Source organism: Aeromonas sp. Y311-2 (assembly GCF_027706025.1).
GTDB lineage: Bacteria > Pseudomonadota > Gammaproteobacteria > Enterobacterales > Aeromonadaceae > Aeromonas > Aeromonas veronii.
In genome coordinates this window covers 1-57,671 of record NZ_JAPDCL010000024.1, presented here as the reverse complement: position 1 = coordinate 57,671, position 57,671 = coordinate 1, and the positions used below count along the sequence as shown (strand labels likewise).

The 57,671-nt window shown below is 58.8% G+C and carries 44 protein-coding genes and 2 pseudogenes; 30 read left to right on the top strand and 16 right to left on the bottom strand.

The window, feature by feature from the left end; all coding sequences use genetic code 11:
• Positions 1-62 precede the first annotated feature (62 nt).
• The 11 genes from OKC42_RS18810 (at position 63) to OKC42_RS18760 (ending at position 12,327) form a co-directional block, all read left to right on the top strand.
• Positions 63-1,013, top strand: a complete 951-nt coding sequence (locus tag OKC42_RS18810) for an AAA family ATPase (protein WP_043819938.1) — start codon at positions 63-65, stop codon at positions 1,011-1,013.
• Positions 1,004-1,906, top strand: coding sequence for a DUF58 domain-containing protein (locus OKC42_RS18805; protein WP_151285652.1), 903 nt, complete (start codon positions 1,004-1,006; stop codon positions 1,904-1,906). Before OKC42_RS18810 ends, OKC42_RS18805 begins: the two co-directional genes overlap by 10 nt.
• Positions 1,891-2,430 carry a DUF4381 domain-containing protein gene (locus OKC42_RS18800; protein ID WP_151285651.1) on the top strand — a complete coding sequence of 180 codons (540 nt, stop codon included), beginning with the start codon at positions 1,891-1,893 and terminating at the stop codon, positions 2,428-2,430. Before OKC42_RS18805 ends, OKC42_RS18800 begins: the two co-directional genes overlap by 16 nt.
• Positions 2,427-3,419, top strand: coding sequence for a VWA domain-containing protein (locus tag OKC42_RS18795; RefSeq protein ID WP_151285650.1), 993 nt, complete (start codon positions 2,427-2,429; stop codon positions 3,417-3,419). Before OKC42_RS18800 ends, OKC42_RS18795 begins: the two co-directional genes overlap by 4 nt.
• On the top strand, positions 3,410-4,861 hold the full coding sequence (locus OKC42_RS18790) for a VWA domain-containing protein (protein WP_236302703.1): 1,452 nt from the start codon (positions 3,410-3,412) through the stop codon (positions 4,859-4,861). Before OKC42_RS18795 ends, OKC42_RS18790 begins: the two co-directional genes overlap by 10 nt.
• A 20-nt stretch (positions 4,862-4,881) precedes the next feature.
• The gene (locus OKC42_RS18785; protein WP_236302702.1) at positions 4,882-6,393 is read left to right on the top strand and encodes a BatD family protein; all 1,512 of its coding nucleotides are present in this window, start codon (positions 4,882-4,884) and stop codon (positions 6,391-6,393) included.
• Positions 6,394-6,406: 13 nt separating this feature from the next.
• Complete coding sequence (locus tag OKC42_RS18780; protein ID WP_005333245.1) at positions 6,407-7,006, top strand: sigma-70 family RNA polymerase sigma factor; 600 nt, start codon at positions 6,407-6,409, stop codon at positions 7,004-7,006.
• A complete protein-coding gene (locus OKC42_RS18775) occupies positions 6,999-7,778 on the top strand; it encodes a DUF3379 domain-containing protein (RefSeq protein WP_270820596.1) in 780 nt (259 codons plus the stop codon). The genes OKC42_RS18780 and OKC42_RS18775 overlap by 8 nt, the downstream gene beginning before the upstream one ends.
• Before the next feature lie 402 nt (positions 7,779-8,180).
• Positions 8,181-9,467, top strand: coding sequence for an outer membrane protein transport protein (locus tag OKC42_RS18770; RefSeq protein WP_151285646.1), 1,287 nt, complete (start codon positions 8,181-8,183; stop codon positions 9,465-9,467).
• Positions 9,468-9,719: 252 nt separating this feature from the next.
• Entirely contained in the window at positions 9,720-10,988 is a 1,269-nt protein-coding gene (locus tag OKC42_RS18765) for an OmpP1/FadL family transporter (RefSeq protein ID WP_270820593.1), read from the top strand.
• Between the two features lie 115 nt (positions 10,989-11,103).
• Positions 11,104-12,327 (top strand): EAL and HDOD domain-containing protein, encoded by a 1,224-nt coding sequence (locus tag OKC42_RS18760; RefSeq protein WP_005333249.1) that lies wholly within the window; start codon positions 11,104-11,106, stop codon positions 12,325-12,327.
• Here OKC42_RS18760 and OKC42_RS18755 read toward each other — a convergent pair.
• Positions 12,324-13,499 (bottom strand): thiolase family protein, encoded by a 1,176-nt coding sequence (locus OKC42_RS18755; protein WP_151286759.1) that lies wholly within the window; start codon positions 13,497-13,499, stop codon positions 12,324-12,326. The genes OKC42_RS18760 and OKC42_RS18755 overlap by 4 nt on opposite strands.
• A gap of 122 nt (positions 13,500-13,621) precedes the next feature.
• On the opposite strand from OKC42_RS18755, the gene OKC42_RS18750 reads away from it, so the two are divergent.
• Positions 13,622-14,014 (top strand): MerR family transcriptional regulator, encoded by a 393-nt coding sequence (locus OKC42_RS18750; protein WP_005360322.1) that lies wholly within the window; start codon positions 13,622-13,624, stop codon positions 14,012-14,014.
• A 106-nt stretch (positions 14,015-14,120) separates the two neighbouring features.
• On the opposite strand, the gene rplY is transcribed toward OKC42_RS18750, so the two are convergent.
• The 5 genes and pseudogenes from rplY to OKC42_RS18725 form a co-directional block, all read right to left on the bottom strand.
• Complete coding sequence (gene rplY, locus OKC42_RS18745) at positions 14,121-14,408, bottom strand: 50S ribosomal protein L25 (RefSeq protein WP_005333252.1); 288 nt, start codon at positions 14,406-14,408, stop codon at positions 14,121-14,123.
• A gap of 116 nt (positions 14,409-14,524) precedes the next feature.
• Positions 14,525-15,412, bottom strand: coding sequence for a hypothetical protein (locus OKC42_RS18740; RefSeq protein WP_270820591.1), 888 nt, complete (start codon positions 15,410-15,412; stop codon positions 14,525-14,527).
• Between the two features lie 95 nt (positions 15,413-15,507).
• Complete coding sequence (hrpA, locus tag OKC42_RS18735; RefSeq protein ID WP_270820589.1) at positions 15,508-19,407, bottom strand: ATP-dependent RNA helicase HrpA; 3,900 nt, start codon at positions 19,405-19,407, stop codon at positions 15,508-15,510.
• 240 nt (positions 19,408-19,647) lie between these two features.
• Positions 19,648-20,070 (bottom strand): CBS domain-containing protein, encoded by a 423-nt coding sequence (locus tag OKC42_RS18730; RefSeq protein ID WP_270820588.1) that lies wholly within the window; start codon positions 20,068-20,070, stop codon positions 19,648-19,650.
• A gap of 120 nt (positions 20,071-20,190) precedes the next feature.
• Positions 20,191-21,461, bottom strand: a pseudogene (locus OKC42_RS18725) (HD-GYP domain-containing protein).
• A gap of 843 nt (positions 21,462-22,304) precedes the next feature.
• On the opposite strand from OKC42_RS18725, the gene OKC42_RS18715 reads away from it, so the two are divergent.
• From OKC42_RS18715 to OKC42_RS18680, 8 genes are all read left to right on the top strand, one after another.
• On the top strand, positions 22,305-23,843 hold the full coding sequence (locus tag OKC42_RS18715) for an arylsulfatase (RefSeq protein ID WP_270820583.1): 1,539 nt from the start codon (positions 22,305-22,307) through the stop codon (positions 23,841-23,843).
• Positions 23,844-23,986: 143 nt separating this feature from the next.
• Positions 23,987-24,964, top strand: a complete 978-nt coding sequence (locus tag OKC42_RS18710) for an AAA family ATPase (RefSeq protein WP_270820582.1) — start codon at positions 23,987-23,989, stop codon at positions 24,962-24,964.
• An 8-nt stretch (positions 24,965-24,972) separates the two neighbouring features.
• Positions 24,973-25,956, top strand: coding sequence for a DUF58 domain-containing protein (locus tag OKC42_RS18705; RefSeq protein WP_270820581.1), 984 nt, complete (start codon positions 24,973-24,975; stop codon positions 25,954-25,956).
• A complete protein-coding gene (locus OKC42_RS18700; RefSeq protein WP_270820580.1) occupies positions 25,956-26,477 on the top strand; it encodes a DUF4381 family protein in 522 nt (173 codons plus the stop codon). The genes OKC42_RS18705 and OKC42_RS18700 overlap by 1 nt, the downstream gene beginning before the upstream one ends.
• Positions 26,470-27,513: a vWA domain-containing protein gene (locus tag OKC42_RS18695; protein WP_270820578.1), complete on the top strand. Its 1,044-nt coding sequence runs from the start codon at positions 26,470-26,472 to the stop codon at positions 27,511-27,513. The genes OKC42_RS18700 and OKC42_RS18695 overlap by 8 nt, the downstream gene beginning before the upstream one ends.
• Positions 27,510-29,240, top strand: coding sequence for a VWA domain-containing protein (locus OKC42_RS18690; RefSeq protein WP_270820577.1), 1,731 nt, complete (start codon positions 27,510-27,512; stop codon positions 29,238-29,240). The genes OKC42_RS18695 and OKC42_RS18690 overlap by 4 nt, the downstream gene beginning before the upstream one ends.
• Complete coding sequence (locus tag OKC42_RS18685; protein ID WP_270820576.1) at positions 29,221-30,603, top strand: BatD family protein; 1,383 nt, start codon at positions 29,221-29,223, stop codon at positions 30,601-30,603. Before OKC42_RS18690 ends, OKC42_RS18685 begins: the two co-directional genes overlap by 20 nt.
• 187 nt (positions 30,604-30,790) lie before the next feature.
• Positions 30,791-31,726: a LysR family transcriptional regulator gene (locus OKC42_RS18680; protein ID WP_120414213.1), complete on the top strand. Its 936-nt coding sequence runs from the start codon at positions 30,791-30,793 to the stop codon at positions 31,724-31,726.
• Here OKC42_RS18680 and OKC42_RS18675 read toward each other — a convergent pair.
• Genes OKC42_RS18675 through OKC42_RS18665 form a run of 3 tightly spaced genes read right to left on the bottom strand, consistent with a single transcriptional unit; the run spans position 31,723 to position 34,990 of the window.
• On the bottom strand, positions 31,723-32,523 hold the full coding sequence (locus tag OKC42_RS18675) for a formylglycine-generating enzyme family protein (protein ID WP_270820575.1): 801 nt from the start codon (positions 32,521-32,523) through the stop codon (positions 31,723-31,725). The two genes, OKC42_RS18680 and OKC42_RS18675, sit on opposite strands and share 4 nt — an antisense overlap.
• A gap of 34 nt (positions 32,524-32,557) precedes the next feature.
• Positions 32,558-33,673, bottom strand: coding sequence for a tetratricopeptide repeat protein (locus OKC42_RS18670; protein ID WP_270820574.1), 1,116 nt, complete (start codon positions 33,671-33,673; stop codon positions 32,558-32,560).
• Positions 33,674-33,676: 3 nt separating this feature from the next.
• A complete protein-coding gene (locus OKC42_RS18665) occupies positions 33,677-34,990 on the bottom strand; it encodes an anaerobic sulfatase maturase (protein ID WP_270820573.1) in 1,314 nt (437 codons plus the stop codon).
• Positions 34,991-35,333: 343 nt separating this feature from the next.
• On the opposite strand from OKC42_RS18665, the gene sbcB reads away from it, so the two are divergent.
• Entirely contained in the window at positions 35,334-36,761 is a 1,428-nt protein-coding gene (gene sbcB / locus OKC42_RS18660; RefSeq protein WP_270820572.1) for an exodeoxyribonuclease I, read from the top strand.
• A 155-nt stretch (positions 36,762-36,916) separates the two neighbouring features.
• Positions 36,917-37,417: a hypothetical protein gene (locus tag OKC42_RS18655; RefSeq protein ID WP_005360277.1), complete on the top strand. Its 501-nt coding sequence runs from the start codon at positions 36,917-36,919 to the stop codon at positions 37,415-37,417.
• Positions 37,418-37,482: 65 nt separating this feature from the next.
• Here OKC42_RS18655 and OKC42_RS18650 read toward each other — a convergent pair whose 3' ends face one another.
• Positions 37,483-39,192 carry a glycoside hydrolase family 36 protein gene (locus OKC42_RS18650; protein ID WP_270820571.1) on the bottom strand — a complete coding sequence of 570 codons (1,710 nt, stop codon included), beginning with the start codon at positions 39,190-39,192 and terminating at the stop codon, positions 37,483-37,485.
• Between the two features lie 164 nt (positions 39,193-39,356).
• On the opposite strand from OKC42_RS18650, the gene OKC42_RS18645 reads away from it, so the two are divergent.
• The 3 genes from OKC42_RS18645 to cdd all read left to right on the top strand — a co-directional run bounded on the left by OKC42_RS18645 (position 39,357) and on the right by cdd (position 41,478).
• Positions 39,357-39,713, top strand: coding sequence for a CidA/LrgA family protein (locus tag OKC42_RS18645; RefSeq protein ID WP_005333279.1), 357 nt, complete (start codon positions 39,357-39,359; stop codon positions 39,711-39,713).
• Positions 39,710-40,396: an LrgB family protein gene (locus tag OKC42_RS18640; protein ID WP_270820569.1), complete on the top strand. Its 687-nt coding sequence runs from the start codon at positions 39,710-39,712 to the stop codon at positions 40,394-40,396. The genes OKC42_RS18645 and OKC42_RS18640 overlap by 4 nt, the downstream gene beginning before the upstream one ends.
• Positions 40,397-40,593: 197 nt before the next feature.
• A complete protein-coding gene (cdd, locus tag OKC42_RS18635; protein WP_236323335.1) occupies positions 40,594-41,478 on the top strand; it encodes a cytidine deaminase in 885 nt (294 codons plus the stop codon).
• A 132-nt stretch (positions 41,479-41,610) separates the two neighbouring features.
• Here the strand turns inward: cdd and OKC42_RS18630 are convergent, their stop codons facing one another.
• A complete protein-coding gene (locus tag OKC42_RS18630) occupies positions 41,611-42,996 on the bottom strand; it encodes a tryptophanase (RefSeq protein ID WP_270820568.1) in 1,386 nt (461 codons plus the stop codon).
• Between the two features lie 460 nt (positions 42,997-43,456).
• On the opposite strand from OKC42_RS18630, the gene OKC42_RS18625 reads away from it, so the two are divergent.
• The 4 genes from OKC42_RS18625 to asd all read left to right on the top strand — a co-directional run bounded on the left by OKC42_RS18625 (position 43,457) and on the right by asd (position 48,105).
• On the top strand, positions 43,457-43,621 hold the full coding sequence (locus OKC42_RS18625; protein ID WP_123172992.1) for a DUF2256 domain-containing protein: 165 nt from the start codon (positions 43,457-43,459) through the stop codon (positions 43,619-43,621).
• Entirely contained in the window at positions 43,621-45,141 is a 1,521-nt protein-coding gene (locus OKC42_RS18620; protein WP_270820567.1) for a cryptochrome/photolyase family protein, read from the top strand. Before OKC42_RS18625 ends, OKC42_RS18620 begins: the two co-directional genes overlap by 1 nt.
• A gap of 194 nt (positions 45,142-45,335) precedes the next feature.
• Complete coding sequence (locus tag OKC42_RS18615; protein WP_270820608.1) at positions 45,336-46,631, top strand: D-amino acid dehydrogenase; 1,296 nt, start codon at positions 45,336-45,338, stop codon at positions 46,629-46,631.
• Between the two features lie 361 nt (positions 46,632-46,992).
• On the top strand, positions 46,993-48,105 hold the full coding sequence (asd, locus tag OKC42_RS18610; protein WP_005345266.1) for an aspartate-semialdehyde dehydrogenase: 1,113 nt from the start codon (positions 46,993-46,995) through the stop codon (positions 48,103-48,105).
• Positions 48,106-48,212: 107 nt separating this feature from the next.
• Here asd and fdhD read toward each other — a convergent pair whose 3' ends face one another.
• The 5 genes from fdhD to OKC42_RS18585 form a co-directional block, all read right to left on the bottom strand.
• On the bottom strand, positions 48,213-49,094 hold the full coding sequence (gene fdhD, locus OKC42_RS18605) for a formate dehydrogenase accessory sulfurtransferase FdhD (RefSeq protein WP_270820566.1): 882 nt from the start codon (positions 49,092-49,094) through the stop codon (positions 48,213-48,215).
• Positions 49,091-51,223 carry a sigma 54-interacting transcriptional regulator gene (locus OKC42_RS18600; RefSeq protein WP_270820565.1) on the bottom strand — a complete coding sequence of 711 codons (2,133 nt, stop codon included), beginning with the start codon at positions 51,221-51,223 and terminating at the stop codon, positions 49,091-49,093. The genes fdhD and OKC42_RS18600 overlap by 4 nt, the downstream gene beginning before the upstream one ends.
• Before the next feature lie 416 nt (positions 51,224-51,639).
• Positions 51,640-52,038: a hypothetical protein gene (locus OKC42_RS18595; RefSeq protein WP_333563377.1), complete on the bottom strand. Its 399-nt coding sequence runs from the start codon at positions 52,036-52,038 to the stop codon at positions 51,640-51,642.
• Positions 52,039-52,132: 94 nt separating this feature from the next.
• Complete coding sequence (gene fdhF, locus OKC42_RS18590; protein WP_081376060.1) at positions 52,133-54,277, bottom strand: formate dehydrogenase subunit alpha; 2,145 nt, start codon at positions 54,275-54,277, stop codon at positions 52,133-52,135.
• A 46-nt stretch (positions 54,278-54,323) separates the two neighbouring features.
• A complete protein-coding gene (locus OKC42_RS18585) occupies positions 54,324-54,923 on the bottom strand; it encodes a 4Fe-4S dicluster domain-containing protein (RefSeq protein WP_005333302.1) in 600 nt (199 codons plus the stop codon).
• Positions 54,924-55,559: 636 nt separating this feature from the next.
• Between OKC42_RS18585 and OKC42_RS18580 the strand changes: the two are divergent.
• A pseudogene (locus tag OKC42_RS18580) lies at positions 55,560-57,593 on the top strand (TrlF family AAA-like ATPase); the annotation flags it as partial.
• Positions 57,594-57,671: the final 78 nt, after the last annotated feature.

Genomic DNA, 57,671 nt, shown 5'->3' with positions numbered 1-57,671 from the left:
GCCCTTGGGAAGCAACTGGAGTATAAAAAGATCAACTTCCATAAAAACAACGGGTTTATCGCATGGCAGCGGCCGAGTTCAGAGCACTTAGGGACTATCTTGGCAGTCAGATCCTGGGGCAGGAGGAGCTAATTGAAGGGCTCCTGATTGCCCTGTTATGTGAAGGACATGTGTTAATCGAAGGGGCTCCCGGGCTGGCCAAAACCCGCGCCGTCAAGGCGCTCGCTGGCGCCGTCGAGGGACGCTTTTCCCGTATCCAGTTTACCCCCGACCTGCTTCCCGCCGATCTCACTGGCAGCGAGGTGTTTCATCCGCAGGATGCCAGTTTTGTATTCCAACCGGGCCCCCTCTTCAACCATCTGGTGCTGGCGGACGAGATCAACCGGGCGCCGGCCAAGGTGCAATCAGCGCTGCTGGAGGCCATGGCCGAACACCAGATCACCGTGGGCAAAAAGAGCTGGCGGCTGCCACCCCTCTTTATGGTGGCCGCCACCCAGAACCCCATCGAGCAGGAGGGAACCTATCCCCTGCCGGAGGCGCAGCTCGACCGATTTCTGCTCAAGCTGATGGTAGATTACCCGAGCCCCACGATGGAGCTCGCCATCTTGCAGCTCAACGCCAGCGGCGAACAACTTGGCGCGGCGCCGGTGACCCTGAGCCAGACCACCTTGCAACATGCCCGCAGCGAAGTGCTGGCGGTCAGCATGCAAAGCCGACTGGAGCACTATCTGGTAGAGCTGGTCTGCGCCACTCGCCCGGGCAGCGGCCTGTGCCCGGCTCTTGAACCGCTGATTGCCGTGGGCGCGAGCCCCCGCGCCACACTTGGGCTGGCTCGCTCCGCCCGCGCCCGAGCCTGGCTTGCCGGACGTGATTATGTGCTGCCGGAAGATATTCAGCTGCAAGCCTATCCGGTGCTGCGCCACCGCCTTATACCCAGCTATCAGGCACTGGCCGACAATCTGGATAACGATATCCTGATCGCCCAACTGCTGGATCAGGTGCCATGCCCCTAGAACCCGGTCTGCATCCCGATATCGCCCTGTCGCTGCCACGGCTGCTCAATATCCGGCTCTGGGCCAAGGCCAAGAAGCCACCTCACGCTGGCAGAAGCAGCAGCGAACGCGGCAAACCGGGCCGATCTCCCGGACTCACGTTTCGAGAGCTGCGCGCCTATCAGGCTGGTGACGAGGTACGCCATATCGACTGGCGAGTGACCGCACGCCTCGGTCGTCCCTATACCCGCCTCTATAGCGAGGAGCTCGATCAGGCGCACTGGCTGCTGCTCGATCTCTCTCCCGCCATGTATTTCGGCTCCACGCTGCAGCTCAAGGCGCGTCTGGGGTGCGAGCTGGCAGCAGCCTTGATCTGGCAAGGGGGGAAGCAGCACAACACCCTGATCTGCCACGGGCTTATCCCCCATCACCAGAGCCAGCGCGGCAGCGTGCTGCCCCTGCTCGAATCCCTCTGCCATCACTATCAGCAAGGGCTGGCCCGCCGGGCGCTTTCTCACTCACTGGCCGATACCTTGTCCGGCGTGAAGCTGCCTCACGGTGCCAAGCTGACGATCATCACCGATCACAGACCTTGCGAGTCGGCGCTCTGTCAGCAATTGCAACTGCTCTCCCGCCGCCACGATATTCACTATTGGCAGATCCGTGACCCCCTCGAGGCAGCCCTTCCCACTGACGGCCAGCTGCCAGTGGCCATCGATCGACCAGGGCAGCACTATCAGGGCTGGCTGGATGGGGGCCATGCCGGTTTCTCCCGCCGCTACCGGCAAGCCGCAGAGCAGCAGCTGGCCCACGGCAAGCAGCAGTTGCTGCCGCTGGTGCAGCGCCTCTACCTGCTCGATAACAGCCAGACGCTGCAACAACAGTGGCAGGAGGGGTTATGTCATCAGGGATGATCTCGCCCGCCGAACTCGACAGCGCCAGTCCCGCCTCCGAGGCCATCACCCCGCCGCTGGCCGCCCTGATGCGAGACATTCACCCGGGGCCGGATCTGATTGAACAGAGTCTTGACCCCAGAGTGCAGGCGCTATTGTGGCTATTGATCACAGGTCTATTGCTGCTGCTGATCATCCTGATTGCCCGCAGGGTGATACGTTACCGCCGCTGGTGTCGTCAGCTGGAGGGAGATCCGGCACTGCTGGTGGCACGCATACAGGAGGCCCTGCGTCATGAAGTACTGCAACGCTGGCCCGAGGCGCGCCAGCTTCAGGGAGAGGCGTGGCTCGCCTTCGTCGATCGTCACGGCGGCAGCGATTTCAGCCAGTTCTCGTCTCACTGGAGCAATTGGCTCTATGGCAGCCAGAACCCGACTCGCGAGCAGAGCGAACAGCTTCGGCAACATTATCGCCGCTGGGGTCAGACCCTCTTCTTGCAACGCTCCCCCCGCTCGGGGCGTAAAGCCGCACGGAGGCATCCATGATCCTGGCCTGGCCCTGGTTCGCACTGGCGCTGGTGCTCCCCTTGCTGGTGCGCTTCGGCTTGCCGCCCCTGCGCCGCGGCTATCTGGCTCACCCCGGGTTTGCGCTGCTGCGTCCTCAGGCCGGATTGCCGCTCTGGCGCGCCATACTGCTCTGGTGCGCCCTTATCCTCGCCCTCTGCCGCCCCCAGTGGTGGGGGGAACCGGTGATCAAATATGAGGGGAGTCGGGATCTGCTGCTGGCGGTGGACCTGTCAGACAGCATGCGTACCCCGGATATGCTCGATAACGGCGAGCAGCAAGCACGGCTGACGGCGGTGCGCCAGCAGATCAAGGCGCTGATCGCCAAACGGGCCGGAGACAGGGTGGGCCTCATCGTCTTTGCCGATCACGCCTACCTTCTCTCTCCCCTCACTCAGGAGATCCCGGCACTGTTGACCTTGAGCGACGAGCTCGATTTTGATCTGGTCGGCCGAACCACCGCCCTTGGCGAGGCGATCCAGCTGGCACGTCAGCATGGGGATCCGGGTCGCCCCACCGCCCTGCTGCTGGTCACTGATGGCCGCAATACCGCAGGCAATGCCGACCCGCTGCAGGAGGCCAAACTCGCCGCGGCACAGGGAATACGGATCTACACGCTGGGGGTCGGGGCCGATCCCGATACCTTTATCCAACCCTACGATGAGGCGGGCAGCGGTCAGGCCGATCCCAGCAGCGAACTGGACGAGCCGCTCCTGAAAGAGCTGGCACAGACAGGCCAGGGTCGTTACTTTCGGGCACGCACCCAAAGCGATCTCGATGCCATCAACGCGACTCTCAATACCCTTGAACCGGCCCCCATGCCGGTTGCCCACTACCAGCCGGTGATCGAGCTCTACCCCTGGCCGTTGGCACTGCTTTGTGGCTTGCTGCTTCTGCCATCAGGGCACGGCAGGCTGGAGTTTCGCATGGTGCGTAGCTGGCTGGCACGAGGCACGCGCAGATGGAGCTGATCTTGCTCCGCCCCCTGTGGCTGATCGCACTCATCCCCTGGCTCTGGCAAGGGTGGCGCCGTCGTCGCCAGCCCCCGCTGCTCGCACCTGCGATGCAGGCTTATCTGCTGCCAGCATCCCGTCCTCAGCGCCCCTGGCTCTGGCTGGCAACCCTGCCCGTCATTTTGGCCCTGAGTGGTCCCGCACTGCGCGGTGAGCTGCAACAGCAGCCTGCGGCACCGCTCGATATCTGGCTGCTGGACTTGTCACGCTCGATGACCGCCACCGACCTCAAACCGGATCGGGCGACCCGGGTCAGATGGCAGTTGCAGCAGCTCCTGAGCCGCGCAAAGGACGCGCGCATTGCGCTGATCCTCTACGCAGGCGATGCTTACCTCGCCATGCCGCCCACCCGGGATCATCAGGCCCTTTCGCTGCTACTGCCCGGCTTGCGCCCCGATATCATGCCGTTGCAGGGCAGCAACCCGGCACGGGCGGTGGAACTTGCCATGAAGCAGCTGGCCCCTGGAGAACAAGCGCGTCTGCTGCTGATCACCGACGACCTCACCCAGAATCAGATGACCCAAATCGCCGCCCTGTGGCCCTGCCAGCAACGCCTTCTTTGCCGCGACACCCAGTCGGCACGCCTCGATATTCTGCTCGCCAGCAGTGGTCAACCGGCCCCCATGCCCGCCATTCCGGCCAATGAGTTGGGGTTTGCCACCCGCATGCCCGCGCAGTTGCCCGTCCCCGATAGTCAGGCCATTGCCGCTCTGGCCAACCGTCTCGGCGGTGAGCTGCAGTGGCTTGGCAGCGATGTCCCCCGCTTTGCACCGCTGCCCACCACTACCTCTGCCCTCACCCCGGCACCACTGGATCTTGGCCCCTGGCTGCTGATCCCGTTATTACCATTCGCATTATTGGCCAGAGTCGGCGCCCGACTGATGGTGGCGCTGATGCTGGGGTGGCAACTGCTTGCGCCGCAAGATCTACAAGCTGCTGAGAGGGGCGAGCTGCAAGCGATGCAGGATTATCAACAGGGAAATTTTCAACAGGCCGCCCGCACTTTCGACGATCCGATCTGGCGCGGCAACGCCTGGTATCGGGCCGGAGCCTACCGACAAGCCATCGCAGCCTATCAGGAAGCGACGAGCGCCACCGCCCACTACAACCGCGGCAATGCCCTGCTGCAACTGGGGGAGTTTGCGGCCGCCAAGGAGGCCTATCTGGCCGCTCTGGCACTGGAGCCCGGCCATGAAGATGCGCTCTATAACCTCTCTCTGTTACAGGGCGCAGCGGCGGCTGCTCCCGATACCAGCAACAGCAAGCAGCCCAAGCCATCGGCTGAACAGCAGGCAGCAGCAATGCCCCTGCCACCCTCTCCCCCGGTGTTGCTGCTGGAGCAGCGACTGCGTAAAGAGGCGCTGCGCCGGGATCTGATCAAGGTGGAGGAGCCCTGGTGACGCGGGCAGGATGGGGGCTGTTGGTCGCACTCGCGAGTCCACTTTGCTGGGCTTTGCCCCCTCGGGCAGAGCTGCTGCCGGGGGCCGCCCCCAGCGATTGGCTGCTGATCATCGAAGCGGATGGCGAGCGCCAGAGCAACGAGCTGGAGATCTCCCCCCTACTGCGCCAGTTTGCAGTGGGCAGAGTGACCATGAGCCGGGTCACCACCCCGGTACAACAACTGACTCGCTGGCAGATCCCGCTGCACCAGAGCGACTCACCCGCTAATACAAAGGTGGTGATTGCCCCGCTCAAGCTGGGAAATGAGTTCACTCCCTCGCTCACCCTGCCATTGAGAGAGGTGAAAACAGCGGCGCTGCCGCAACCCGCAGCCCCCTCGCCCCTCGAGATGCAGGCCAGCCTTGATCATCAGGGCCCGCTCTATCCCGGCCAGCCGGTGACCTACCGCCTGACCCTTTGGCTGCCCACCAGTATGCAAAACCCGGCCCTGAGCGAGCTCAGCTCTGCTAACTTCACTATCCGTCGCCTCGGTAGCGACGAGTGGATCGCCCCCGTTCAGGCAGGTCTGCCCGGCAGGCTCACCCGCAGCTGGCTTATTCAGGCAAAAGCGCCGGGACTCTGGTACCTCGACTCGCCCCGCTTGCAGGGGCAGCTCACGCAGCAAGGGGGAAAAGCGCAAAAACTCTCGGCCCGTGCGGCACCGCTAGAGGTGAGGGTCGACAAGGCACCCGCCACGCCGGTGGCCACCCGGCTGACCCTGAGTCAACGGCTTGAACCGGCCTCCAAGGGGGAAGTGGGTGAACCGCTGATCCGGATCCTCACCCTGACCATGGAAAATGGTGACAGCGGCCAGATACAGCTTGCCCCCCTGATGGCCCATCAACTGCCAAGCGGCATACAGGCACATCCCGATGGCGAGCAACAGCAGGAGCGTTACCGTGATGGCAAGCTGTTGTTTGAGCGACAGTGGCGCCAGACTCTGGTCGCGGATCAGAGCGGCGACTATCAGCTCCCCCCCATTGATCTGCCCTGGTTTAATACCCAAAGCGGCCGGATTGAGCAGGCCAGCCTGCCCGCCATCACGCTGACGTTTCAGACAACAACAAATCGGCAACCTGATCAGCAGACATCGCAGGTGGCACTGCGAGAGAGCCTTTGGTGGGTCGTGCTGGCCATAACGCTGCGTGCGCTATGGCGCAACTGGCCCCGCTGGCGCGCCTTCTATCAACTGCAACGTGCCCTTGCCCAACACCAGCCGGAGGCCAGTCGCAAGGCGCTGATCAAGTGGGCGACCTTGCGCTGGCAGGTCTCCTATTATCAATTAGGCCAGTTGCCCGACGCTGGGCATAATCGGCTCGGCAACGCGCTAGCCGCACTCGAGCGAGCCTGTTTTGCACGGCCCTCTTCTGGCCCGCCCATCGAGTGGCGCGCTCTGGCGCGTACCCTCAGGGCCGATGAAACCGCCGGTATTGCGTACCTGATTTACCTGCTGGCACACGGGAGTTCCCGCTCCCGCCGCCACGCCCCCTGACAAGGATTGCCCAATGGCACTGCTGTTTTTTAGAAAAAAACGTGCTCAGCAGCATATTGGTGGAAATGATCCGGCCACTTCGCCGGTCTCTGATCCCATGGCTGACAAACAAACCAAATTTGAAGCACTGGTTCATGCGCTGCACGGCGATCTCTACCGGTATGCCTACTGGCTGACCCGGGATCCCAACGTAGCGGAAGATCTGGTGCAAGAGACCTTCCTTCGTGCCTGGAAGGCGATCGACACCCTGCAGGATGACAAGGCGGCCAAAGGGTGGCTAATCACCATCCTCAGACGGGAGAACGCCCGCCGCTTTGAACGCAAACAGCTGGAGCTGGTGGATCTCGACGATCACCCTCAGCCCCAGCACGACGCGCTGCACAGCGAACAGGAAATGGAGAACGAGTGGTTGCACCGTCACATCGCGCGGTTGCCCGAGGAGTATCAGGAGCCACTGCTGCTGCAAGTCGTGGGAGGATTCAGTGGTGAGGAGATTGCCGAGATGCTCGGCCTCAACAAAAACACCGTCATGACCCGACTGTTTCGCGCCCGCAACCAGATCAAGGAGGCGATGGAGCAGAAGAACCAAGCAAGAGGACACGGACATGGATGAACTCGAATTTCGCCGCAATGCCATGATCCAGCCCCACGATCAACTGCCGGATTTTCTCAAAGCCGCTGAAGCCAGCCAGGCCAATCGGAACTATCTCGACGAGATGAAGCAGTTCGACAGAACTCTCAAGCGCGCCATGCAGGTAGAGGTCCCCGCCGGACTGGCCGAGCGGATCCTGCTCAGGCAAGCCATGCTGCAAGACAGTGACGCGCCAGATGATTTGCCGCCATCCCGACCCCTTGGCACGGCGCCAGTCAAGCTCCGGACATCGACATCCTGGCGCCAGATCGCCCTGGCTGCATCGGTCGCCTTCCTGCTGGGAATGAACACCCGCTGGATCACGCTGCCAGAGACGACGCCCCCAGCCCTCTCCCTCGCACAGGTGGCGATGGCTCATGTCTATGGCGAAGAACCCTTTATTGAAGGTGTCGATGAGCGTGTCAATCTGCATAACATCAATGCCAAGATGGAGAAGTATGGCGCCACCTTAAGCGGGATGGATGGGCTCAAGGTGACCTATGTCAATCACTGCTCGTTTTATCAGGGACCAGCCTTGCATATGGTGATCAGGGGAGAGATGGGGCCAGTCACCCTCTTTATCGTGCCCAAACATGTCCCGCTAACCCTGCAACAGGCCACCTTTGAAGATGGCACCCTCAAAGGGGAGATAGTCCAGCTCAAAGGCGCCAATATGGTACTGATTGGCGAGATGAAAGAGCCACTTGCCCCCGTTGCCAACGCCCTGCAGTCACGTCTGCAGTGGGACATTTAACATCGCTGGTTAACAACCTCAGATCCATCCTCAATAGCAGGCGGCGGTCACGAGCCGCTGCCTGTTCCCCCCCTGATTACTCCCCTTTGTCACTCATTTGCCTCAAGATTTCGAAAAATTGACAAAATTATTTTTGTGACGGAGATCGGCAATCCAGGTCAATAATCCATCTTTAGACCCTGAAAATGATGAATTAAACAGCAAGTTAAAACAAATGATTAACACATCGATCACTTTTATGTATTCTGCTGTCACTGGTCTGATTTCTTACCTCCTACCAGATCCATAGAATCACGCCAGAATTGATTGGGAAGAAGCTGAAATAAAAACGGATTTTGTCGAGGTTTGCATTGAACGTGCAGCCAATATCGGCAAAAAAATCTGCCTACAAGAGAGAACACCATGACGACAACTATTTTCAAGAAGAGCCTGATTGCCGCCACCATCGCGCTGGCCACCGGTCAAGTCCATGCTGCGGCATTCCAGTTGAACGAGCACTCGGCCTCCGGTCTGGGTCGCGCCTATGCCGGTGAAGCAGCTATTGCCGACAACGCCTCCGTGCTGGCCCGTAACCCGGCGGCCATGACCACCTTCGACAAGATGGCGGTTTCTGTCTCCGGCACCTACATCAAACCGGATGTGGATGTAGATGGTGCTGTTTACGCTGGCGCGAACAAAATGGCTCCAGCCAGCGAAAGTGGCATTGCTCCGGCAGCCTTCGTTCCCGCCTCCTACTTTATTCAGCCGCTGAATGACCAGTGGGCTTGGGGTATTGGCATCTTCTCCAACTACGGTCTCTCCACCGAATACTCCAAAACCTTCCCGGCTGGTGCCGGTGCTGGTGATACCGAGTTGATGACCTTCAATATCAACCCGAACATTGCCTATCGTGTCAACGAACACTTCAGTGTCGGTGCCGGTATCAACGCCGTTTACGGTGCCGCCGAACTCAACCGCTATGCCGGTCTGCTGGGCCCGCTGAACCCACCTAGCCAAGGTGGCCCGCTGCCGACAGATACTCGTCTGGCTCACCTGAAAGGCGACACCTGGGGCTTTGGCTGGAACGTTGGTACCCTGTATGAAGTCAATGAAAACCATCGCTTTGCTCTGACCTACCGTTCACAGGTCGATATGAGCTTTGATGGTGACTTCCAGGGGCTCACTTCAGGGAACCGCACTGTTGATGGCAACCTGAAGCTGGATCTGCCTGCACAAGCCGAGTTCGCTGGTTACCATCGCCTGAGCCCGCAGTTTGCTGTTCATTACTCTGTAAACTGGACTGACTGGAGCGCCTTCCAGGAGCTGAAAGCAACCAGCAGCCAATGTGCTGGCGGCGTATGTCTGCAAAAAGATGAGAAGTTCAAAGATTCTACTCGCTACTCCATCGGCGGTACCTGGTATATCAACCCAGCATGGGAAGCTCGCATGGGCTTTGCCTATGACAACACCCCGATCGAAGCTGACTACCGCAGCCTGAGCATTCCCGACTCAGACCGTATCTGGTACAGCGCCGGTGCCACCTACCATATCAACACCGATATGAGCGTTGACTTTGGTATGGCTTATCTGGACGGTAAAGAAGTTGACGTCAACGAAGGTCTGCGTAGCCACTCCGACAGCCTGCGTTGGAAAGGAACTTCCCACGGCAACGCCTTCCTGGCTTCTGCCCAGTTCAACATGAAGTTCTGATTATTGATAGAATGGAAAGAGCGCCGCCAGGCGCTCTTTTTTTATCCATAACTTAGATTTCAGCGCACACATGTAGCACACACGTGTTTATTTTTCTTTTCCAATCAAGCTATTAGAGTGCATCATCCCAGCATTTAATCTTGTTTTATCCAGATACTGGCCATTACCGTTGCCTTACTGGTCATACCATATAAAATCCTGCCTCCATTCATATGACCGATTGAACCTTCGGGTAACAGCAAGGATTTTGCCATGCATCCCATCATCAAACCGTCCGCCATCGCCCTGCTGGTGATCGCGGGTCAGACCCATGCCGCCGGGTTCCAATTGGCTGAACAGTCCGCTACAGGACTGGGACGCGCCTTTGCCGGTGAGGCAGCCATCGCGGATAACGCCAGTGTACTCTCCCGCAATGCAGCAGCCATGACCCGCTTCGATCAGATGACGCTCTCTGGCGGAGTCATCTATGTCAGTCCTGACGTCAATATTGAAGGCAACACCCGCTTGCCGACCAAAGCCGGTATCGTCACCTCCGATGCCAGTGCACACGATATCGCCGCCGCAGCCTGGGTACCCAACGCCTATCTCATCATTCCACTCAATGAGCAGTGGCGACTAGGCTTCTCGGCAACCTCTTACTACGGCCTTGGCGTCAAGATGCCGGATAACTACAGCGCGGGACACTTTGGCAATGTCTCCGATATCAAGACCATGGATCTGGGTACCTCACTCGCCTATCGCATCAATGAGATGTGGTCAATTGGTGCCGGGATCTCTGCTATTCAGGGCGAAGGCGAAGTCGGTGGCACCTTCCCTTCTCGCAACCTGATCGCAAAACATTTGCAAGGGGATGGCTGGGCATGGGGCTGGAATGTCGGCACCTTGCTGGAGTTGTCCGAACAAACCCGAATTGGCCTCTCCTACCGTCACGATGTCACTTTGACCCTCTCGGGAGATGCTATCGTGGGCCGACCCAATGCAGATGGCTCCGTTACCGAGATCAGAGATACCGGTAGTCTGGATCTGCCGTTGCCAGCGACGGCAGAGTTGGCGGCGTTCCATCAGCTGACTGACAAGCTGGCTTTCCACGGCAGCCTGAACTGGACCAACTGGAGCAAATTCGTTCAGTTGGAAGCTGATCTCAACAATTTGCAGAACATGCACATCAAGGACGAGCACTGGGAAGATAGCTGGCGCTACGCCATCGGTATGACCTATCAGGTCACTCCCAAATGGCAACTGCGCTCCGGTGTGGCCTATGACGCCAGCCCGGTGCCAGCCGATCGTCGTACCATTTCCATCCCGGATGCCGATCGCCTCTGGTACAGCCTGGGAATGGGGTATCAGTTCACGCCCAACCTGACCGTGGATCTGGGGCTGACCCTTATCGATGGCAAAAAGGTGGATGTCACTGAAAAAATGGAGCTGCAACCGGGTAATCCGATGACGACCTCCACCTTCCAGGGCACTTCTGAAGGGGATGCCTGGCTGGCTGGTGCACAATTGAGCTATCTCTTCTAAATTCCTTCCCTGCAAAAAACGCTATGCCAATTATTGCCTTACTCAATAAGGTGAACACTGGCATAGTGTTCTGCAACACCATAAAATCAACCCAGTACCTTTACTGGAGCAAGGCATGTATTCCTACGTAGCAAGACAGCCGATCCTCGACAGAGACCTCAAAACTCATGCCTATGAGCTGCTCTTTCGCGATAGTCTGAATAATGTCTTCCCGAGCATCTCCTCCCAACAGGCGACGTCACGCCTGGTGGTCGAACAGTTCCTGCAACAAAATATCGATCAGCTCTTGGGCGGCCGCCCCTGCTTTATCAACTTCCCCCACTCACTGCTGCTGGAGGGATTGGCAGAGTGCCTGCCGCCCGAAAAAGTGGTGATTGAGATCCTGGAAGATTCCCCACCGGATGATGCCCTGCTGGAAAAGGTGAAACAGTTGCACAAGCTGGGATATCAACTGGCACTCGATGACTTCACCATGTCGCCGGATTGGGAGCGCTTCCTCCCCTTTATCCACATCATCAAGTTTGATCTTCGTGCCACCCCCCTGATGCAGATCAAAGTGTTTATCCAGCGGCATCAGACGCTGGGGCTCACCTATCTGGCGGAAAAAGTAGAGGACAAGGCGGAGTTCGAGCGGGTCAAACAGCTGGGGATCCAGCTGTTCCAGGGCTTTTTCTTCAGCAGACCCGAGATGGTCAAGCAAGCCACCATGGAGCCAGCGCAAGTCGTGGTGATGCAGTTGCTCAACGTGGTCAACGAGGCAGAGCCTGATATCAACAAGATTGAGCAGCTACTCGGTCAGGATATCTCCCTCTCTCTCAAGCTGTTGCGCTATGTCAACCATCTCAAAGGTCACACCAACCCTATTTCGTCATTTCGCCAGGCTGCCATCTATCTGGGAAACACCCAACTAAAGCGCTTTGTTTCGCTGGTAGCCGCGACCAGCGCCGGCAAGGGCAAGAGCGCCGAGCTCTACCAGATGTCGATGATCCGTGCCCGATTCTGTGAACTGCTGGCCCACGCCCACGCTCCGAGCCAGCAGGCACAACAAGCCTTTATCACCGGTCTCTTCTCCCTGCTGGATGTACTGATGGAGCAGCCGATGGACAAGCTGCTCGGCACTATCCCTCTCATCGACGATATTCGGCTGGCGCTGCTGGAGCGCAAAGGCAATCTGGGTTTCTACCTCGCGTTTTGTGAAGATTACGAAAGCGCCAACTGGTCACGGGTCACGGCCAGAACAGCCCGCCTGGGGCTGAGCGAGGATAAGGTGAGTCACCTCTATCTGGCCGCCACCACCTGGGTCACGGAACAACTGCTGGCGATGGAAGCCACCAATTAATTCGCCTCATCATTCACTTCGACCGCGATAGCGGTCGCCTCCCCGCCCCCGATACAGAGCGCTGCTACGCCTCGCTGCAGACCCCGTTGCCGCAGCGCGGCGATCAGCGTCACCAGAATGCGCGCGCCACTCGCCCCCAACGGATGACCGAGTGCACAGGCCCCACCATGCACATTGACCTTGTGATGAGGGATGCCGACCCCTCTCATGGCCAGCATGGTGACCATGGCGAAGGCCTCGTTGATCTCGAATAGATCCACCTCTTCCACCGACCATGCAAGACGCGCCAGCAAGCGTGAAATGGCGCCAATGGGCGCAGAGGTAAACTCGGCGGGCAATGCCGCGTGGCTCTGATAACCGACGATCCGTGCCAGCACTGGTACCTGCCAGGCTTGCGCCGTGGCGCCATCCATCAATATCAGCGCCGCCGCACCGTCCGAGATAGAGCTCGAATTGGCTGCCGTAATGGTGCCCTCCTTGCCAAACGCTGGCTTCAGGGTCGGGATCTTCTCCGGTCTGCCCTTGCCGGGCTGCTCGTCTTCGGCCAGCAACAAGCGATCACCGCGATAGACACTTGCCAGCTCGGATGCAAACGCGCCGGCTTGCTGCGCATCGCGCGCACGCTGCAACGACGCAAGAGCAAACTCATCCATGGCACTGCGGGTCAAACCGGCCTGATCGGCGCTGCGCTGGGCATGTATCCCCATCAGCTGGCCATCATAGGCATCTTGCAAACCGTCGAGGAAGAGGTGGTCCAGCACCTTTTGATGCCCCATCCGAAAGCCGCTGCGGGCATTATCCAGCAGATAGGGGGCACGGCTCATACTCTCCATCCCCCCCGCGACCACCACCCTGTTGTCACCAAGGCGGATGGTATCCGCCGCCAGCATCACTGCTTTCATGCCGGATCCGCACACCTTGTTGACCGTGGTAGCAGGCACACTATCTGGCAACCCTGCTTTCAACAACGCCTGCCGGGCTGGCGCTTGCCCCACGCCCGCCGCCAGCACATTGCCCATAAACACTTCATCGACCTGCTCCGGACTCAGCCCACTTTGCTGTAGTGCCGCCTCGATGGCATAGGCACCCAACTCAGGCGCAGTCACCTCTGCCAATGCCCCCTGAAACGCCCCCATCGGAGTCCGTTTTGCCGCCACAATTGCAATATCCATTTGCCTGCCTCTGTTTGTTACATGGCCATAACATAGGGGTTCTGACGCAATGGAACAAGAGTTGCAGTGCAGTTTACGTTTAGGTAAGGTGCAGACAGGATTTAGTTCGCCAAGAAGTCTGTATGAACAACAAGGATGAAGGACGGCGCTTCAGCATCAGTGAGCTGGCCCGGGAATTTGATATTACGACGCGCAGTATCCGCTTTTATGAGGATCAGGGGTTACTCAATCCCGCCCGAGAGGGACAAACCCGCATTTACAGCAAGCAGGATCGGGTTCGCCTCAAACTCACCCTGCGCGGCAAGCGGCTCGGATTCAGCCTCGCCGAGATCCGCGAGCTGTTTGATCTCTATGATGCCGACAAGAGCAGCCGCACCCAGTTACAGACCATGCTGGGACTGGTTGAGGAGAAACGGGAGACACTGCAACAGCAGATGGAAGATATCAGGATGGTGCTGCTGGAGCTGGATGCCGCCGAGCAGCGCTGCCAACAGGCCCTTAGCCAGCTGGGATAACCGGCTTGCTGGGCTGACCAGGTAGCTCTTTCAGCCCGATCACAAGATGCCAGATAGCAAAAAGCCACTCCTGAGAGTGGCTTTTCTTCGACCTGACGGTTCGCTATTAAACGCGAACGAAGTCCAGGTGGATCAGCTTGTAACGTACCGGGTGACGCTGGATAGCTTTCACTTTTACGTTAACTTCTTCACCGTTGATAACCAGAGTCAGTACAGACTCATAGAATTCCGGCTTCTCTTGAGCCAGGATCATTTTCTTGTGGTCAACAGTGATGGACAGGGCTTCTTTGCCTGCACCGTAAACGATGGCAGGAACTTGGTCAGCTTGACGCAGGCGGCGGCTCGCACCTTTCCCCAGGTCAGAACGGACTTCAGCTTGGAATACGAAAGACATAGTATGTATCTCTTTTGGATGAATTTATGGTGCTAACTGCGACCGGTCAGCACCTCGCAAAACGAGCGCGAATACTACCACGGGCCAAATTCGGATACAAGGTACCGACTCTGCATTTAGCGCCCCTGCTCCAACCGGGCGAATTGCTGCTGACGCTGGGCCGGGCTCAGGGCATCAAACCGCGCCAGGGTCTCGGCGCGCGGGCAGTAGAGACCCTCCCCCGTTCTGACTCGAATGCTCTTGCCAAGCCGCTGCTGGTTCTCTGCCACCAGCGCCAGCAAATAGCTGTAGGTATCGGCTCCCCGGGCACTGGATAACTGATTCGCTATACGCCACAGGGTCTCCCCTGCTGCGACCTGATGACACACGGTTTGTGGACCGCCGGCCGCAGGAGCCGAGAGGGTAAGCATGACGTCACTGCCTGCGGATAAGCTAGCCGTGTGGCTGGCGAGCGCCATATCGGTGCTCGCTACTCCCTCATCTCCTTTGGCACCACTCATCCCCGCAGTGCGAAAGGCCACCCCCAGCTGAACCAGTAGAGGTTCGCTCTCGGCGGGGTCGGTGAGCATATCAACACCACCGAACGCGTCTTGGGGTGTGCGGAACTCGGCGATAAAGGGCGCGACAGGTTGCGCGTGATAAGCAGGGGACCCACTCCCCTGCTGCACGATTGCACCAGCCGCAACAGCCTGCCCGGGCACAACCCCGTAAGCCATCTCGTCGATGCGCCGCAGCCTTGCCAGATAGGTTTTGGAGAGCTGCGCCTCCCCCTCGAACAGATCGAAGGGGGGCACCAACCTGGCTGGAAAGAGGATCTGCCAGCGACCGTGCTTTTGCTTTTGGGCCAGCGGCGGAAACTGATTGCCACGCCAGGCCACAAACATCGCAGGCGGCGTGCGCGCCAGCGGGTAATATTCCGGGTTCAACTGCACCCAAGTTTGTTCCGCGATGGGTTGATAACCGCTGATCACCACCTGCGCCACACTCAACCAGATCCCCAGCATCCTTGCCTCCCTGATTTGCGGTTTGAAGGGGCTACCTGACCGGCAACCCCTTCTCATCACCCGCTATCATGCTGTTAAAACAGTTAGATAGCAGCTTAGCACTGAGCGATGGCGTTAAGCACCCGTTTATCGGAGACCGGATAAGGGGTCCCCAGATTCTGGGCAAAGAACGACACCCGCAGCTCCTCGATCATCCAGCGAATATTGGCCACCTCGGTGGGAATAAGCTGGGATTTGGGGATCTTGGCCAGCAGCGCCTTGTACTCCGACTCCACGCTGTGCACCTTGAGCATGTAGACCCGATCCCGGTTGGGATCGATGGCCAGCTTCTCCAGGCGACGCTCGATGGCCCGCAGATAGCGCAGCAAATCAGGCAACCGCTGCCAACCGGTCTCGGTGACAAAGCCCTTGTGGATGAGGTTGCCGAGCTGCTGCTGGATATCGGACATTGCAAAGGCGGTATCAAGCTGCATCTTGCCCTTGAGCCGTTTCTTGATCTCATGGGAGAGGGTCAGCACGGCTTCCACCTGCTTGGCCACCTCCACCACCGCATCGTTGAGCTCGGCACGGACAAACTCCTTGAGCGCCTCGAAACCGGCCTCGTCCCAGGCCAGCCCACCATGTTGCTCGATCAGCTTGTCGCAGCCGCAGGCGATGCAGTCATCGATAAGCTCCGCCACCTTGCCAAACGGGTTGAAATAGAGCCCGAGCTTGGCCTTGTTGGGCAGCTTCTCCTGCAGATACTTGATGGGTGATGGCACGTTGAGCAGCACCAGCCGGCGCTGACCGGCCCACATCAGCTGCTGCTGCACCACCGGGCTCTCCACCAGCTGGATGGCGACCGAGTCCTTCTCGTCCACCAACGCCGGATAGGCTTTCACTTCGAAGCCGCCGCGCTTCTGGCTGTACTCCTGCGGCAGCTCGCCAAAGCTCCACAGGGTGAGGCCGGACTGCTCGATGTCATCATCCGCCACTTGCGACAGGGTCTCCTGCACCTTGCCACGCAGGGACTCTTTCAATGCCTCCAGGTCTTTCCCTTCCGCCACTTTCTTGTGTTTGTCGTCCACCACCCGGAAGGTGAGTTTCAGGTGATCGGGCACCGAATTCCAGTCCCAGGATTCGCGGGGCACGGTCACGCCGGTCATCCGGCGAAGTTGGCGCTCCATCTCGTCCAGCAGCGGCCCCTGCTCGGGGTTGAGGCTGGCTAGCAGCGCATCGGCATAGTTGGGGGCCGGTACGAAGTTCTTGCGCATCGGTTTTGGCATCGACTTGATGAGGGCCACCAACAGCTCGTGACGCAGCCCGGGGATCAGCCACTCGAACCCCTTCACCTCCACCTGATTCAGGAGCGGCAGCGGGATATGCAGGGTCACGCCATCGGCGGCCTCCCCCGGCTCAAACTGATAGGTCAGCTTGAGCTTGAGACGCCCCTGCTGCCAGAAGTTGGGGTAGTCGAGATCGCTGATGTGGGCCGCATCCCCCTTCATCAGCATCTCTTTCTCGAAGTTGAGCAGCTCGGGATCCCGCTTTTGTGCCTCTTTCCACCACTTGTCGAAGTGACGGGCAGAGATCACATCCTCCGGCAAACGGGCATCGTAGAAGCGGAACAAGTCCTCATCATCCACCAGGATGTCGCGCCGACGGGATTTGTGCTCCAGCGCCTCCACCTCGGCCAGGAGCTTGCGATTGTCGCTGAAGAAACGGTGGCGGGTCTCGAAATCCCCCTCCACCAGGGCGCGGCGGATAAAGAGCTCGCGGCACAGCGCCGGATCGATACGGCTGAAGTTGATGGTGCGCTCATTGACGAGGGTCAAACCGTAGAGGGTCACCTTCTCCTTGGCCATTACGGCGCCGTTTTTCTTCGACCAGTGAGGGTCGCTATGGTGCAGCTTGACGAGGTGGCCTGCCAGCGGCTCCACCCATTCGGGTTCAATCTTGGCGTTGATGCGGGCGTAGAGGCGCGAGGTTTCCACCAATTCTGCGGCCATCACCCACTTGGGCGGCTTCTTGAACAGACCCGAGGCCGGGAACAGGTGGAAGCGGCCATTGCGAGCACCAAGGAACTCGGGCTTTTCCAGATCCTTGTTGCCGATATGGCTCAAGAGGCCTGTCAAGAGCGCGCAGTGCACCGTCTTGAAATCCGCCGGTTCATGGTTGGCTTTAAAACCCAGCTCCTTGACCGTCTGACGCAGCTGGAAGTGAATGTCCTGCCATTCACGCACCCGCAGGTAGGAGAGAAACTCCTTCTGGCACATGCGGCGGAACGGGTTGCTGCCAAGGGCATCCTGCTGCTCCTTCAGGTAATTCCACAGATTAACGAAGGCAAGGAAGTCGGAATCCTTGTCCTCAAAGCGTCTGTGCTGCTCGTCGGCGGCCTGCTTCTTCTCCATGGGCCGCTCGCGGGGATCCTGAATGCTGAGGGCCGCGGTGATCACCATCACCTCGCTCAAGCAGCCAGTTTGCGCCGCGCTGATCACCATCTTCGCCAAACGCGGATCAAGGGGGATGCGCGAGAGCTGGCGACCGGTCTCGGTCAACTGCAACTTGGCTTCGCGCTCGCCGGTGGCGGGCAGCTCGCGCACCGCCTCCAGCTCTTTCAAGAGAGTCAGGCCGTCCTTGATATGGCGCGACTCTGGTGGCTCGACGAAGGGAAACGCCTCCATGTTGCCAAGGCCGAGCGCCAGCATCTGCAGGATGACGGAGGCCAGGTTGGTGCGCAGGATCTCGGGGTCGGTGAAGGCAGGGCGGCCGTTGAAATCCTCCTCCGAGTAGAGGCGGATACAAATGCCGTCCGCCACCCGACCGCAGCGCCCTTTACGCTGGTTGGCACTGGCCTGGGAGACCGGCTCGATGGGCAGGCGCTGCACCTTGGTACGCCAGGAGTAACGACTGATGCGGGCGGTGCCCGGGTCAATGACGTAACGAATGCCCGGCACCGTCAGCGATGTCTCCGCCACGTTGGTGGCGAGCACGATGCGTCGCCCAGCATGGGGCTGGAACACCTTGTTCTGCTCGGCGTTGGAAAGACGGGCGTAAAGCGGCAGCACCTCGGTATCGCGCAGATTGAGCTTGCGCAGGGCATCGGCAGTATCGCGGATCTCCCGCTCGCCATTCATGAAGATGAGGATGTCCCCCAGTCCCTCGCGGGCCAGCTCTTCCACCGCATCGAAGATCCCCTGCAGTTCATCGCGCTCTTCAAGCCCTTCGCTCTTGTCACTGACGAGTGGACGGTAGCGCACCTCCACCGGATAAGTGCGGCCGGAGACCTCGATCACCGGCGCCTTGTTGAAATGGCGGGAGAAACGTTGCGGGTCGATGGTAGCCGAGGTGATGATCACCTTGAGATCGGGGCGCTTGGGCAGCAGTTGCTTGAGATAGCCCAAGATGAAGTCGATATTGAGGCTGCGCTCGTGGGCCTCATCGATGATGATGGTGTCGTACTGGGTGAGCATCCGGTCGTTCTGGATCTCCGCCAGCAAAATACCGTCAGTCATCAGCTTAATGTGGGTCTGCTCGCTCACCTGATCGGTAAAGCGCACCTTGTAACCCACGTAGTGACCGAGTTCGGACTCCATCTCCTCGGCAATACGGGCCGCCACAGTGCGGGCCGCCAGACGGCGCGGCTGGGTGTGGCCGATGAAGCCCTTGACCCCACGCCCGAGCGCCAGACAGATCTTGGGGATCTGGGTGGTTTTGCCCGAGCCTGTTTCCCCTGCAATGATCACCACTTGATGTTCTTGAATGGCCTTGGCGATCTCAGCCTGCTTCTGGCTGACCGGCAGGTTGTCCGGATAAGTCACCTTGGGTACTCCGGCCAGACGGGTTTGATAGCGCGCTTGCGCGGCATCCAGATCGGCAGCGATGGTCTCCAGCACGGCAGCCTGTTTGCCTTCAGGCAGCTTCTTGACCCCGTGCAGACGGCTGGAAAGGCGGCGGGCGTCGAGATTCATGCAGGCAGAGAGACGGCGGCGCAGCGCCTCGATAGAGAGAGACAAGGTACGAATTCCTTAAATAGGTGCCCAGAGGGGCCATATCGATAAGCTGGGAGCGATCCTAAAGAGCGAGCGGGGGCGGTGCAAGCCTTAACGTAGCGTTATATATGGGAAGACTGAGAGATTGGCCGCTCCTCAAACATGACAAAACAACCATTGTAAGATGGCATAACATGAATAAATGGCAGCATATGAAATAGCCAAGGCAAGCCGAAGCTTGCCTTGGGAGAGAGAAAAACAGGGTTAACCGTGGGAGTGATGGACAAAACAGGTGGTGAGCTGGGCGTGAATGGCCTGCATGACGTTGTGGCGATTGATGACACTGAGCAGACGCCCCTCCTCCACTACCGGATAGATTTTCGGCTTTTGCCCCATCATCATCTCCGCCAGGCTCAAAATGCTGGTATCTGGCCCCACCGACAACACCTCCTTGCGCATCACATCCTTGACCTGCGCCACCTGTTCGCAGTGATAGGCCTCCTTAAGCAGCACTGCGATGCAATCCTGCTCGGAGATCCAGCCAATCAGATGGCCCTGCCCATCCACCACCGGGCCACCGAGCTGATGACTGTTCAGAAATTTCTCGACCGCAGCTTGCACCATCATGTCGGCAGTGAAGGTGATGGGTCTGCTCTGCATATAATCCTTGGCTTTTAGCGATTCCATATCTGCTCCCCTACTGTAGTCCATCAAGCTGGCGTCTTGTGCGCCGGTACCGGCACCATGCTCGGCTTGTTCCAAGCATAGCTGGCTCGCGGCGGTATGAGTCAGCGGCCAGCCTCTCCCTCAATTGATGGCATGATCCGGCTCGCGATCCGGAATGGCTGCCATCATCATCTGCGGCAGGTGATCGGCCAGCACCGCTACCACAGCGGGATCGACCCGCCCCTGATCCGCCAGTTGCTGCATAAAGGTCAATGCGTCACGGGCAGGCAGGCCGCGCCGATAAGGTCTGTCCTGCACCATTGCCTGAAAAATATCAGCGACCCGCAGGATCCGCGCTTCAAGCGCCATGGCGGATGCCGGCAGGTGGAACGGATAGCCCTCCCCGTCAGGCTCCTCATGGTGATAGGCCGCCCAACAGGCAATCTCTTCAAACCCTTCGATATGGCGCAGGATCTGGTAAGTCTCGAAGCTGTGGGTATTGATGATGGCCCGCTCCTCTTTCGTCAGGCTGGCAGGCTTGTCGAGGATCTCGTCCGGCACCCTGAGCTTGCCCAAATCGTGCAGCAAACCGGCGATCTCCAGCATGTCACAATGGATGGCACTGACTCCCATCTGCTCGGCCAATGCCCGAGACAACCTGCTCACACCGAGTGAATGCGTCATCGTGAATGGGCTTTTGGCGTCGACAATGCCGGAGAAGATCTGCGCCAGCGCTTTTAGCTCCCCGTTGAAGGTCAGGCAAGGCTCCCGCACCTGCAGCATCTCCAGCATGTAATCATTGATGGAACGGGCTTCCAGCTGCAGCCAGAATGCCTCAGAGCGAGACGCCTTGAGGAAGGCATCTACCAGCTCGGGGGCAAAGAACTCCTCACGGAAATCCTGCAGGCGTGCGCGGATCTCGTTGGTATGCATCAACAATGAACCATCGCCATAGTAGGGCGCCGCCAACGCATCGCAGCGATCAACCAGAAAGATAAGGTTGGCCTGACGGGCTACATTGGGGTCCACATCAGCCATCTCGCGCAGCAGGTGCCAGTGGGTGTGGTGATAACGGATAGGCAGGGCCAGTGGGGCCAGCAAACGGAAATCCTTGAGCAGCTGATATCCCACCTCGCAGTGGCGCTGGGAGGACTCCCAATCGAACTCGCTGACCAGATGGTGATGGTCGAGGAGACACCGATATCATGCAGCACCCCCAGCTCGAACAGCAGACAGCGTTCGGCCTCACTCATCCCCAGCTCCCGGCTGCACTCGGCAGCCATAATCCCGACCCGTTTACCGTGGGCCACATCGCCAATGCCCACCAGATCCAGCGAGGCTGACAGGGCATACACCACCTGCCTTAGATCCACTTGCAACGAAAAAGGGGCTACGCCCTGCGCTCTGTCCATGATCCGGGTCCCATGCGATGTTGTCGTATCAAACTGGCGCTGTTTTATGCTTCGCCTTCTATCAACTTAGTCAATAGCCGAACCTTTTACCTTGTTTTTATAGGCATTTATGACCCTGGCACCTTGAAAAGACAAAGATCACAGCTGGATTTATTTGGCCACTCCCATTCAAGTTATATTTATCCGTTCAAAAATATGCAAGTAGACTTTTTAAATCTCGCGTAGAGATTGTGAGCAATTTTAAAAACTCATATCTGAGCGAAACAATCAACACCCCAACTTTACTTAATTATGACTTAATCAGAATTAAAGAGTGCTCGGTTTGCCAGTAAGAATTTTGAATAAAGGCACACCACAACGCCCATAACTGCCACCATCCCCAAATTAATTAACCGAACTGTGAACTCCATCACCCATTTATTCGCCTTGTCGCCATTGATAGCGGTAGACACCTCCGCCTTCTGGATACAGCTTCCCATGCTCGCTCCAGCCCACCCGATAGCCTGCGACCGAAAGGTTGGAGAAAAAATATCGGATAACCAGCGGTTATATTCGCTATAAGGCGACAAGGATAAACGGGATTTATAGAGTGAAAATGTTGAAAGCTGATTTCCAAGCGGCGGTTAACTCGGGCTATTCAGGTCATATCACTCTTTGCAGGTCATAACGACAGCGATAAAGGGGAATGTGCCCATCCGGGTATTCCATCCCCTCCAACAGCCTGCACGGGATGATATTTCCACCGCGTTAAACGCACGCTGCTTTCATCGCCCATTTTGTGTACCAATTCACATCAGATTAGGAGTGGAGCCAATAATGGCCATTCAAATAAACAAAATAGCCATGAGCCTTGCCTTAATGGCCACCGCTGGTAGTGCCACAGCAGCCGCCAAGCCCAATATTCTTGCCATCATGGGCGATGACATCGGCTACTGGAACATCAGTGCCTACAACCAGGGGATGATGGGTTACCAGACCCCGAACCTGGACAGGATCGCCAAAGAAGGGGCCCTCTTTACCGATCACTACGGTCAGCAATCCTGCACCGCAGGCCGCGCGGCCTTCATTACTGGCGAGGAGCCGTTCCGTACTGGTCTGCTGACCATCGGCATCCCAGGTTCACCGCAAGGTATTCCAGATTGGGCCCCAACCCTGGGTGACCTGCTCAAGGGGCAGGGTTACATGACGGCTCAGTTCGGCAAGAACCATTTGGGCGATCGGGACCAGCACCTGCCGACCAAACACGGCTTTGACGAATTCTTCGGCAACCTCTACCACCTCAATGCAGAAGAGGAGCCGGAAACCTACTACTACCCGAAAGATCCGGAGTTCAAGAAAAAATATGGCCCACGCGGTGTCATAAAATCCTCTGCCGACGGCAAGATTGAAGATACCGGCCCCATGACTCGCAAGCGCATGGAGCATGCTGACGAAGAGTTCCTCGAGTCTTCGCTGGCGTTCATGGAGAAAGCTGTCAAGGCCAAGAAGCCCTTCTTCATCTGGCACAACGCCACCCGTATGCACGTCTGGACCCGTCTGCAAGAGAAGTATCAGGGTAAATCTGGCGTCAGCATCTATGCCGACGGCATGCTGGAGCACGATGATCAGGTGGGGATCCTGCTCGACAAGTTGGACGAGCTTGGGGTCGCCGACAACACCATCGTGATCTACACCACCGATAACGGCGCCGAGACAGCCAGTTGGCCGGATGGCGGCTCCACCCCCTTCTACGGCGAAAAAGGCACCACATGGGAAGGCGGGATGCGGGTTCCGCAACTGGTTCGCTGGCCGGGCGTGATCAAGCCAGGCACCAAGGTCAACGCCATGATGGCCCATCAGGACTGGATGCCGACCCTGTTGGCCGCTGCCGGTGTACCGGATGTGAAAGAGAAGCTGGCCAAGGGCTACAAGGCCAACGGCAAAGAGTGGCGGGTGAAACTGGACGGCTACAACTTCATGCCGTACCTGTCCGGTAAGGCCGACACCGCCCCACGGAACTCAATGCTCTACTTCTCCGCCAACGGCGAGCTCAACGCCGTGCGCTGGAATGACTTCAAGCTGAACTTTGCCACAATGCAGGGCAACATCTCTGATGCCGTCCGAGCTACCCCGAACTGGCCGCAAATCATCAACCTGCGCGCCGATCCGTTCGAAAAAGCACCACACGAGTCAGGCATGTATATGCGCTGGATGGCAGACAACATGTGGCTGTTCGTACCGGTACAGGGGATCCTGAAAGAGTTCTTCGACACTCTGCCCAACTACCCGATGCAGCAGAGCTTCCAGATGAACCCTGCCAGCATTAGCTCCCAAAGCCTGATGCTCAAGGGCAAACTGGCAGAGCTGGATGCACTCAAACAAAAAGTCGCCACCATCAAGTAAGGCGGTGACTCCAACGCCCATCACTCTCTGGTGGGCGTTTTCAATTTCCAGCTGGCTCGCCCCGTGCCGGCTGGAAATTGAAAACCTGTTGGCCCCTCCTAGCCCAATCTCTGTCTCGTTAAATGTACCCTGTGGAAAACCCTATGAACCTCTTGCAACAACAGATCTCGCAACTCATCGAACAGGTTGGTCTCAGTGTGGTCGGCCAGTCCCATGTGATCCGCGCCCTGGTCATCGGCCTGCTGACCAATAGCCACGTGCTCCTTGAAGGTTTGCCCGGCACCGCCAAGACCCGCTCGGTCAAGGCGCTGGCAGAAGCCCTCAATACCAGCTTCGGCCGCATTCAGTTCACCCCCGACCTGCTCCCCTCGGATGTAACCGGCACAGAGATGTATCAGGAGCGTGACGGATCCCACCAGTTGCGTTTCCAGCCAGGCCCCATCTTCAACAGCATCGTACTGGCCGATGAAGTGAACCGCGCCCCCGCCAAGGTACAAGCGGCGCTGCTGGAGGCGATGGCCGAAGGCACCGTCACCGTCGGTGACAAGAGCCATCGCTTGCCCGCGCTCTTTATGGTGCTGGCCACCCAGAACCCCATCGAGCAGGAGGGTACCTACCCGCTGCCAGAAGCCCAGATGGATCGTTTTGCCCTCAAGGTCTCGGTCGCCTACCCCGATGATGAGGCAGAGCTTGCCATCATTCGGCTGGTGCGGGCCGAAGAGCGCGGTACCCGCCAGCAGAACGAGGGGTTCGCCCCCCTCCCTCCTGAGCTCATCTTGCAGGCCAGATCAGAGCTCTCGGCCATGACGGTCTCACCGCTGGTGGAGCACTACATCATTGCGCTGGTCATGGCGACCCGACACCCCGATCGCTACCCAGCCACCGGGCTGCCACAGTGGATTGCGGTCGGCGCCAGTCCCCGCGCATCCATTGCTCTGGACAAGTGCGCACGCGCCTATGCCTGGCTGCAAGGGCGCAACCACGTGCTGCCCGACGATGTGCGCGCCATGGTGCCCAGCGTGCTTGGTCACCGCTTTACCCTCAGCTATGACGCGCTGGCAGATGGGGTGGATCACCAGCAGGTGGTGATGACTCTGCTCGATCACGTCGTCATCGGGTAAGCGATACCATGACACCTCGCTCCTTATCCCATGACAGGCTGACACAGGGCGGGCAACCGCCCAGTGGTGACCCCCGCATCCACTGTGACTACCTGACGCTGGTCCGGCTACAGGGGCTGGTCGGCCAGTTTTCACTGCTGCCCCGGTTAAACAGCGGCAACCTGCTGTGCGGCCGCCACCCGTCACGCTTTCGCGGCCGTGGACTCAACTTTGAAGAGCTGCGCCACTATCAGCAAGGGGATGATATTCGCACCCTGGACTGGAAAGTGACCCTGCGCACCGGCCGCCCCCATGTGCGCAGTTATAGTGAAGAGAAAGATCGTCACGTGATCCTCTGCGTTGATCAGCGCAGTTGCATGTTCTTCTCCTCGGTGGAGGTGATGAAGTCGGTAGTGGCCGCCGAAGTCGCCGCCCTGCTCGGCTGGCAAGTACTCAAAGAGAGCGATCGGGTCGGGCTCGCCATTTTGCACTGCGATGGCGTGGCGTGGCTGCGCGGCCAGCGCTCCCGTGGCCACTGGTTGGCAGGACTGCGCCAGCTCTGTGCCGCCAATCATGCTCTCTCGGCCACCAGCCGCGACAGCGAGGCGACCGGTCTGGCCCCCCTGCTGGCGATGCTGGACCGCCTCAAGTTGAAAAATACCACCCTGATCTTTCTTAGCGACTGGACAGGCGTCACCGAGGCCGACCTGGCCCGCCTCGGTTACTTGCAGCAGCACAACGATGTGCTGGCACTGCACATCGCCGATCCCCTCGAGTCGACCCTGTCGACCACAGCCGCAGACGCCAGCTGGGTAGTCGGCGATGGCCAGTACCAGCTCAATATTGCTCCCCACCAGATCCCTGTGCTGGATCAAGGGCTAGCCCGCCAGCAGCAGCTGAAAAAAGATCAACTGCTGCGACTGATGGCCCTCAAGGGATTGCCGCTTATCACCCTCGACACCGGTGGCCACCACCTCGCCCGCCTCATTACCACATTGGGAGGAGATCACTGATGAACCACAAGCTGCCCGGCACCTATATGCTGCGCGAATTGCAGGACGTGACCGTACCACCCACCATCAGCTGGCAACCGCAAACCGCAGGCTGGCTGCTGCTGGCGCTGAGCCTGGGGGCGCTGGCGCTGCTCTGGCTCTATCACCGGGCACAGCGCTGGTGGCAACAGCGTTACCGCCGTGAAGCGCAGGCGGCCCTGCGCACGATCAACTGGTCTGATGCCGGGGCCCGTCTGGCACTGTTTCACCTGATCAAGCAGGTGTTGACCCACCTGGATCCCCGGCACGGCAAGCTGTTTGGCATGGCGTTGCTGCAGACTCTCGATAATGCCATGGCTGATAGGCAGCCCCGTTTCGCGACCGAACTGGGGGAGCGCTGGCTGGTATCGCTGGTCTGTGATCAGGTGGTGCTAAGCGTCAGTGATCAGCTCTGCCTCGTTTCCCTCTGCAACGACTGGCTTGCCCACCACCAGACTCCAATACAAACAGCCTCGTTGGCGACGGAGGCCCATCATGCTTGATGCAGGTCTCGAGTTTGCCCACCCCCACTGTTTCTGGCTGCTGCCCCTGCCGTTGCTGGTATTTCGCCTTATTCCGGCCTATCGCACCCGGCAGAGTGCCATCAAGGTGCCCTTCTTCGATCTGCTGATCGATCTACTGGATGAACCGCCGCGTGAGGGGGCAACCCAGCTGACTGCCAGCTGGTGGCAGCGGATCGCCCTGATCACCGTTTGGCTACTGGCGGTGCTGGCGCTGGCCAAGCCCACCATTTATGGCCCCCCACAAGTGCGCGAGCGGTTCGGGCGGGATGTGATGATAGTGCTGGATCTCTCAAGCTCCATGGCCGAGACCGACTTCTCTACCGACCCCGGCAAGTCCCTCAGTCGGCTCGACGCCGCCAAAGAGGTGCTTAAACAATTTGCTGCAACGCGCGAAGGAGATCGACTCGGGCTCATCCTGTTTGGGGATGCCGCCTTTGTCCAGGCGCCGTTTACCGCCGATCTCGACACCTGGCAAACCCTGCTGCAGGAAACCGATGTCGCCATGGCAGGCCAGAGCACCCATCTGGGGGATGCCATCGGCCTGGCAATCAAAGTGTTCAACAACAGTGATCGCCACGGGCAACAAGACCAGAACAGCGCCAAGCGGGAGAAAGTCGCCATCATCCTTACCGATGGCAACGACACCGGCAGTTTTGTCAGCCCGCGGGATGCGGCCCGGGTAGCCGCGGTCAACGGCGTGCGGCTGCATACTATCGCCATGGGGGATCCGGCCACCGTCGGCGAACAGGCACTCGATCTCGATACCCTGCAACAGTTGGCGACCCTGACCGGCGGCCAGTTGTTTCAGGCTCTTGATGAGGCGCAGCTGACGCGCGCCTATCAGGTGATCGGTGAGCTGGAGCCACAACGCTACGAAAGCACCCGCTTTCAGACCCGCGAAAGCCTGCACCATTACCTCATCGCCGTCAGCGTCGTCCTCTATCTCACCCTCTTTTCCCTGTTGACCCTCAGGCGCTACCGCCTGCGCACTGCTCTCTCAGGAGACACGCCATGATGGATCCTCTCTACTGGCAACAGCTCTGGCTGAACGCCCACTTTCTGCGCCCCTGGTGGCTGCTGGCCTTGCTCCCCCTTGTCGCCATCCTGTTGCTGCGCTGGCACATGGATGAAGCGAACAACTGGCAACAGCGGCTGCCGCCCCATCTGCGCGCGGCGTTGACGCTGGGGGACACCGGCTGGAAAAAGAACCTGCCCCTCAAGGTGCTGGGGCTGCTGATGGGGCTCGCCATCCTGATCTGCGCAGGGCCGACCTGGAACCGTGAACCCTCCCCTTTTGGCGAAGATCAGGGCGCCCTGCTGATCCTGCTCGATAACAGCGACTCCATGCTGGAAACGGATATCGCCCCCAACCGGTTGACGCGGGCCAAACAGAAGATCAGCGATCTGCTGGCGACCCGCGATGGCGGGCGCAACGGGCTGGTGGTCTTTGCCGGCTCGGCCCACACTGCCATGCCACTGACCCGTGACAGTGCCGTCTATGACCCTATCCTCGCCGCCATCCGTCCCGAAATCATGCCTAAAGCGGGCAAGCGCACCGAACAGGTGATCCCGCTGCTCACCGATCTTCTGGCCGATGAGACTGGCAGCACCGTTTTGCTGGTGAGTGATGGCATCAGCCCCTCCGCCATCGCCCCCTTGGCTGACTATTTCCGTGGTCAATCCCGTCAGCTGCTGATCCTGGCCGCTGGCGACCCGGCCCTGAGTGGCAAACGCCCGCTGGAGCTTGCCTCACTAAGGCGACTGGCCAGTGACAGCAATGGCACCCTGCTCACCATGACGGTGGATAATGGCGACGTAGAGCGGATCAACCGGGGGATTGAACGCAACTTTTTGATCCACAACGACTCCCTGATGCTCTGGCAGGACATGGGTTACTACCTGCTCTTTCCGGTCGTCGCCCTGCTGCTGCTCTGGTTTCGCAAAGGCTGGCTGGTGCAGTGGGGTCTGGTGGCAGCCATCGGTCTCTCCCTGTTACAGACGACGCCTGCGCAGGCCACCACCTTCTCTCTGGCGCCCGCAGAGCCGACAGAGCCTGCGATCAATCACTGGGCAAAGGAGCTGAAACAGCAGTGGTTCAACCTCTGGCTCACCCCGGATCAGCAGGGGCAGTGGTACTTCCAGCAGGGGGACTATCTGGAGGCGGCTAAACACTATGAAGATCCCTTCTACAAGGGGGTGGCCTACTATTATGGCGCCGAGTTTGCACTGGCCCAGTCAGCATTCCTGCAAGCCGACTCCGAACAGGCTCTGCTCTATGCCGGCAATGCCCTCGCCAGACAGCGTGAGTATCTGGCCGCCCGCCGGCTGTTCCGGAAACTGGCTGACGAGGCCAGCGACCCGAGCGTGCGCCAATCAGCCGCCCACAACTATCAGGTGATGAGCGGGATTGTTGACGAGATCAACCGCGCCAGTCAGAGCCAGACCGGCACGCCGGATGGACCTGATCACTCCAGTGAACTGCCCGATGATGAGCCACGCAGTGCCGACGGGGCGGAAGAAACCGTGGCTTCATCCCTGATGGCGCGCGAAACCCTGACCGCAGATCAGATCCTGGCCAATCCGGCGCAGGCCGAAAAGTGGCTGCGCCGGGTGGAGTCTGATCCCGGTGACTTCCTGCAAGCCAAATTCCGCCTCCAGCTACAAGCGCAGCAAACGAGCGCAACCGCCCGTCCTCGATCTGCCACCCACAAGGAGCCTACCCATGTGCAACCGGCACAATAAACTCCGGCACTGGCTTTGCGGATACGTGGCGACCGCTACCCTGCTCGGGGCCGTGCTGCTCATCGTCGAAGCACAGGCTGCCGAGGCCGCTGATGCGACTGACGCCACTCAGGTAACCCTCAAGAGCTGGTTGAAAGATCAGGGGGAGGAGAAGCGCCCCTATGCCGTCAACCAACAGATCACCCTCTATCTGGAGCTGGCGACCAACCGCTGGTTTACCGCGGGCACCCGCATCGGCCAGTTCGAGCTGCCGGGGGTTATGGTCAAGCAGCGCAGCGAGCTGGCAACCAACTTCACCCAGCGCCGCGATGGCGAGACCTGGTCACACCAGCGCTGGGAGCTGACGCTCTATCCCCAGCAATCCGGCCAGTTCGAGATCCCCGCCATCGCGGTGCGGGCCACCGTGGCGCGCCCTGAAGGGGGCTCCCTGCAGATCACCCTCACCACCCACCCTCAGCGTTTTGCCGCCGCTCTGCCCGACCCAGCCCTGACGGTCGGCGGGCGTTGGCTGAGCGCCAGCAATCTCACCCTGAGCCAGCGTTGGCAGCACTCTGCGGATGACCATGCTGACGGCGAGCTGCGGGTAGGGGATGCTATCACCCGCACCGTGACCGCCAGCGGGCAGGATACCCTCTCGGTGCTGATCCCGCCGCTGATCACTCCGCTTGCAAGCGATGGGCGGGTACAGGCCTATCCGGCGCAAGCCCGACTGAACGATACCCAGGATCGGGGGGAGTACCTCTCGACACGGGAAGATCAGACTACCTATATCGTGCAGCGCGGTGGTGAGTTGACCCTGCCCGCGCTGGAGCTTGCCTGGTGGAACAGCCAGACTGGCCAGCTGCAAACCCTGACCCTCCCTGGGCAGACCCTGCAAGTGCGCCACACTCCCGCCTCCTGGCTGGCGACCTACTGGCATCGGTTGCTCGGAGTAGCCGGTGGTGTAGCCCTGCTGGTACTGGCACTTCTTGCTATGGCCCGTTACTACCGTCACCACCCTCGCCCGCTCGGCTGGCAATATGGGGCCGCCATCTGGAGCAGGCAGTGGGGGGCGGTGCGGGTACTGGCCTATCGCTATCTGCGGGCCAAGAGGGGTTGGCTGGAACTTAGCCGTGTCAGTTCCGATCAGGCTTGGCAGCAACAACAGGCTGTATTCCAGCAAGATCCCCTTGATCGGGCTGATGCGCTCAGGATGGGCTGGCGCCTGCTGGTGCGCCTGCAAAGGCAACGGGGCGCCAGTCTTGGCAACATCCGCTCACGGTTGGGCCACATTGTCGGCTGGCAAGCGGCCCTGCCGGAATTGCCCCCCCTGACTGGCAAACCGACCTCAGCGGATCAGTCATCCAGCAACGCAAACAGATAAATAAAGTGCGCCACGCAGCAACCAACCCCTGCACTGGTTGTCCCACTTTGCCCACTTCATTACACTGCCAAAGTGGGATACCAGCTGGCTGCCACGCCACCTGACTGGTGTGGCAGGTTCTCCCCTCCGGCTACCCGGCAGTGCCAAGGCAGTGTGATTTTTCCACGAGCATGTAACGAGGCCTCTCTTGTTAGACATCAGAAGTACCGAGCTGAACCTGATCCCGATCTTTGTCGCCATCTATGAAGAGCGCAGCCTATCCCGGGCGGCGACACGCATGGAAATCAGCCAACCCGCCGTCAGCAAGGCCCTCAAGCGACTGCGGGAGATCTACGGTGATCCTCTGTTTAATCGCAAGGTCGTGGGGATGGAGCCCACCTCGTTTGCCATCGACATCTATCCGGCGATGGCGGCCGCGCTGAAAAACTTCAGCTCGACCCTCTCGACCTCGCGCACCTTCAATCCGCGCACTTCCCAGCGAGTCTTCTCCATCGCTTGTGTCAGACTGGTCAGTGCCCAACTGGTCCCGGCGCTGCTGTGCAAGATCCGGGCACACGCCCCAGGTATTTCGCTCGAGGTGCATCCCCTCTTTACCGAGGATATGGAGAGTGACCTGCGGATGCAGCGTTATGATCTCATCATCGACATGACCCAGAGCGGGCGCAGCATGCTCAAGAGCGAGGTGCTCTATGGCGAGCAAGTGAAGGTGGTGTGTGCCAGCAACCACCCGCGACTGGGCAGCAACTTGACGGTGGAGGCCTATTTTACCGAGGAGCATGTGGCGTTGGCCCAGTGGCAGGTCAGAGGCAGCATGATCACCGCCGAGCACCTGCCGCAAATGGCCAACCGCAATATCGTGGTACGGGTGCCGACCGCCATGGAGATGCTGCCCATCATTGCGTGCAGCGAGATCATCGGAGTTTTGCCCACCTCCATCATAAATACCTTTGCCGGCATGTATGATGTGCGGGTACTCCCCTTCCCCTTCGAGGAATCAGTATTCAGCCTGTCGGCCATCTGGCACCCCAGCCGGACCACCGAGGCTGGCCACCGTTGGCTGCGCCAGCAGTTGTTCGAAGTGGTCAGCGAGCTGGGGCTGACCACCTCCATCGTTCAGTCCTAACGGGCATCTCGCACCAGTCGCAATCCCATGTCAGCCATCATCACCGACTGGCTGGCAAAATCACGCCGGAAATTTTCAGACAATTCAGCCTCATAGGCGTAGCTGCCGCCTCGCACCGACTTATGGGCGAGGTGGCTCTTGCTCTGCTGGGCATTGTTCGGGTTCTCTTGAGGACTGTGGCGATAGAAGGTCTCTTCATAGGCATCAGCCACAAACTCCCCCACATTGCCGGTCATGTCGTATAGCCCCAGCTCGTTGGGCTTTTTCAGCCCCACCGGATAGGCGCGATTCTTGGCGTTGCCGCTGTACCAGGCCACTTCGTCAATCTGATCGGAGCCGCTGTAACGATAACCTTTACTCAGCTTGCCCCCCTTGGCTGCATACTCCCACTCAGCTTCGGTGGGCAGGCGGTAGTGAGCGCCGGTCAGCTCATTGAGCCTTGTCACAAACAGATTGGCCTGTTGCCAGCTGAGGTTGTTGACCGGTACATCCGGTGCCTGGAAATAGCTGATGGAGGGGCCCATCACCGCTTCGAAAAGAGCCTGGGTCACCTCGAATTTTGCCATGTAGAAGCTGTTGAGCGAGACCGTATGCTGCGGCCCTTCGCTCGCTTTGGCGGCAGGGTCGTTGGAGCCCATCTCAAAACGGCCCCCTTCCACCAGCACCATGTCCGCCTCAACCTTCTGTCGCAGCGGATGGAGCGGTTGGTTGCCCTGTTTGACCGAGAGGGTGCAGCCGGCCACCAGCAGGGTGGTCGCCAGCAACGGAATTGCGCATTTGAACGGTATGATCGTCATAGCCTGACCTGTGCAGTAAGAGAAGTGGCAGCCATCACTGGCCAGCGGAAACCGGCGGCGTGCTCGTCTTGCTCGCGCGCTTGCTATTGAGCTCGGCCAGCACCTCGGGGGGCGCTATCTTGCCAAGTTCACTCATGCAGGCGTCGCTCTTGGGGTGATCGTGGCGAAGGTAGATATCACACACCGCATAGAGCTGCTCCGGCGCGCCGGAGATCCGGTAGGCAAGCTCGAACGAGCCGATGGCTTTCTCAAGATCCAGCGGCTCTTGCAGCACCCCGTTGAGATACCAGAAGTAGCTATTATTGCCAGCGAGCTCCGCCGCCCGTGCCATGGTGACTGCCGCTTCGTTCTTCTGATCGAGGCGCACCTGGGTCAGCGCCTTGGCGTAATGGAGGTTGGCATTCTGCGGCAGCGCAAGAATCCCCTTGTTGAGCAAGGCCAGCGCCTCGGCATCCCGTTGCTGAGCCCGCAAGTTGTCAGAGAGGCCAAGCCAGATCAGGGGATTATCGGGCTGATTGGCCAGCAGTTGTTCGTAGCTTGCCTGCGCCTTGTCCCACTGCCGGGTCCAGCGATAGAGATCTGCCTGCAACAGCTGCTGAGCAGGGTCCTGCTGCCGGGCGAGATACTCGCTCACCTCCGCCAGCGGCTGGCCAATGGCGCTCAGTTGCCCCTCATTCATGGCGCCATAATCGCGAGCCAGATTGAGGGTAGCGGCGCGGCGAACCTCGGCACTGCTGTCAGCCAGCAGTGGTGAGAGCAGTCGCCAGCGGTGCGCAAACTGATAGGGATCGGCGGCAATCACCGCCGCTTCACGCACCAATGCGTGCTCATCACGCAGGCTTCTGGCCACCGCCACCAGACTGTTCTGGTTCGGATAAGCCGCCAGCTGGCGCAGGGCATCGGCCCGCTCCACCGCTGGCAGGGAGATATTCTGCGCACTGTAGGCCCACTGCTGGATCTGGGCGGCTGAGGGGGCACTGGCCGCCACGGATGCAGTGGGTGCCCCATTCGCTGATGTGGTGACCGGCGGCTCAGGGCTGGCTACCGCCAGCGCTGCGCCAGACAAGGTCATACCAAGGGCCAGCCACAAGGAGCCCATGGTGCCGGAGCGGGTGTGACGAAACTCGCAGCGACTCAACATGTTCTGCATCGCTTATTTCCTCTGACCATGTGTCAAGACGCCGTTATTCATCACCGCATCACGGTACTTGCCATGGACCACCGGATAACCGGCACGGCGAAGGATATAGGCCATCGACTGATCAATATGGCTGAAAAACTTGTACCAACCGGCACAGAGGTAATTCAGACCTGCCTCCCCTTCGTGGGTGCGAATAAAGCGGTTCTTCGGGCACTCCCCATAGCAGGCAAACTGGTAGTCACACTGCTGGCACTGACGGGTCAGGCTGCGCGATTTGGCAAAGCCGAACGCTTGCTGGGCGGGCGAATACGCCAGTTCACTGAGCGGCTGATGGTGGATATTGCCGATCTTGTACTTGGGATAGACATAGTGGTCACAGGCAAACACATCGCCGTTGGGCTCCATCGCCAGCCCCTTGCCGCAGATCTCCCCCAAGGTACAGAGGGGGTTCTTGCGTCCCATCCAGGTTTCGACGCTCGCCTCGAAATATTGCACGAAGACACGTCCCAGATCCCGCTGCACCCACTCATCGAAAATAGTGATGAGAAAATCCCCCCACCCCTCGGCCGAAACGCTCCAGGGCTCGACCACCGAATTTTTGTGCCAGGGATTGAGGCGCTTGTCCCCCTGCTTGAGTTGCTCCTGCGGTTGCCAGGTCTGGGGCGCGGTGGTGCGAAAACTCTTCTGCTCGACGATGGGGATAAACTGCATCTGGGGCGACTTCACCTCATCACGCAGGAAGCGATAAACCTCCAGCGCATTCTTGCTGGTGAGGTTGTTCACGCAGGTCAGGGTGGCAAACTTCACCTTGTATTTGTGCAACAGCGCCACCGCCGTCATCACCTGATTGAAGGTACCGCGCCCGGCTCGGTTGACCCGATAGGCGTTGTGAAGCAGCTCGGGGCCATCAATGCTCAGACCGATGAGAAAGTTGTTGGCGGCCAGAAATTCACACCACTCATCGTTGAGCAGGATTCCGTTGGTCTGCAGGTCGTTGGCAATCACCACCCCTTGCGGCTGGTATTTGCGCTGCAACTCGACCACTTTGCGAAAATAGTCGAGCCCGAGCAACGTCGGCTCGCCCCCCTGCCAGGAGAAGATGATCTCGGGGGTATTCTGCCCCTCGATATATTGACGGATATAGGTCTCAAGGGTCTGCTCGTCCATCTGGGGCGAACACCCCTTCTTGTATTCCAGCAGATCCTGCTTGCTGAGGTAGTAGCAGTAGGTACAGTCGATGTTACACACGGCCCCGATAGGTTTGGCCATCACATGCATCCGCTTGGATGCCTTGCCGTTGAACTGTGGACCCTGAGTAATCACCATAACTGCACCACCTGCAAAATTGCTGTTTTGAGGCCTGCAGTCTAAAGGCTCCCGCTGTCACACGCTGGTTATACCCCTTATAACCAGCGGATATGGGACCAGGCTAACATTCTGGTGTCATAAAAAATCATCGCATCCTACGAGATAAATTGGTCGTATAGTCCCGGTGAGCAAGACAGAAGTGCATAAGATATCGGGAGCAACCGCCCAATATACCGCCACCTGCACGGCTCGCACTTCGTTCTGCCTGCGCTATGGTTTACCATGCACACAATTGTGGTGCCTGGCACCGCCCACCCTAGCGCTAGGCGCTACCGTCATCGGATACCTCATCTCGAGCAACATGAGCAAAACAGCACACGCGGGCAACGAGCCAACATTCTATTTCCACGACTACGAAACCTTCGGCATCAGCCCCGCCAAGGACAGGCCGTCGCAGTTTGCCGGTATTCGCACCGATGCAGATTTCAACATCATTGGCGAGCCGCTGGTCATTTATTGCAAACCGCCGGCGGACTATCTGCCAGATCCGGAGGCGTGCCTGATTACCGGTATCACGCCGCAAAAGGCGATGAAGGATGGGCTGTGCGAGGCGGATTTCATTCGCCAGATCCACGAGCAGTTCGCCACGCCGAATACCTGTGTGCTTGGCTACAACAGCATCCGCTTCGATGATGAAGTGACCCGCTACACCCTCTATCGCAACTTCTATGATCCCTATGCCTACAGCTGGCAGAATGGCAACTCCCGCTGGGATATTCTCGACATGCTGCGGGCCTGCTATGCCCTGCGCCCGGAGGGGATCGAGTGGGCGTTTGACGATGAGGGCAAGCCGAGTTTCCGGCTGGAGAAGCTGACGGTCGCCAACGGCGTCGCCCACGCCAATGCCCACGACGCACTCTCAGACGTGCTGGCTACCATCGAGATGGCCAAGCTGGTGAAAAAGGCGCAACCCAAGCTGTTTGGTTATCTCTTTGACCTTCGCAACAAGAACAAGGTGAAGGCGCTGATTGACGTGGTGACCATGAAGCCGCTGGTGCACGTCTCCGGCATGTTCTCCCCCTGGCAGGGTTGTGCAAGCTGGGTCTCGCCACTTGCCTGGCACCCCACCAACCAGAACGCGGTGATCATGGTGGATCTGACCCGTGACCCCACTCCGCTCATTGAACTCTCCAGCGAGGAGATCCGCGAGCGCCTCTACACCAAGAAAGAGGAGCTGGGGGATCTGGCGGGCATTCCGGTCAAACTGGTGCACATCAACAAGTGCCCGGTGCTGGCGCCGGCCGCCACCCTGACGGCGGAACGGGCCGACGAGCTGGGCATCGATCGGGAGCAGTGCCGCAAGAGCCTGGATCTGCTGCGCGCCCACCCCGAGGTGCGGGAAAAACTGGTGGAAGTGTTCAATCAAGAGTTCGCCGGCAGCAATGAGAGCGACCCCGATACCCAGCTCTACGCCGGATTCTTTGGCCATGGCGACAAGTCCACCATGGATCTGGTGCGTGCCACCCCCGCGGATCTGCTGGGTGAACGGGAGTTCGCCTTTACCGACGCCCGGCTGCCGGAGATGCTGTTCCGCTACCGCGCCCGCAACTGGCCACACACCTTGAGCGAAGCAGAGCAGAAACGCTGGCGCCTGCACTGCAGCGACTACTTCAGCCGCCGTCTGCCGGACTACGTGCCCCGTCTCGAGGCACTGGCCGAGCAGAACCAGAGTAACGAACGGAATTTTGCGATTCTAAAGAGTCTCTACCACTATCTGGAAGATTTATAAGTTGTGAGTAGTTTCACAATAAATCCTTCCCGCCCATCCCCTTCTTCAGGTCATAATGACGAAGGGGATTTCCCCAAAAACCAATATCTTGCAACATCCTGAGTGGATGTCTCCCAAGCAAGAGATCTCTTTGGCCGAACGGAAGCCATTTGCTGATGCCTCGTCACCACGCACTGCTCGGATTACTGGCCCTGCTGCCGCTGGCAGCCAACGCCGCATACCGGTTCGATGTGCCGGATTATCTTGCTCGCCTGCCCGAGCAGACCTATCGCATCGTAGAACAGAACTTCAATACCCTTTATCAGCAGACTGATTTCACTCCCCTGATCACCAACAGCTACTTCAACGGCTCCCATCTCTACAAGTTTGTCGGGGTACCGCTGGCCATCAGCGCCCAGTCAGGTTTCCAGCTGGAGGTGTTTGGTCAGGTCTATAACCGCGCTTCGCAAGCCTATATGCACCTGAGCGAGGATATGTCCCTCTATCGGGTGATGCGGGTCGATCTGATGGGGAACCCCAATGATCAACTGGCCATCGGTTTTGGTCTGGGGGTGCCCATCACCCCGTTGCTGACCCTCAAGGCGATCGCCTCCGGCAGTGATATCCCGGGCTATGGCTCCGCCAAATACGCCGTCGGTTTTGAGTGGCGTTACTGATAACCGCTGATTGAAACAATTCAGGCTCCGTGATGGAGCCTGAATTGTTTATGGTGAGGTTGTGATCAGGCGTAGCGGATCACCCGCCCTTCGCCCTCTTGCAGGGTCACAGCCGTACCGACTGCCTGTCCCTGCCAAAAATCGGTTCCCCCTTCCGGCAGCAGAAACTCCTGTGGTTGCCCCTCCCAGTTGAACAGACAGAGCAAAGTGCCGCCCTCGGGCAGGCTTACTTCACCACAGGCAAAGTCCATCGACTCGAAACGGGCAGAGGGTGCACGGGACGCACAAAGCTCAAGCAGCTTGCGCAGTTGCGCCGCTTGCTCCTCATCGAGATCCTGCAGTCGATCACCGGCCAGCATCATGCCACCGCTCGCCACCAGTGCAGCCAGATGGAAACTGTATTCAGCTTTACTTGCCTGCTGGCTCGGTAGATCACGCAGGCAAATGCAGTCGGGGTCGAGGGCCCAGAGCTTGTCATTTTGCCAGGCGCGGCAGAAGGCCTCGCGGGCGATCTGGCGATAGCGGTGGCCATTGCGCTCCACGTCATCGCTCACCCGCATGCCGTGCACCAAGCCAAGGCTTGGCCAGATGGGGGCGTTGCAACCGAGCAGGAAGGCCCCTTCACCTGCACCACGCAGGATGGCGGCCATGCCGCGCCGATAGGCCTCAACCCGAGTGGCTGCCGGATCGTGGAAACGACCACCGTGGATGGCGCCCCAGAAGTTGGCATCGAGCTTGAAATAGTGGATGCCCCACTGCTCGCGCAGGGTACGGAAAACCCGCTCGAGGTGCGCTTGCACCTCGGGGTGGGTACCGTCCAGCACATACCAGGGAGTACAACGCCAACCGCCATAGGTGACCCGCTCGGAGGGGAGCGGCAGGCCGTCATCCCCCTTCACAAACCAATCGGGGTGATCCTGAAACACCTGTGAACCGGGCTCTGCGATAAAGGGAGCGACCCAGAGAGCGGGCTCGCAGCCAGCCTGTTTGATCTCCGCAGCCAATGAAGCAACGCCTTGCTCGAACTTGGCCGACGGAGTGAGCCAGTCGCCCATCTTGGCCTGATAGCCGTCGTCGATCTGCACATAGCGCAGGGCCGGGAAACGCTCGGCACGAACCTGCAGATTTTCGCGAATGTCGGCGGCGCTCACCTCGGCGTAGTAGTGATACCAGGAGCACCAGCCGCTCGGGCGCTCATTTACCTTGCCGATCAGCGAGCCATGTTCGGCCTCGATCAGCCGTGCCAGCTCGGCCAGCAGATCCTCGCGCTCCGCCCCTTCGAGGCAGATCAGCGCCTCGCTCTGCCAGTGCTCACCGGCCGCGAGTGTTCGCCCTTCGCAGTTCATCAGGATCTGCAAGCGGCCATCGGGGTAGAGGCGAAACTCCCCGCCAAAACGGTGGCAGCTGGCAAAGGCGAGCAGCAGCCACCCCTTGTTATGCTCCACCAGCAACAGGTTGTGAATGGTGTGATAGCCGTTGTCATCGGTGATGCGATAGACGCTGGAATCGGGACAACGGCCGACATGTTGCGGTGACAGCCAGCTACCCATGGTCTGGGCCAGCATCTGGAATCCTTCGCCATAGATGGCGCTCTCCACCGGCAGGCCAAGCTTGCCATCAAACAGCACCCAGCGCTCAACCGGGGTAGCATCAGAACCGGTGTTGTCAAGTCGCACCCGGCACAGAGGCCCTTCCCACTGACGGGTTTGCAGCAGGTGGGGTGGCAACACATTATCGTTCGCCAGCTGGCGAACTCGGGACAAGAGGGATGTCATCACTACTCCTTGTAGTTCGAAAAGGGTTCTATCAGACGATGTTCAACAGATAATCTGCATACAAATCAGCTTCAAACGAACTGATTTCAGTTGTTATTGTTTTAATGCCGCGACCCGGCCTCTCTGGTAAACTGCGATTTTTCTTCCCAGTCGATGAGGTTCACGTGATCGCGCAACGCGCCTTGCTGTACTTTCGTGACTTTATGGTCATCGTCGCCTGCCTGCTGGCAGGCAAATCCGTGGCAGCCATCCTGCCGTTCGCCTTTCCCGGCAGCATCATCGGCATGCTGCTGCTCTTCGTGCTGCTCTCCCTGCAGCTGATCAAGCTGCATTGGGTCGAGCTGGGGGCAGGCTTGCTGCTGCGCCACATGGGCGTGCTGTTCGTGCCGGTTGCAGTCGGACTGGTGGCCTGGCTTGAGCCCCTGCGCCAATCCTTCGGCGTCATCATGCTCTGCATCGTGCTCGGGATCGTGTTGATCCTCGCCACCGTCGGTCGGCTCTACCAGAGGATGAACAAATGATCTTCTGGCTCGCCATTCCCTTAACGCTCGCGCTCTATTTCGCCACCCGCGCCCTCTATCGCCGCCTGCCCTGGCCCATCATCAACCCTGTGCTGGTGCCGACCGCGGTGATCATCGGCCTGCTGCTCTGGTTCGATCTGCCCCTTGAGCAGTACGAGCGCGGCAGCAGCCCCATTACCATGCTGCTGGAGCCCGCCGTGGTGGCGCTGGCGCTGCCGCTCTATCAACAGGCGCGCCAGATCCAGGCCAAGCTCAAGCCCATCCTAATCTGTACCCTCGCCTCCGTCTTGATCTCGGTGTGCACAACCCTGCTGATCGGTCATTTTATGGGCACAGATCCGGCGCTGCTCGCCTCATTGGCCACCAAATCCATCACCACCCCGCTCGCCATGAGCGTCAGCCAGTCCATCGGCGGCATTCCCGCCATCGCGGCCGCCGTGGTGGTGGTGGTAGGGATTGTCGGCGCCCTGATCGGCTACCCGCTGCTCAGATTGTTCAAAGTGACCGATCCGGAAGCGCAAGGGCTCGCGATGGGGGCCTGTGCCCACGCCATCGGCACAGCTACTTCCGCCGAGAAGGGGATCACCCAGGGGGCCTTTGCATCGCTCGCCATGGTGGTGTGCGGGATCCTCACCGCTGCCGTCGCGCCGCTGCTGTTTGCCATCTATCACTGGCTGATCTGATCACCCCATTGACCACCAGTTGACCATTCCGGGGGGCCTGCTGGCCTCTCGGGGTGCGACCTGCCGCACAATTTGCACAAGACAAACGTTTCCATTACCATCCCCCTCCGTTTGCCCATCAGGGCGTGAGCCTGCTCACACATTTACCCGAGCTTGCTCCCTACAATGGCCGCCCAATTGGCCTTTGAGGACACACTATGCATCCCCGTTTTGCCAAGCCATTCGATACCCTCTCTGCCCCGCTCAAAGCAGCCGTGCAGCCCATGCTGGATAGTGCCGACTTCAACGCCCGCTTCACGCCGGAGCAAGTCGCCACCCTGAAAGCCGCCACAGGTCTCGATGATCGCGCCCTGCGTCTCGCCCTATTGCCGCTGGCTGCTGCCTGCTCGGTGGCCCCCATCTCCAAATTTTACGTCGGTGCCATCGCCTGCGGCCTGAGCGGCACCTGGTACTTCGGTGCCAACATGGAGTTCGCGGGGCAAGGGTTGTTCCACTCGGTTCACGCCGAGCAGTCCGCCATCTCCAACGCCTGGCTGGGTGGCGAGACCGGGATCTCTGAAATCACCGTCAACTACACCCCCTGCGGCCACTGCCGTCAGTTCATGAACGAGCTGAGCACCGCCAAGATCCTGAAAGTCTCCCTGCCCGATGACCTGAGCGCCCTGCAATCCTTCCTGCCCCACTCGTTTGGGCCGGCAGATCTCGACATCACGGATGCGCTGATGAGCCCGCAGGATCACGCAGAGCTTGAGCTTCAAAGCGAAGACCCGCTGTGGCAAGCCGCACTGGCCGCCGCCCGTCAAAGCTATGCCCCCTATAGCCAGGGCTATGCCGCGGTGGCGCTGCAGTTTGCCGATGGCCGCATCTTCTCTGGCCGCTACGCCGAGAACGCCGCCTTCAACCCCAGCCTGCCGCCGATGCAGATGGCCTGCGCCCATGCGGTGCTTAACGGCGAAGATCTCGCCACCATCCGCCGCGCCGTGCTGCTGGAGAACAAAAACGGCCAGATCAGCCAGCGTGACTCCACCCAGTCCACTCTTAAGGCGCTGGGCTCGGTCGAGCTGGAGTATCAGGCGGTCTGACCCGGTTTGCGTCGATAAACGAAAGCCCCCGCACCTTGGTGCGGGGGCTTTTTTACTGGGCCGTTTAACCGGGAGCGACCGGTGATCTGCACAGTTTGGCGCGGTTGATCACCCAGTCTGACCGGTTGCTGATCAGACCGGTTTCAGCCGCGCGGTGAAGTGGCGCAGCAGCGGCGGCTCGTAGTCAAAGGTGAGCCCGCGAATGTCGCTGGCCCGCGCTTTCACCGCGATCAGGCAGTCGGCCACATAGTCCATGTGATCCCGGGTGTAGACCCGGCGCGGAATGGTGAGACGCAGCAGCTCAAAATCCGCCGCCTCCTGCTTGCCGGTGGCGGGATCGCGCCCCAGCAGCAGGGAGCCAATCTCCACCCCGCGCACGCCCCCTTCCAGATAGAGCTCGCAGGCGAGCGCATGGGCCGGGAACTGCTCGGCCGGAATATGGGGCAACAGCTTTTTGGCATCGACAAAGACCGCATGACCGCCGGTGGGGGTCTGGATCGGGATGCCAGCCTCGGCCAGCCGCTCACCGAGATAGGCCACCTGACTGATGCGATAGGTGAGATACTCCTCATCCATCCCCTCGCGCAGGCCGATGGCGAGCGCCGCCATGTCCCGCCCGGCAAGGCCGCCATAGGTGACAAACCCCTCCATTGCCACGCAGCGCACCTGCACCGCGCGAAACAGGTCGAGATCCTCTTTAAAGCAACACAACCCGCCGATATTGACCAACCCATCCTTCTTGGCCGACATGGTGAAGATGTCCCCCAGCGCGAACATCTGGCGCACTATCTCCTTGATGCTGCACTTGGCATAGGCCGGGTCCCGCTCCTTGATAAACCAGGCGTTCTCGGCGAAGCGGGCGGCGTCGATCACCACCGGAATCTGGTGACGATGGGCCAACTCGGAGACCGCCTCCATATTGGCCATGGAGACCGGCTGGCCGCCGGCGCTGTTGCAGGTCACCGTGATGATGATGCCGGCTACATTGGCGGCCCCCAGGGTCTCGATGGTGTCGCTCAGGCGAGGGAGATCAAAATCCCCCTTCCAGGCATAGGGGGCGGTGGTGTCGAGCGCTTTCGGGGTGAGCAGGTTGATGGCCCGCGCGCCAGCCAACTCCACGTGGGCCTTGGTGGTATCGAAGTGATAGTTGGAGATAAACACCGGCGCCTTGCCCTTGCAGCGCTTGACCAGCTCGGGGAAGAGGATCTGCTCGGCCCCGCGCCCTTGGTGGGTGGGCATCACATGCTGGTAACCAAAAATGTCGCGCACCGCGCGCTCCAGCTCGACGAAGTTGCGGCTGCCCGCATAGGCCTCATCCCCCATCATGATGCCGGCCCACTGGCGATCGGACATGGCACCGGTGCCACTGTCGGTCAGCAGATCGATGTAGACATCTTCAGCCAGCAGCAGGAAGGGGTTCCAGCCAGCGGCCTCGAGGGCGGCACGGCGCTCGGCGCCAGTGGTCTGTTTGATGGGCTCGACCATCTTGATACGAAACGGCTCGGGTATACGACGCATAAAAGACTCCTCACCGGCGCGGGGCCAGTGTGTTTGAAATCGGGATTGGCAAAGAGGCCGGGGCGATCAGGGTCGTCCGGCTGACAAATTCAAACGGCGGGTGCCGCCAATCAGCGGTGAGGAAAGTCGAAGGTGAGAATGGGATCCCGGGTATACCAGTGGGCGAGCAGGCAAGCTGCCCGGGGCGTAGCTGTCATGATTGGCATCACTCCCCTCCATATCGGTTGTAGACAGTCGGTGGCCAACAAGATCCATTGATGGGTGCTGCCAGCGGGCAGCCTCGCCACGTTAACGGCTGGTTAATTGGCAAACAAGGGGCGCACCGACGGGCTGTGCGCCAGCTCACAAAGTGGGCATCTGCGCGGCAAACCGGCAGCGAGGTTGATCCGTCCACGCCCCCGCTTCGTTATTCTCCCTACCCACACGTCACATCCCCCATCAGCCAAGGCCGGAAGCCATCATGCATCGCAAACCCCATCTGCCCGAGAAGATCTGCCCCGTCTGCCAGCGCCCCTTCAGCTGGCGGCGCAAGTGGGCGCGCAGCTGGGAGGCGGTTCGCTACTGCAGCGAGCGCTGTCGCCACGCTCGTCACAGCAGCCAGCAACCTGAGGGGGAGCGAGTCTGATGGAGCTGCGCCTGATTCTCGGCGATCAGCTGAACGCCGGTCACAGCTGGTTTCGCACCCCGGATCCGGCAATCTGCTATCTGATGGCAGAGCTGCGCCAGGAGACCGACTACTGCCGCCACCATCGCCAGAAGGTGCTGGCCTTCTTTGCCGCCATGCGCGCCTTCGCAGCAGCACTCACCCAAGCGGGCCACCGCGTCTGTTACCTGACCCTGGATGAGAGCGCCCGCTGGCCCGACTTGCCCAGCTTGCTGGAGGCTCAACTCGAAGCACACCAGGCCGACAGCTTTGCCTGGCAGAGCCCGGACGAGTGGCGCCTCGCCAACCAGTTGAAAAGCTGGGCGGCGGGCCTGGCCATCCCTGCCACTGAAGTGGAGAGCGAACATTTTCTCACTCCCCGCGATGGCTGGCAGCGCTACCCCCACAGCCGGATGGAGTTCTTCTACCGCGCCCTGCGAAAGCAATATCAAGTGCTGCTCGATGAGCGCGGCCAACCTCTTGGCGGGCGCTGGAATTTTGATGACGAGAACCGCGCCAAACTGCAGGCTAGCCAGCCAATCCCGACGCCCCTCACCTTTGCCAATGAGGTGAGCGAGATTGACGCCATGCTGACCCGCCACGGGGTCAGCACCATCGGCGAAGCGGATGCCAGCCAACTGCCGTGGCCCATCACCCGGCGCCAGAGTCGCGAGCTGCTGGCCCATTTTCTCGCCCACTGCCTGCCCCACTTTGGCCGCTATCAGGATGCCCTGAGCGAGCGGGGCTGGAGCCTGTTTCACAGCCGACTGTCGTTTTCCCTCAATAGCAAGATGCTTCATCCGCTTGAGGTGATTCGGGCCGCCGAGACCCACTGGCAAGCCAATCAGGCAACCATCACGTTGGCGCAGGTGGAGGGGTTTATCCGCCAGATCCTCGGCTGGCGCGAGTTTGTGCGCGCCCTCTATTGGGAGAAGATGCCGGACTACAAGCAGACCAATTTTCTCGTGGCCAACCGGCCGCTGCCCGGTTTCTTCTGGAATGGAGAAACCTGGATGGCCTGCGTGCGCCACGCCATCAACCAATCCCTTGAGCACGGTTACGCCCACCATATCCAGCGGCTGATGGTGACAGGCAACTTTGCCCTGCTGACGGGGATCCATCCTGACGAGGTGGATGCCTGGTATCTCGGTATCTATGTGGATGCCATCGAGTGGGTGGAGCTGCCCAACACCCGCGGCATGAGCCAATTTGCCGATGGCGGCCTGATGGGCAGCAAGCCCTACGCCAGCAGCGGCGCTTATCTCGAGCGAATGGGCCACTACTGTAAGGGGTGCCACTATCAGGTCAAAGCCCGCCACGGCGACGGAAGTTGCCCCTTCAACAGCCTCTACTGGCACTTTCTCTGGCGCAATCGGGACACACTGGGCGGCAATCCCCGCCTCGCCCTCCCCTATGCCAACTGGGATGGCCAAGCCGCAGAACAACAGCAGGCCATTCTGGCAACGGCGGAGCAGTACCTTATCAAGCTGGAGCAGTTGTAAGCGGGCCATGTCACCTGGCACATTCACACTGACAACAACGCAGCGATTTACGCTGGCAATCAGGCTCACCATCGCACCAAACACCAGCTTGTAACAGGCAAGCAGACGGAGATCCCAATCCTGCGTAGAGCGGTTGAATATCCTGTGGCGGCTGATTATGGTGGTGGCCACATCAAGGTTTCCATCAACCAAACATCAGAAAAACGAGTCTAAGGAAAGACGATATGGAGATAGTGGTTCTCGGTGGCGGCGTAATTGGGGTAACCAGCGCCTGGTATCTGGCCAAAGCGGGTCACAAGGTGACCCTGCTGGAGCGACAAGGGGGCGTCGCCCTTGAAACCAGCCATGCCAACGCCGGGCAGATATCCCCGGGTTATGCGGCCCCTTGGGCGGCCCCCGGCATTCCCCTCAAGGCCGCCAAGTGGATGCTGCAAAAGCATGCCCCCTTCACCGTGCGCCCCACTGCCGATCCCTTCCAGCTACGCTGGATGCTCAGAATGCTCGCCAACTGCACCCCGACCGCCTATGCCACCAACAAGGGGCGCATGGTGCGTCTGGCCGAATACAGCCGCGACTGCATGAAGCTGCTGCGTGACGAGCTGAACATCGATTACGAAGGGCGCCAGCTCGGCACCCTGCAGCTGTTTCGCAGCCAGTCCCAGCTCGATGCCAGCCAGCGCGATATCGAGGTGCTGGAGGAGTATGGCGTCCCCTACCAGTCGCTGGATGCCAGCGGCTGCGAAGCGGCAGAGCCTGCGCTGGTGCGGGTGCGCGGCAAAATCGTCGGCGGCTTGCATCTGCCCGGCGACGAGACCGGCGACTGCTTCCGCTTCACCAAGGCCCTTGCCCTTGAAGCCGAGAAGCTCGGGGTCAAGTTCGTCTTCAACTGCGACATCGACGAGATTGAGCAAGCCCGCGGCCGCGCCGTGGCAGTACGGGCGGGCGAGCAGCGCTATCGCGCCGATGCCATCGTCTGTGCGCTCGGCAGCTATGCCACCGGCTTTTTGCGGCCGCTGCTGCGCCCGCTCGGGCTGGAGCTGCCGGTCTATCCGGTCAAGGGCTACTCCCTCACCCTGCCGATGATCAACGCCGAGGCCGCGCCGCGCAGCACCGTGCTGGACGAGACCTACAAGGTGGCCATCACCCGCTTTGACGAGCGGATCCGGGTCGGCGGCATGGCGGAGCTGTCGGGCTACAACCTCGCCTTGAATCCGAGACGCCACGACACCCTGGCGATGGTGGTCGGCAATCTCTTCCCCGAAGGGGGCGATATCAGCCAAGCCGAGTTCTGGACCGGGCTGCGTCCCATGACGCCGGATGGCACCCCGCTGGTGGGGCCGAGCCCCATTCCCGGCCTCTGGCTCAATACCGGCCACGGCACCCTGGGCTGGACCATGGCGGCCGGTTCGGGTCAGCTGTTGTGCGATCTTATCAGCGGCAGCGAGCCCGCCATTAGCGATGAGGGGCTTACTCTGGCCCGTTACGGCTAGACGCCCACACAGTCGGGCTGTTTCACACGCCAACTGCGACCCCAGACAACAGCAGAGGACGTGCTCAACCGCTTTATTGACAGGCCACCGCCAAAAACGGTGGCCTTTTCGTCTGATGTTGACCTGCTCCCTCCCCGTCTGCCTGAGCGGTAGTCTGGCTGCCGGTTAATGCAGCAAACGGCACAGAATATTGCGCAATTCGACTTGCGCAAGCCGCCACAATCCGTAATGTGGATAGACGCATTTTTCGCAGCGCATATTTTTTAAATGGCCTGTAAACCGCTTGTAAACAGGCGTCGCCAGACAAGGGGTTACGGGTGTCACCACGAGTTTCTTTAGCAGCAATCCAGGGTAGGACAATATGAAAAAAGTAGGTTTGGTCGGTTGGCGTGGCATGGTGGGATCGGTTCTGATGAGCCGGATGCAGGAAGAGCAGGATTTCGCCCATATTCAACCCACCTTCTTCACCACCTCCCAGGCCGGTGAGGCCGCACCCAACTTCGGCGTCGATGCCGGTACTCTGCAAGACGCCTTCGATATCGAGGCGTTAGCCAAGCAGGATATCATCATCACCGCCCAAGGCGGCGACTACACCAAGGATGTCTATCCGCGTCTGAAAGCCGCTGGCTGGCAGGGCTACTGGATTGACGCCGCCTCCTCCCTGCGGATGGAGAAAGACGCCGTCATCATTCTGGATCCGGTCAACGGCGATGTGATTGAACAGGCCCTGAACGATGGCATCAAGACCTTCGTCGGCGGCAACTGCACCGTCAGCCTGATGCTGCTGGCCCTCGGCGGCCTGTTCAAGGCCGATCTGGTGGAGTGGGTGAGCGTAGCTACCTATCAGGCTGCCTCCGGTGGCGGTGCCCGTCATATGCGCGAGCTGGTCACCCAGATGGGCATGCTGCGTGACGAAGTGGCGGTTGAGCTGGCGGATCCCGCCTCCGCCATTCTCGATATCGAGCGCAAGATCACCGAGAAGACCCGCTCCGGCACCCTGCCGGTGGACAACTTCGGCGTGCCGCTGGCCGGTGGCCTTATCCCCTGGATCGATACCAAGCTCGACAACGGCCAGAGCCGTGAAGAGTGGAAGGGGCAGGCCGAGACCAACAAGATTTTGGGTATCGAGAACGCCGTCATTCCGGTGGATGGTCTGTGCGTGCGGATCGGCGCCCTGCGCTGCCACAGCCAAGCGTTCACCATCAAGCTGAAAAAGGATGTGCCGCTGGCGGAAATTGAAGCGCTGCTGGCTGCCCACAACGACTGGGTGAAAGTGATCCCCAACGATCGCGATATCACCGCCCGCGAGCTGACTCCGGCGGCCGTTACCGGCACCCTCAGCATTCCGGTGGGTCGTCTGCGCAAACTCAATATGGGCCCTGAGTATCTGGCCGCCTTTACCGTGGGTGACCAGCTGCTGTGGGGCGCCGCCGAGCCGCTGCGCCGCATGCTGCGTATCCTGCTGGCGCGCTAATCCGCAAGCTATAGGCAGATACAACAAGGGCGGGGAGTCACACTCCCCGCCCTTTTTTATTGCCAGTTTTTATAAGCCCTTTAGCAGGCTCTCACTCTTGCAGTCACTTAAAGCAGAATGCGCTGACAGCCGCTGTAGATCTCGGCCCGCCCGGGACGGCAAAAGCCCACCAGGGTGAGGCCGGTCTGCTCGGCCCGCTCGACCGCAAGCTCGGTGGCGGCCGAGATGGCGAGCAATATTTCCACTCCGGCGCTGGCGCACTTTTGCACCATCTCGAAGCTGGCGCGGCTGGTCACCAGAATGGCGCCGTCACGGCGACCCGTGCGGCACAGATGGCCCACCAGCTTGTCCAGAGCGATATGGCGTCCCACATCCTCGCGAATAGCGAGAATGTTGCCTTCCCCATCCAGATGCACAGCCGCATGGGTGGCGCCGGTGCGCTGACCCAGCAGCTGGAGCGGACGCAGCGCGCTCAGCACCTTGTCGATATGGCCAACCGCCAGACGCTGACTGTCGGGCAAGCTTGGCTGGGTGCGGATCACCTGCTCCAGACTCTCGCTGCCACAGATGCCGCAACCGGTGCGCCCCGCCAGGGTGCGCCGCTTCTCTTTGAGGCGGTGAACGCAGCGATTGGCCAGGGTGATATGCAGCTCAATCCCCTGACAGCCCTCAATCTGCTCGATGTCGTGGATATCGAGCAGGCTGTCGATGATCCCCTCGGATAGCGAAAATCCGATGGCAAAATCCTCCAGATCGGAGGCCGAGCACATCATCACGCTGTGGGCGATGCCGTTGTAGACCAGCGCCACCGGCGTCTCGGAGGGGAGCGCCATTTCGCTGTCGCAGGTCAGCGCATCGGCGCGGTAGTGCACCACCTCGCGGTGGATAGCGCAGCGGGCCAGCTCGTTCTGTTCTCTCTGCTCGCACTGTTCGTTCTGTTTTTGCTCGCTCCGCTCACTCCGCGCCTCAAGCTCAATTACCTCTCTCATGGTGCGACCCCATCAATGATCTCGGGATCTCTGGCCGAAATGCCGAGCCGCTTCATTTTCGAGAGCAAGGTGGTGCGCTTCATGCCAAGGCGGTTGGCCGCTCCTCGCTCGCCAGCGACGATGCCGTTGCAGTCACGCAGGGCAGCGATGATCGCCTCGCGCTCATCAATCGGCCCCTCCTCGGCAAAGAGCGGCGTGGCGGGCTCGTCATAAACCAGAGTCTCGATCTTGTGGTAACCCTTGAGGGGCATCAGCTCATCGGGCGAGAGGTTGAGCACATGGCCGCGGGTCATCACCACAGCGCGCTCGATGACGTTCTCCAGCTCGCGGATATTGCCGTACCAGGGCAGCGACACCAGCATTTTCATGGCATCGGCGGGGATCGAGGTGATGGTGCGGCGCATCCGCTTGGCGATCTTCTTGATAAAGAAATTGACCAAGAGCGGAATATCCTCGCGCCGCTCCCGCAGCGGCGGCAGCTCGATGGGAAAGACATTGAGGCGATAGTAGAGATCGCTTCTGAAACGCTTGTTCTTGACCATGGAGAGCAGATCGCAGTTGGTGGCGGCCACCAACCGCACATCCACTGCTATGGGGTTGCTGTTACCCACCCGCTCCAACTCGTGCTCCTGCAATACCCGCAAGAGTTTGGGCTGCAAGTCCAGCGGCATATCCCCCACTTCGTCGAGGAACAGGGTGCCCTTGTGGGCCCGCTCGAAACGGCCGATGCGCTGGGTCAGGGCACCGGTAAAGGCCCCCTTCTCGTGGCCAAAGAGATCGCTCTCGATAAGGCCGGTGGGAATGGCGGCGCAGTTCACCTTCACCATCTCGTGGTCGTGGCGGGCACTCAGGGCGTGAATGGCCTGGGCGATCAGCTCCTTGCCGGTGCCGGTCTCGCCGAGGATCAGCACGGTACTGTCGCTCTCGGCCACCAGCCGCACCTTCTCCAGCACACTCTCCATCACCGCGCTCTGGTAGATGATGTGGGGGAAGTCCCCCTGCATCTGCGGCTCGTTGATGCGAATGGTCTTCTCTTTGGCACCGTTGGTGTTGGAGATCTCCTGCTGCGCCTGCACGTTGTTCATGGCAATGGCGGTGCGCGCCGCCACCTGCTCCAGCAGAGAGATATCGATATCGGCAAAGAAGTCGGCGTTGGGGTGCGAGAGGATCAACACCCCCAGCAGGTTGCCCCGATAGCGCAGCGGCAAAATGCAGGAGCTGTCGGCCTCGGGCGGCAGGATCTGGGAGGTAAAGCGGCAGCGATTGCCGCAGCCGTGGCCGTGTTCGCGATAGACAAAAAACGGCTCGCTGTGGCCAAGGGCCCCCTGCAGGCACTTCTTTTCGAAACAGGAGTGATCGATGATGCCCGGCTGATCGCTCTGGTGCTGATTGACCAGATAGCTCTTGAAGCTGTCGGAGGTGGCGTTGTACTCCGCCAGACACAAGCTGCTGATGCCAAAGTGGTGGTGCAGGATGGCAAACAGGCTCTTGGGCAGCTCGGCGATGCGCACCAGTTTGATTACCGCGTTGGTCACATCCACCAGAATTTTGCAGCTGTCGCGCTCAAGACGCAGGGAGTTGGCCTGCTCCAGGGTGCGCTCCTTGTCGAGCACGTTCTCCAGCGCAATGGCGATAATGGCCGCCAGCTGGGTCAGCTTGGCGAGCGTCTCCATGGTGAAACTGTCGAGCTGGGTGTTGATAAACTCGACCCCACCCAGATGGCTGCGGGCGGTGGTGATGGGGAGCTGGCAGTAGGAGCGCAGCCCCCCGTAGACCCCTTCGCGATCCAGTGCCGGGCAGCGATTCTCAAAGCGGGCGGCAGCGAGAATGATGGCCTGTTCCGGGGTCTCTTTGGTAGGTCGGGGGGAGAGGTGCAGCTCTGCCTTGGGGCAGACCAGATGCTTTGGGCCGGACTGTCCCATGAAGTAGAAGATGGCCTCCTCGTCCGCACCCATGTTGAGGATCAGGTTGACCCGGGTCACGCCGCCGAAGCTGGCATCTATCTTGTTGAGTTTGTGGATAAAATCATCGAGCGTCACGGCCGACAGGAGGGATTTGGAGAGCAGGAGGAAACCGTCGTCCCAGATGGGAGAGATCTCGTCCAGGGGGATGGCACTCACATTTAGCATTGCGGCCTCACGTTATATCGATTTAGTCACCAGTCAGGCTGTCCATGCCATCACATCACGACAAGTACCCGTCACCAAAATAAATAGCCGCAGCCCGTAAAAGCGGCTGCCAATAAGAAAAGCGGTGACGAAAATTGTCGCATGTTGCAATTCCAGAGTTGTTATTAACGAACGACAACAAAAAGTAACATCGTTATCGGGGGATATATTGGAATGGCGACTCATCATAGATGAGCTCAAATTTCATTACAATCCGATTTAATATATCTGATGGCCATATTTAACCGGTTATTTCATCAGTTCTTGATCTCAATTAAGGCGCCCGAAAAGTGGGCCGCCGTCAACTGTCAGATCTGCCTCTCCTCTTCGCTGACTGCGGGATTCGAGATGGCGTTTGCAACCCATCCATCGGCAGTTTATGAGGTGATGATCCGGCTGTGGCAGCACTTCAGGCCACCGAAGATAAAGATGGCTGACAGGCTCTGGAAGGCCATCAGCAGCCAGCTGGCGTTGTCGGCAAGCTCAACCGAGACGCACTGGTGAGTGAGGTAGACCAGCAGGGTGATCCCCCCCAGCAGCAGGCAGTTGATCAAGGTGGTGGAGATAAACCCGATCAGCCAGGCACTGGAAATACTCAAGGCGGAAAATACGCTGCCCATGGCGAGCCGTGCTGCCATAAAACAGCCGAAAAAACCGAAGCCGAGCAGATATATCATCTCGTCGCGCCAAATATAGCAACCTATTCCCAGCAATATCGCCGCCAGATAGGTGCCAATATAGAAAATTCCGAATAAGCGACCAATTTCATGTTGCATCATTTATCCCCTTTTTTGGGTAATAAAAGGGTGCCCGACTCGATAAATCCGAGTCGGGTTCCCTTATTTGTGCAGAACCTCTTTTTTAGGGCGATCAGCCTTTGGCTGCGCTGCGCAATTTCGCCTTGAGCGCGCTGTATTCAGTCTGGACGTACACTTCCGCCTCAGGCTGATTGTCGATGCGCTCTATCTTCACCGCGCAGTACTTGTACTCCGGCGTGTGGGAGACGGGATCGACGTGCTCGATGGTGAGCTCGTTGCAGGCCCCGATCCACCACTGGTAGGTCATGTAGACCACCCCGGCGTTGACCCGGTCGTTGTAGTTGGCCCGGGTGATCACCTTGCCACGGCGCGACGAGATCCAGACCAGCGCCTGATCCTTCACCCCGAGCTTTTTGGCATCGCTCGGGTGGATCTGCACATAGCCCGGCTCATCGGCCAGGGTCTGCAGCGCCGAGCAGTTGCCGGTCATGGAGCGGCAGGAGTAGTGACCCACCTCGCGCACGGTGGAGAGCACCAGCGGGTACTCCGCACAGGGCTGCTCCAGCGGCGGCCGCCACTCGGAGGCAATCAGCTGACCCTTGCCGCTCGGGGTAGTGAACACATTCCCCTCGAACAATGTACTGGTGCCCGGGTGATCCTCGGTCGGACAGGGCCACTGCACGCTCTTGAGATCGGCCATCTTGTCGTAGCTGACCCCGGCGTAGAGCGGGCAGAGCGCACGCATCTCATCCCAGATCTCTTCGGTGTTGTGGTACTCCATGGGATAACCCATGGCGGTCGCCATCAGCGAGAAGATCGCCCAGTCCGGCTTCACGTTCTCAGGGGGCGTCACCGCCTTGTAGAAGCGCTGGAAGCCGCGATCCGCCGAGCTGTAGACCCCTTCGTGCTCGCCCCAGCTGGTGGCGGGCAGAATGACGTCGGCCATCTCGGCGGTCTGGGTCATGAAGATATCCTGCACGATCACCAGCTCCATCCCCGCCAGAGTGCGGCGGAACTGACCCAGATCTGCCTCGGTCTGGGCCGGATCTTCACCGAAGATGTAGAAGGCCTTGCACTTGCCCTCCTCCACCTTGTGGCCAAGCTCGGTCAGGCGATAGCCGGGCTTTTGGGAGAGCGACTCCACGCCCCACGCCTTGGCGAACTTGGCGCTGATGGCAGGATCGGCCACCGACTGATAACCCGGGAACTGGTGCGGCAGCATCCCCATGTCACAGGTGCCCTGCACGTTGTTCTGACCGCGCACCGGCCCGCAACCGGTGCCGCGACGACCGAAGTTGCCGGTCAGCAACGCCAGACCCGCCAGCCCCTTGACCACATCCACCGCCTGACCGTACTGGGTCACCCCCATGCCCCACAGGATCATGGACGCAGGCGACTCGGCATAGGTGCGAATGGCGGCGCGGATATCGGCGGCTTTGAGGCCAGTGATCCCCTCCACATATTCCGGGGTGTACTTGGCCACCGTCGCCTTGAAGGTCTCGAACCCTTCGGTGTAGTTGGCGACAAAGGCTTTGTTATAGAGCCCTTCATTGATCAACACGTTGGCGAAGGCGTTAACCAGCGCCATATTGGAACCGTTTTTGAGCGGCAGCCACTGATCGGCGATGCGGGCGGTCTCCACCATACGGGGATCACACACAATCACCTTGGCCCCGTTTGCCTTCGCCTTGAGGATATGGCGGGCGACGATGGGGTGAGAGTCAGCAGCGTTGTAACCAAACACCAGCAGGCACTTGGTCTCTTGAATTTCGGGAATGGCGTTGCTCATGGCGCCGTTGCCTACAGTTGTCTCCAGACCGGAGACTGAGGGTGCGTGTCACACCCTCGCGCAGTGGTCGACGTTGTTCGTCCCAATCACCGCACGGGCAAATTTCTGCATCACATAGTTGGCTTCATTGCCGGGGCCACGGGCAGAGCCGGTGGTCATGATGGCGTCCGGGCCATATTTCGCCTTGATGGCGGAGAGACGGCTGCTGGCGAACTCGATCGCTTCATCCCAGGAGACCGCCTCGAACTTGCCACCGCGCTCGCGGCGGATCATCGGGCTCTTGAGACGGGGCGTCAGCAGGTTGGTGTCGTTCAAAAAATCCCAACCGTAATAGCCCTTGAGGCAGAGCTGCCCCTCGTTGGTCCGGCCGTTGGCGCCTTCGGCCCCCACCACCTTGTCGTTTTCAACCAGCAGGTTGATTTTGCAACCGGTGCCGCAATAGGGGCACACGGTAATGACTTTTTTCATGACTCACACTCTTGTTTGTTAACGAAAAACGGCTCGGCAAGCCCGCTCACACCCGCGCCGGCATCGCCAGCAGTGCCTCGGCACTGGCCAGCTGCTTCTGCCGGTTCAGGGTTTCAAGATGCTCCGGCGTGACCAGCCGCAGCGCCTGGGTCGGACACACCTCGACACAGGCCGGGCCCGCCTCGCGGTGACGGCAGAGATCGCACTTGAGCGCCTGCGCCTTGGTCTGCGGACGCTTGAAGAGCGAATCGGCAGCGGGTGCCACCTCTTTGAGCACCACCGCCATGGCGCCGTAAGGACAGGCCACCACGCAGGACTTGCAGCCGATGCAGCGCTCCTGCAACACCTTGACGCAACCATCCTCGCTGACGATGGCATTGTTCGGGCAGGCCATGGCGCACGGCTTGTCTTCACACTGGCGGCAGAGCACCGGCGTGGTCACCTTGCTGCCCACGATCACCTTCAGACGCGGCTGAAAGTAGCTGTCCCTGGAGACCAGATGTCCATCCTCGATGGCAAGATGCAGGCCGCCCTCCCGCTCAAGGGTCCCGCTGCAAGACCCTGACTGGTGTGAAACGGCGCAGGCCACCTCACAGGTACGACACCCAATACAGAGACTGGGATCTGCAATCACGAAGCTGTTCATAGAGAGGGATCCTAAATGGTTCGTTACACCGGGCCGCCCGCCGACAGGCAAAGAGGCGGCCAGCCCCCCACAAAGCATTTATCAGACCAAAATGGGCCAAGGGTGCGATAAAAATTCACAAGTAACTGAAAATAAAGGGTTAATTAGAAAGAGAAACGTGCTGCATGCCACAACTGACGAGGGTGACGACGGGGTGGGAAGTGTGATCGACACGACAAAAGTGACGAGCTCGACACCGGCTGACCAACCCCTGCCCCAGTCGTGTGACGGAACCATTCGAAGGAGTTTGCAACCAGGATCGGCCGCCCCAAACCGGACAAGTGGAGGAACGACATCCGGGGAGAAAAACCATACCAAGGATCCAAAATGGACTGTGCAGCACGCAAAAACGGCTTGGAGCGGCGGCCAAGTTGTTTGATTTTTCTATCTAGCTGGAAGGCAATCATCAAGTTAAACAGAACAGAAATGAGCCACTTATTGACTAATTTATTGAGCCAGAGCCGGTTTTAGGCCCCTGCCCCTTCTGTTTTCTATCCCTCCGGTTAATATGTGCCACTTGGCAACCAGCTCCGTTTATGCCACATGATTTTTGAAAAAATTTATATAGAACTGTAATTTTTCAGTAAGGAATCAATAATGAATGTCGTTGGCGCAAGATGGTGGAAATTTGATTTTCATACCCACTCACCGGCTTCTTGTGATTATGGGAAGGGGGATCACGACTTAAGATATAATAAAAATCCTAGAGAGTGGTTGCTCGACTTTATCTCAAACAATATAGAGTGTGTAGCAGTAACAGATCATAACACCGGTGAATGGGTTGATAAACTAAAAGATGCCGCAGAAACTTTAAGATCGGAAGGGCATTCAATATATATTTTCCCAGGGGTTGAAATTACCGCAAATTCAAATATTCATATTATTGGAATTTTTGATCCTACATTCACTAGCTCCGATATAAGTGCTATCGTAGGTGCGACAAAATTCAGAGGGACAAAAGGTGATAGTGATGCGGTTGCCGAAGAAAGTGCAGAGAATATAATACGAGAAATAGTACGTTCGGGTGGCGTTGCAATTCCTGCACACATTGATATGAAAGCAGGCCTTTGCCAGATTACATCCTCTAACACCATCAAACAAGCATGTGAATTATCTAATGCGGTTGAAATTATTTATCCAGATAAAGACACCGAGCCAAGTAGATTGTCACGGTTTAATAATCTCGACCTTGATTTACCTTCAATAATTGGCTCTGACTCTCATCACCCTAATGATATTAATCGTGCTTATACATGGGTAAAGATGTCTACCCCTTCTATTGATGGTTTAAAATTAGCTTTAGTTGATGGAGTATCGTCTTTAATTCGTTCTGATGCAGAATCAGGGAATCCCAATCAATACTCCAGCACCACTCTACACTCTATCACAATAAAAAATACAAAGTATGCTGGCAGAAAATCACCTTTAGAAATAACTTTCAATCCATGGTTGAATTCAATTATTGGTGGCAGAGGAAGTGGCAAATCCTCTGTTCTTGAATTTATCCGAATAGGAATGGATAGAAGCAAAGATCTTACTTTATTAAAACCTGATAATGAAATCAGACGTTCATTTGAAAGCTTTATTAAAACATCGGCATCTAGAGAATCAGAGGGGGTCCTACTTGATGACTCTGAAATAAGCTGCATTTATATTAGAGACAATATCCAATACAAGCTGAATTGGAATAAGTCGACCAACTCTGTATCAATTTCACGTAAGGATAATGATTCATGGATTTTAGAAAATGGTGAAGCACACTCTAGGTTCCCAATTAAAATATTCAGTCAGAAGCAAATTTTTGATTTAGCCAAAAACCCTAATGCACTTTTAAAACTAATGGATGAGTCATCTATTGTTAAAAGTCAGCAATGGAAAATGGATTGGGAGGATAAATGCTCACACTTTCTTACATTAAGCAGTCAAATTAGAGAGTTGAAATCTAGACTATCCAATAAAGATATTTTACTCGGTCAGCTATCTGATGTTGAACAGAAATTAAAAACTCTAGAGAACTCTGAAAATAAAGAGATTTTTAGTTTGTTTCAACAATTCAGCACAAAGAGGTCTATCGTAGCGAAATTAGAAAGTGATGTTGAGCTGTTAGCTAAGGATTTAAATGTCTATTTAACCTCAGCTAAAACTCCTGAAATTGATAGTGATGTGTTTGATGTTCATGCTGATTCAGAACTTCAAATCATAGAGGAAATGAATCAACTTTCAGATAAAGTTACATTATTTAAAACCGCAATTGAGTCGGCAGGCTCTGAACTTGAAAATGAGCTTGTAAAATTCAAGCTGTGGTATGCTGGCAGTAGTTTTAATCGAAAGCACATTGATGTTTACAATAAATACAATGAATTAATGACAACATTAAATACACAGGGAGTGAATAACCCTGCAGAATACTCTAAGTTAATAGATACGAAAAGCTCCTTAATTAAGTCAATTAATGAATTAACTGTTATTGAGTCAAAAATTGCTGACCTCAACCTTCAAATGAACTCTGCTTATGCCTCAATAGTAGAATTAAGAGGAAACCTTACTTATAACAGGTTACAATTTTTAAAAGAAAATATAAAAGAACAAAGTGGAATTAAAATTGAAATCACTCCTTTAGGTGATACTGAAACCGACATTCCGCACCTGATTTAGGAATAAATTTGCCGATAGCGCTCACCCAATACCTCCAAAATGATCTGCTGGTCT

What these genes read in the sequence shown, in the direction of transcription:
- OKC42_RS18810 (WP_043819938.1), top strand. Translation starts at nt 63, where the DNA reads ATGGCAGCGGCCGAGTTCAGAGCACTTAGGGACTATCTTGGCAGTCAG.
- OKC42_RS18740 (WP_270820591.1), bottom strand. Translation starts at nt 15,412, where the DNA reads ATGCTGGGGATCTGGTTGAGTGTGGCGCAGGTGGTGATCAGCGGTTAT.
- sbcB (WP_270820572.1), top strand. Translation starts at nt 35,334, where the DNA reads ATGAGCAAAACAGCACACGCGGGCAACGAGCCAACATTCTATTTCCAC.
- OKC42_RS18600 (WP_270820565.1), bottom strand. Translation starts at nt 51,223, where the DNA reads ATGCTAAATGTGAGTGCCATCCCCCTGGACGAGATCTCTCCCATCTGG.
- OKC42_RS18695 (WP_270820578.1), top strand. Translation starts at nt 26,470, where the DNA reads ATGCTTGATGCAGGTCTCGAGTTTGCCCACCCCCACTGTTTCTGGCTG.
- OKC42_RS18585 (WP_005333302.1), bottom strand. Translation starts at nt 54,923, where the DNA reads ATGAACAGCTTCGTGATTGCAGATCCCAGTCTCTGTATTGGGTGTCGT.
- OKC42_RS18780 (WP_005333245.1), top strand. Translation starts at nt 6,407, where the DNA reads ATGGCACTGCTGTTTTTTAGAAAAAAACGTGCTCAGCAGCATATTGGT.
- OKC42_RS18650 (WP_270820571.1), bottom strand. Translation starts at nt 39,192, where the DNA reads ATGACATCCCTCTTGTCCCGAGTTCGCCAGCTGGCGAACGATAATGTG.
- OKC42_RS18805 (WP_151285652.1), top strand. Translation starts at nt 1,004, where the DNA reads ATGCCCCTAGAACCCGGTCTGCATCCCGATATCGCCCTGTCGCTGCCA.
- asd (WP_005345266.1), top strand. Translation starts at nt 46,993, where the DNA reads ATGAAAAAAGTAGGTTTGGTCGGTTGGCGTGGCATGGTGGGATCGGTT.
- OKC42_RS18630 (WP_270820568.1), bottom strand. Translation starts at nt 42,996, where the DNA reads ATGCGTCGTATACCCGAGCCGTTTCGTATCAAGATGGTCGAGCCCATC.
- rplY (WP_005333252.1), bottom strand. Translation starts at nt 14,408, where the DNA reads ATGTCTTTCGTATTCCAAGCTGAAGTCCGTTCTGACCTGGGGAAAGGT.
- OKC42_RS18640 (WP_270820569.1), top strand. Translation starts at nt 39,710, where the DNA reads ATGATCTTCTGGCTCGCCATTCCCTTAACGCTCGCGCTCTATTTCGCC.
- OKC42_RS18700 (WP_270820580.1), top strand. Translation starts at nt 25,956, where the DNA reads ATGAACCACAAGCTGCCCGGCACCTATATGCTGCGCGAATTGCAGGAC.
- OKC42_RS18755 (WP_151286759.1), bottom strand. Translation starts at nt 13,499, where the DNA reads ATGGATATTGCAATTGTGGCGGCAAAACGGACTCCGATGGGGGCGTTT.
- OKC42_RS18670 (WP_270820574.1), bottom strand. Translation starts at nt 33,673, where the DNA reads ATGCAGAACATGTTGAGTCGCTGCGAGTTTCGTCACACCCGCTCCGGC.
- OKC42_RS18595 (WP_333563377.1), bottom strand. Translation starts at nt 52,038, where the DNA reads ATGCAACATGAAATTGGTCGCTTATTCGGAATTTTCTATATTGGCACC.
- OKC42_RS18710 (WP_270820582.1), top strand. Translation starts at nt 23,987, where the DNA reads ATGAACCTCTTGCAACAACAGATCTCGCAACTCATCGAACAGGTTGGT.
- OKC42_RS18675 (WP_270820575.1), bottom strand. Translation starts at nt 32,523, where the DNA reads ATGACGATCATACCGTTCAAATGCGCAATTCCGTTGCTGGCGACCACC.
- OKC42_RS18715 (WP_270820583.1), top strand. Translation starts at nt 22,305, where the DNA reads ATGAGCCTTGCCTTAATGGCCACCGCTGGTAGTGCCACAGCAGCCGCC.
- OKC42_RS18795 (WP_151285650.1), top strand. Translation starts at nt 2,427, where the DNA reads ATGATCCTGGCCTGGCCCTGGTTCGCACTGGCGCTGGTGCTCCCCTTG.
- OKC42_RS18685 (WP_270820576.1), top strand. Translation starts at nt 29,221, where the DNA reads ATGTGCAACCGGCACAATAAACTCCGGCACTGGCTTTGCGGATACGTG.
- OKC42_RS18765 (WP_270820593.1), top strand. Translation starts at nt 9,720, where the DNA reads ATGCATCCCATCATCAAACCGTCCGCCATCGCCCTGCTGGTGATCGCG.
- OKC42_RS18775 (WP_270820596.1), top strand. Translation starts at nt 6,999, where the DNA reads ATGGATGAACTCGAATTTCGCCGCAATGCCATGATCCAGCCCCACGAT.
- OKC42_RS18705 (WP_270820581.1), top strand. Translation starts at nt 24,973, where the DNA reads ATGACACCTCGCTCCTTATCCCATGACAGGCTGACACAGGGCGGGCAA.
- OKC42_RS18620 (WP_270820567.1), top strand. Translation starts at nt 43,621, where the DNA reads ATGGAGCTGCGCCTGATTCTCGGCGATCAGCTGAACGCCGGTCACAGC.
- fdhD (WP_270820566.1), bottom strand. Translation starts at nt 49,094, where the DNA reads ATGAGAGAGGTAATTGAGCTTGAGGCGCGGAGTGAGCGGAGCGAGCAA.
- OKC42_RS18790 (WP_236302703.1), top strand. Translation starts at nt 3,410, where the DNA reads ATGGAGCTGATCTTGCTCCGCCCCCTGTGGCTGATCGCACTCATCCCC.
- OKC42_RS18770 (WP_151285646.1), top strand. Translation starts at nt 8,181, where the DNA reads ATGACGACAACTATTTTCAAGAAGAGCCTGATTGCCGCCACCATCGCG.
- OKC42_RS18655 (WP_005360277.1), top strand. Translation starts at nt 36,917, where the DNA reads ATGCCTCGTCACCACGCACTGCTCGGATTACTGGCCCTGCTGCCGCTG.
- OKC42_RS18750 (WP_005360322.1), top strand. Translation starts at nt 13,622, where the DNA reads ATGAACAACAAGGATGAAGGACGGCGCTTCAGCATCAGTGAGCTGGCC.
- OKC42_RS18625 (WP_123172992.1), top strand. Translation starts at nt 43,457, where the DNA reads ATGCATCGCAAACCCCATCTGCCCGAGAAGATCTGCCCCGTCTGCCAG.
- OKC42_RS18665 (WP_270820573.1), bottom strand. Translation starts at nt 34,990, where the DNA reads ATGGTGATTACTCAGGGTCCACAGTTCAACGGCAAGGCATCCAAGCGG.
- OKC42_RS18690 (WP_270820577.1), top strand. Translation starts at nt 27,510, where the DNA reads ATGATGGATCCTCTCTACTGGCAACAGCTCTGGCTGAACGCCCACTTT.
- OKC42_RS18730 (WP_270820588.1), bottom strand. Translation starts at nt 20,070, where the DNA reads ATGGAATCGCTAAAAGCCAAGGATTATATGCAGAGCAGACCCATCACC.
- OKC42_RS18800 (WP_151285651.1), top strand. Translation starts at nt 1,891, where the DNA reads ATGTCATCAGGGATGATCTCGCCCGCCGAACTCGACAGCGCCAGTCCC.
- OKC42_RS18760 (WP_005333249.1), top strand. Translation starts at nt 11,104, where the DNA reads ATGTATTCCTACGTAGCAAGACAGCCGATCCTCGACAGAGACCTCAAA.
- cdd (WP_236323335.1), top strand. Translation starts at nt 40,594, where the DNA reads ATGCATCCCCGTTTTGCCAAGCCATTCGATACCCTCTCTGCCCCGCTC.